Annotated in this window: 50 protein-coding genes and 3 pseudogenes (1 of these 53 cut by a window edge); 31 read left to right on the top strand and 22 right to left on the bottom strand. The window is 34.3% G+C overall.

The features are described from left to right. The first annotated feature begins 56 nt into the window (after window positions 1-56). The 12 genes and pseudogenes from lpxB to QWZ06_RS02195 all read left to right on the top strand — a co-directional run bounded on the left by lpxB (window position 57) and on the right by QWZ06_RS02195 (window position 18,155). Window positions 57-1,160: a lipid-A-disaccharide synthase gene (lpxB, locus tag QWZ06_RS02140; protein ID WP_290295498.1), complete on the top strand. Its 1,104-nt coding sequence runs from the start codon at window positions 57-59 to the stop codon at window positions 1,158-1,160. Between the two features lie 115 nt (window positions 1,161-1,275). Continuing rightward, window positions 1,276-2,289, top strand: coding sequence for a glycoside hydrolase family 99 protein (locus QWZ06_RS02145; protein ID WP_290295499.1), 1,014 nt, complete (start codon window positions 1,276-1,278; stop codon window positions 2,287-2,289). Between the two features lie 138 nt (window positions 2,290-2,427). After that, the gene (locus QWZ06_RS02150; RefSeq protein ID WP_290295500.1) at window positions 2,428-4,206 is read left to right on the top strand and encodes a ComEC/Rec2 family competence protein; all 1,779 of its coding nucleotides are present in this window, start codon (window positions 2,428-2,430) and stop codon (window positions 4,204-4,206) included. A 146-nt stretch (window positions 4,207-4,352) separates the two neighbouring features. Further along, a complete protein-coding gene (locus QWZ06_RS02155) occupies window positions 4,353-5,015 on the top strand; it encodes a succinate dehydrogenase cytochrome b subunit (protein WP_045501149.1) in 663 nt (220 codons plus the stop codon). 15 nt (window positions 5,016-5,030) lie between these two features. Continuing rightward, a pseudogene (locus QWZ06_RS02160) lies at window positions 5,031-7,042 on the top strand (fumarate reductase/succinate dehydrogenase flavoprotein subunit). Window positions 7,043-7,066: 24 nt separating this feature from the next. After that, complete coding sequence (locus QWZ06_RS02165) at window positions 7,067-7,837, top strand: succinate dehydrogenase/fumarate reductase iron-sulfur subunit (protein WP_290295502.1); 771 nt, start codon at window positions 7,067-7,069, stop codon at window positions 7,835-7,837. A gap of 312 nt (window positions 7,838-8,149) precedes the next feature. After that, a complete protein-coding gene (locus tag QWZ06_RS02170) occupies window positions 8,150-9,679 on the top strand; it encodes a TlpA family protein disulfide reductase (protein WP_290295503.1) in 1,530 nt (509 codons plus the stop codon). A gap of 108 nt (window positions 9,680-9,787) precedes the next feature. After that, window positions 9,788-11,200: a 23S rRNA (uracil(1939)-C(5))-methyltransferase RlmD gene (gene rlmD / locus QWZ06_RS02175; RefSeq protein WP_290295504.1), complete on the top strand. Its 1,413-nt coding sequence runs from the start codon at window positions 9,788-9,790 to the stop codon at window positions 11,198-11,200. A gap of 29 nt (window positions 11,201-11,229) precedes the next feature. Further along, on the top strand, window positions 11,230-11,706 hold the full coding sequence (locus QWZ06_RS02180; RefSeq protein ID WP_290295505.1) for a DUF6452 family protein: 477 nt from the start codon (window positions 11,230-11,232) through the stop codon (window positions 11,704-11,706). Further along, on the top strand, window positions 11,672-12,337 hold the full coding sequence (locus QWZ06_RS02185; protein WP_290295506.1) for a DUF6048 family protein: 666 nt from the start codon (window positions 11,672-11,674) through the stop codon (window positions 12,335-12,337). The genes QWZ06_RS02180 and QWZ06_RS02185 overlap by 35 nt, the downstream gene beginning before the upstream one ends. Before the next feature lie 635 nt (window positions 12,338-12,972). Further along, complete coding sequence (locus QWZ06_RS02190; protein ID WP_290295507.1) at window positions 12,973-17,379, top strand: fibronectin type III domain-containing protein; 4,407 nt, start codon at window positions 12,973-12,975, stop codon at window positions 17,377-17,379. Continuing rightward, window positions 17,367-18,155 carry a GEVED domain-containing protein gene (locus tag QWZ06_RS02195; protein ID WP_290295508.1) on the top strand — a complete coding sequence of 263 codons (789 nt, stop codon included), beginning with the start codon at window positions 17,367-17,369 and terminating at the stop codon, window positions 18,153-18,155. Before QWZ06_RS02190 ends, QWZ06_RS02195 begins: the two co-directional genes overlap by 13 nt. A gap of 219 nt (window positions 18,156-18,374) precedes the next feature. Here QWZ06_RS02195 and coaE read toward each other — a convergent pair whose 3' ends face one another. The 4 genes from coaE to ruvB all read right to left on the bottom strand — a co-directional run bounded on the left by coaE (window position 18,375) and on the right by ruvB (window position 21,592). Next, window positions 18,375-19,001 carry a dephospho-CoA kinase gene (gene coaE / locus QWZ06_RS02200; protein WP_290295509.1) on the bottom strand — a complete coding sequence of 209 codons (627 nt, stop codon included), beginning with the start codon at window positions 18,999-19,001 and terminating at the stop codon, window positions 18,375-18,377. A 9-nt stretch (window positions 19,002-19,010) separates the two neighbouring features. Further along, window positions 19,011-19,877 (bottom strand): MBL fold metallo-hydrolase, encoded by an 867-nt coding sequence (locus QWZ06_RS02205; RefSeq protein WP_160135945.1) that lies wholly within the window; start codon window positions 19,875-19,877, stop codon window positions 19,011-19,013. Window positions 19,878-19,889: 12 nt separating this feature from the next. Beyond that, window positions 19,890-20,501 carry an FMN-binding negative transcriptional regulator gene (locus QWZ06_RS02210; RefSeq protein WP_290295510.1) on the bottom strand — a complete coding sequence of 204 codons (612 nt, stop codon included), beginning with the start codon at window positions 20,499-20,501 and terminating at the stop codon, window positions 19,890-19,892. Window positions 20,502-20,569: 68 nt separating this feature from the next. Next, entirely contained in the window at window positions 20,570-21,592 is a 1,023-nt protein-coding gene (gene ruvB / locus QWZ06_RS02215; protein WP_290295511.1) for a Holliday junction branch migration DNA helicase RuvB, read from the bottom strand. A gap of 308 nt (window positions 21,593-21,900) precedes the next feature. Here ruvB and hutI point away from each other — a divergent pair, with 308 nt between their 5' ends. The 5 genes from hutI to QWZ06_RS02240 all read left to right on the top strand — a co-directional run bounded on the left by hutI (window position 21,901) and on the right by QWZ06_RS02240 (window position 29,064). Then, a complete protein-coding gene (hutI, locus tag QWZ06_RS02220; protein WP_290295512.1) occupies window positions 21,901-23,127 on the top strand; it encodes an imidazolonepropionase in 1,227 nt (408 codons plus the stop codon). A 21-nt stretch (window positions 23,128-23,148) separates the two neighbouring features. After that, complete coding sequence (locus QWZ06_RS02225) at window positions 23,149-24,210, top strand: DUF695 domain-containing protein (RefSeq protein ID WP_290295513.1); 1,062 nt, start codon at window positions 23,149-23,151, stop codon at window positions 24,208-24,210. Between the two features lie 360 nt (window positions 24,211-24,570). Further along, window positions 24,571-26,586 (top strand): BCCT family transporter, encoded by a 2,016-nt coding sequence (locus QWZ06_RS02230; protein WP_353959929.1) that lies wholly within the window; start codon window positions 24,571-24,573, stop codon window positions 26,584-26,586. Between the two features lie 124 nt (window positions 26,587-26,710). Further along, window positions 26,711-27,634 carry a formimidoylglutamase gene (gene hutG / locus QWZ06_RS02235; protein ID WP_290295514.1) on the top strand — a complete coding sequence of 308 codons (924 nt, stop codon included), beginning with the start codon at window positions 26,711-26,713 and terminating at the stop codon, window positions 27,632-27,634. Window positions 27,635-27,771: 137 nt separating this feature from the next. Further along, window positions 27,772-29,064, top strand: coding sequence for an aldehyde dehydrogenase family protein (locus QWZ06_RS02240; RefSeq protein ID WP_290295515.1), 1,293 nt, complete (start codon window positions 27,772-27,774; stop codon window positions 29,062-29,064). 164 nt (window positions 29,065-29,228) lie between these two features. Here QWZ06_RS02240 and pyk read toward each other — a convergent pair whose 3' ends face one another. From pyk to QWZ06_RS02265, 5 genes and pseudogenes are all read right to left on the bottom strand, one after another. Next, window positions 29,229-30,674: a pyruvate kinase gene (pyk, locus tag QWZ06_RS02245; protein ID WP_290295516.1), complete on the bottom strand. Its 1,446-nt coding sequence runs from the start codon at window positions 30,672-30,674 to the stop codon at window positions 29,229-29,231. Next, window positions 30,667-31,140 carry an IPExxxVDY family protein gene (locus QWZ06_RS02250; protein ID WP_290295517.1) on the bottom strand — a complete coding sequence of 158 codons (474 nt, stop codon included), beginning with the start codon at window positions 31,138-31,140 and terminating at the stop codon, window positions 30,667-30,669. The genes pyk and QWZ06_RS02250 overlap by 8 nt, the downstream gene beginning before the upstream one ends. Further along, window positions 31,118-31,882, bottom strand: coding sequence for a ribonuclease III (gene rnc / locus QWZ06_RS02255; protein WP_290295518.1), 765 nt, complete (start codon window positions 31,880-31,882; stop codon window positions 31,118-31,120). Before rnc ends, QWZ06_RS02250 begins: the two co-directional genes overlap by 23 nt. Window positions 31,883-31,891: 9 nt before the next feature. Then, window positions 31,892-33,135: pseudogene (gene fabF / locus QWZ06_RS02260) on the bottom strand (beta-ketoacyl-ACP synthase II). A gap of 34 nt (window positions 33,136-33,169) precedes the next feature. After that, window positions 33,170-33,409, bottom strand: a complete 240-nt coding sequence (locus QWZ06_RS02265) for an acyl carrier protein (protein WP_002976354.1) — start codon at window positions 33,407-33,409, stop codon at window positions 33,170-33,172. Between the two features lie 393 nt (window positions 33,410-33,802). On the opposite strand from QWZ06_RS02265, the gene catB reads away from it, so the two are divergent. From catB to QWZ06_RS02335, 14 genes and pseudogenes are all read left to right on the top strand, one after another. Then, a complete protein-coding gene (gene catB / locus QWZ06_RS02270; RefSeq protein ID WP_290295519.1) occupies window positions 33,803-34,432 on the top strand; it encodes a type B chloramphenicol O-acetyltransferase in 630 nt (209 codons plus the stop codon). Window positions 34,433-34,594: 162 nt separating this feature from the next. Next, on the top strand, window positions 34,595-36,205 hold the full coding sequence (locus tag QWZ06_RS02275) for a T9SS type A sorting domain-containing protein (protein ID WP_290295520.1): 1,611 nt from the start codon (window positions 34,595-34,597) through the stop codon (window positions 36,203-36,205). Further along, window positions 36,205-39,279 (top strand): hypothetical protein, encoded by a 3,075-nt coding sequence (locus QWZ06_RS02280; RefSeq protein WP_290295521.1) that lies wholly within the window; start codon window positions 36,205-36,207, stop codon window positions 39,277-39,279. The genes QWZ06_RS02275 and QWZ06_RS02280 overlap by 1 nt, the downstream gene beginning before the upstream one ends. Continuing rightward, window positions 39,237-39,986: a DUF5977 domain-containing protein gene (locus QWZ06_RS02285; protein ID WP_290295522.1), complete on the top strand. Its 750-nt coding sequence runs from the start codon at window positions 39,237-39,239 to the stop codon at window positions 39,984-39,986. The genes QWZ06_RS02280 and QWZ06_RS02285 overlap by 43 nt, the downstream gene beginning before the upstream one ends. A gap of 12 nt (window positions 39,987-39,998) precedes the next feature. Further along, window positions 39,999-42,836 (top strand): DUF6443 domain-containing protein, encoded by a 2,838-nt coding sequence (locus QWZ06_RS02290; RefSeq protein ID WP_290295523.1) that lies wholly within the window; start codon window positions 39,999-40,001, stop codon window positions 42,834-42,836. Next, window positions 42,833-43,711, top strand: a complete 879-nt coding sequence (locus QWZ06_RS02295; RefSeq protein WP_290295524.1) for a hypothetical protein — start codon at window positions 42,833-42,835, stop codon at window positions 43,709-43,711. Before QWZ06_RS02290 ends, QWZ06_RS02295 begins: the two co-directional genes overlap by 4 nt. 600 nt (window positions 43,712-44,311) lie before the next feature. Continuing rightward, window positions 44,312-44,668: pseudogene (locus tag QWZ06_RS02300) on the top strand (hypothetical protein); the annotation flags it as partial. A gap of 184 nt (window positions 44,669-44,852) precedes the next feature. Further along, the gene (locus QWZ06_RS02305) at window positions 44,853-45,101 is read left to right on the top strand and encodes a hypothetical protein (protein WP_290295525.1); all 249 of its coding nucleotides are present in this window, start codon (window positions 44,853-44,855) and stop codon (window positions 45,099-45,101) included. A 104-nt stretch (window positions 45,102-45,205) separates the two neighbouring features. Continuing rightward, window positions 45,206-45,568 carry an integrase core domain-containing protein gene (locus tag QWZ06_RS02310; protein WP_290295526.1) on the top strand — a complete coding sequence of 121 codons (363 nt, stop codon included), beginning with the start codon at window positions 45,206-45,208 and terminating at the stop codon, window positions 45,566-45,568. 354 nt (window positions 45,569-45,922) lie between these two features. Beyond that, the gene (locus QWZ06_RS02315) at window positions 45,923-47,212 is read left to right on the top strand and encodes a phage integrase SAM-like domain-containing protein (protein WP_290295527.1); all 1,290 of its coding nucleotides are present in this window, start codon (window positions 45,923-45,925) and stop codon (window positions 47,210-47,212) included. A 10-nt stretch (window positions 47,213-47,222) separates the two neighbouring features. Then, window positions 47,223-48,713 (top strand): hypothetical protein, encoded by a 1,491-nt coding sequence (locus QWZ06_RS02320; protein WP_290295528.1) that lies wholly within the window; start codon window positions 47,223-47,225, stop codon window positions 48,711-48,713. A 117-nt stretch (window positions 48,714-48,830) separates the two neighbouring features. Then, window positions 48,831-49,106, top strand: coding sequence for a helix-turn-helix domain-containing protein (locus QWZ06_RS02325; RefSeq protein ID WP_290295529.1), 276 nt, complete (start codon window positions 48,831-48,833; stop codon window positions 49,104-49,106). Between the two features lie 126 nt (window positions 49,107-49,232). After that, the gene (locus tag QWZ06_RS02330; protein ID WP_290295530.1) at window positions 49,233-50,075 is read left to right on the top strand and encodes a ParB/RepB/Spo0J family partition protein; all 843 of its coding nucleotides are present in this window, start codon (window positions 49,233-49,235) and stop codon (window positions 50,073-50,075) included. A gap of 207 nt (window positions 50,076-50,282) precedes the next feature. After that, window positions 50,283-51,773: a hypothetical protein gene (locus QWZ06_RS02335; RefSeq protein ID WP_290295531.1), complete on the top strand. Its 1,491-nt coding sequence runs from the start codon at window positions 50,283-50,285 to the stop codon at window positions 51,771-51,773. A gap of 43 nt (window positions 51,774-51,816) precedes the next feature. On the opposite strand, the gene QWZ06_RS02340 is transcribed toward QWZ06_RS02335, so the two are convergent. From QWZ06_RS02340 to QWZ06_RS02400, 13 genes are all read right to left on the bottom strand, one after another. Continuing rightward, window positions 51,817-52,557 carry a hypothetical protein gene (locus QWZ06_RS02340; RefSeq protein WP_290295532.1) on the bottom strand — a complete coding sequence of 247 codons (741 nt, stop codon included), beginning with the start codon at window positions 52,555-52,557 and terminating at the stop codon, window positions 51,817-51,819. 4 nt (window positions 52,558-52,561) lie between these two features. Further along, window positions 52,562-53,212, bottom strand: coding sequence for a hypothetical protein (locus tag QWZ06_RS02345; protein ID WP_290295533.1), 651 nt, complete (start codon window positions 53,210-53,212; stop codon window positions 52,562-52,564). 17 nt (window positions 53,213-53,229) lie between these two features. Beyond that, window positions 53,230-54,156: an MvdC/MvdD family ATP grasp protein gene (locus QWZ06_RS02350; RefSeq protein ID WP_290301283.1), complete on the bottom strand. Its 927-nt coding sequence runs from the start codon at window positions 54,154-54,156 to the stop codon at window positions 53,230-53,232. Then, window positions 54,146-54,490, bottom strand: a complete 345-nt coding sequence (locus tag QWZ06_RS02355; protein WP_290295534.1) for a hypothetical protein — start codon at window positions 54,488-54,490, stop codon at window positions 54,146-54,148. The genes QWZ06_RS02350 and QWZ06_RS02355 overlap by 11 nt, the downstream gene beginning before the upstream one ends. Window positions 54,491-54,499: 9 nt before the next feature. Continuing rightward, the gene (locus QWZ06_RS02360) at window positions 54,500-54,907 is read right to left on the bottom strand and encodes a hypothetical protein (RefSeq protein ID WP_290295535.1); all 408 of its coding nucleotides are present in this window, start codon (window positions 54,905-54,907) and stop codon (window positions 54,500-54,502) included. Between the two features lie 20 nt (window positions 54,908-54,927). Next, entirely contained in the window at window positions 54,928-55,278 is a 351-nt protein-coding gene (locus QWZ06_RS02365) for a hypothetical protein (RefSeq protein WP_290295536.1), read from the bottom strand. After that, the gene (locus tag QWZ06_RS02370) at window positions 55,278-55,973 is read right to left on the bottom strand and encodes a competence protein CoiA family protein (protein WP_290295537.1); all 696 of its coding nucleotides are present in this window, start codon (window positions 55,971-55,973) and stop codon (window positions 55,278-55,280) included. The genes QWZ06_RS02365 and QWZ06_RS02370 overlap by 1 nt, the downstream gene beginning before the upstream one ends. A 30-nt stretch (window positions 55,974-56,003) precedes the next feature. Beyond that, the gene (locus QWZ06_RS02375) at window positions 56,004-56,210 is read right to left on the bottom strand and encodes a hypothetical protein (RefSeq protein ID WP_290295538.1); all 207 of its coding nucleotides are present in this window, start codon (window positions 56,208-56,210) and stop codon (window positions 56,004-56,006) included. A gap of 2 nt (window positions 56,211-56,212) precedes the next feature. Beyond that, window positions 56,213-56,551, bottom strand: coding sequence for a hypothetical protein (locus tag QWZ06_RS02380; protein ID WP_290295539.1), 339 nt, complete (start codon window positions 56,549-56,551; stop codon window positions 56,213-56,215). 2 nt (window positions 56,552-56,553) lie between these two features. Beyond that, the gene (locus QWZ06_RS02385) at window positions 56,554-56,811 is read right to left on the bottom strand and encodes a hypothetical protein (RefSeq protein WP_290295540.1); all 258 of its coding nucleotides are present in this window, start codon (window positions 56,809-56,811) and stop codon (window positions 56,554-56,556) included. A gap of 14 nt (window positions 56,812-56,825) precedes the next feature. Continuing rightward, the gene (locus tag QWZ06_RS02390) at window positions 56,826-57,119 is read right to left on the bottom strand and encodes a hypothetical protein (protein ID WP_290295541.1); all 294 of its coding nucleotides are present in this window, start codon (window positions 57,117-57,119) and stop codon (window positions 56,826-56,828) included. A 132-nt stretch (window positions 57,120-57,251) separates the two neighbouring features. Then, complete coding sequence (locus QWZ06_RS02395; protein WP_290295542.1) at window positions 57,252-57,581, bottom strand: DUF4280 domain-containing protein; 330 nt, start codon at window positions 57,579-57,581, stop codon at window positions 57,252-57,254. Window positions 57,582-57,585: 4 nt separating this feature from the next. Further along, window positions 57,586-57,671, bottom strand: partial view of a hypothetical protein gene (locus tag QWZ06_RS02400; RefSeq protein ID WP_115973717.1) — the 3' portion only. The gene runs 334 nt beyond the window's last position; only the last 86 of its 420 coding nucleotides appear in the window; the start codon falls outside the window, past its right edge — the gene reads right to left on this strand; it ends in the stop codon at window positions 57,586-57,588.

The raw sequence follows: 57,671 nt of genomic DNA on the forward strand, positions 1-57,671 counted from the left end.
TTAAAGTAAAAGGTTGTTTTTGATGGTCATTAAAACAAATAAAGATTTCTGAGGAAATGAAATATTATATTATTGCAGGAGAAGCTTCCGGTGATCTTCATGGAAGCAATTTGATGAAAGCTCTTAAACAAAAGGATCCGAATGCGGAGTTTAGATTTTGGGGCGGTGACCTGATGAAAGCTCAGGGCGGAACATTGGTAAAACATTACCGTGATCTGGCTTTTATGGGGTTTCTGGAAGTGGTTATGAATCTGAGAACAATTTTAAATAATATTAAACTCTGTAAAGAAGATATTCTGAATAATAGACCGGATGTTTTAATTCTGGTAGATTATCCCGGTTTTAATTTGAGAATCGCTCGATTTGCCAAAGAATTGGGTATTAAAGTGATTTATTATATTTCACCACAACTTTGGGCGTGGAAAGAAGGAAGAGTAGAAATCATCAAAAAATATGTAGATGAAATGATGGTTATTCTTCCTTTTGAAGAAGATTTTTATAGGAAACATGGTGTTCATTCCCATTTTGTAGGCCATCCTTTGCTAGATGCCATTTCTGATTTAAAGGAGATCAATATGGGTGACTTTAAAAAAGAGCATGGGCTGAATGAGAAAGAGATCATTGCACTTTTACCGGGTTCCAGAAAGCAGGAAGTAGAGAAAATGCTTGAAATCATGCTTTCCGTAAGGCCACACTTTAAAGATTATCAATTTGTTATTGCCGGAGCTCCAAGTCTTCCGAAAGAATTTTATCAGAACTATGTAGATGATAATGTACACTTTGTTTCAAACAAAACATATGATCTGCTGAGATGTTCCAAAGCAGCTTTGGTAACTTCCGGAACGGCTACTTTAGAAACTGCTTTGCTGAATATTCCTGAAGTGGTATGCTACCGTGGTAGTAAGATTTCTTATGCCATTGCCAAAAGACTTGTAAAAAATATCAATTATATTTCATTAGTCAATCTTATCATGGATAGGGAAGTAGTAAAAGAACTGATCCAAAATGATTTGAATACTAAAAATCTGGTAGACGAACTCAATAAAATTTTAGAAGGAGGGAAAAGAGAACAGGTTCTGAATGACTATAGTCTTTTGAGAGAAAAGCTAGGTGGTAAAGGGGCTAGTGATCATGCAGCTGAGATAATTTTAAAAGTCTGAGGCCAATCTCCGAGATCTTAATTCCTCATATACAATGAAACAAGTAAAGAATTTTCTTTTATTCTTAGTTTGTACATTTTTCTTTTCAAAAAGTTTTGCCCAAAAAGGTGAGGCATTGAGAGATAAAGTCCAAATCTTCTATTATGGCTGGTATGGTAATCAGAAAACAGATGGCAGCCTGCAGCACTGGAATCATGAAATTATTCCGCATTGGAGCAATCCTCAATGGAATAATCTTGGGAATCATAAAGGAGGTGACGATATTGGAGCCAATTTTTATCCGGAATTAGGCAATTACAGTTCCAATGATAAAACGATCATAGAAAAACACATGAAGATGATAAAAGATTCAGGTGTAGGCGTTGTGGTCGTAAGCTGGTTGGGAAAAGACTCTTTTACCGATAAAAGTTTGATACAGTATCTGGACATCGCAGACCGTTTCCATTTAAAAATAGCATTCCACATAGAACCGTTTTATAAATCGGTGACAGAACTTAGAGATCAGCTTTCTTATCTTGTGAAAACATATTCCGATCATCCCGCTTTTTACAAAAAGGATGGGAAGCCTTTGTACTATGTCTATGACAGCTATAAAATAGCTCCTGAGGAGTGGGCGAAGCTGCTTTCTAAAAATGGAGAGAAGAGTGTACGCAATACAGAATTAGATGGACTGTATATCGGTTTATGGGTAGAAAAAAATGATTCTGTCTTTTTCGATAAAGCTGGATTTGATGGTTTTTATACCTATTTTGCCAGTGAAGGATTCGTTTTTGGCAGCACAACTGCTAATTGGGATTTCATGGCTCAATATGCCAAAGAGCATCAGCTTATTTTTATCCCGTGTGTAGGGCCTGGTTATTCCGATACCAGAATCAGACCTTGGAATGAAGCGAATTTTAAAAGCAGGGAAAACGGTAAATACTATGAAAAAATGTTTGATGCAGCCATTAAAGTTCATCCACAATTTATAGGGATTACTTCTTTTAATGAATGGCATGAAGGAACTCAGATAGAACCTGCCATTCCTAAAAAGACTGGGGATTTTACCTACGAAAATTATGGAAAAGATCCATGGATGTATATCAAAGAAACCAAGCGTTTAGCGGATAAGTTTTTAAAAGGAAAGTAAAACTTTTTATGTAAACGTGATTTCATAGCAAAAATATAAGCGCCCTGTTAATCTCTTTGAAGATGGCAGGGTGTTTTATTTAGTAATTACAGTGATAGCAAGCGAATTTTCAATTTCTTATATTGAAAATGTAATTGATTGAAATTGAATAGAGAACCTTTGCTGATCTTGGCCATATGTTTTATTCTTGGAATTTTTTTTCAGGATAAGTTTACGTTGGAGAAAGGCTGGATATATGGAATTGTTGCTATTAATCTTGGAATTGTAATTTCTATTTTCTTTACTACTTATTTTTTGCATAAATCCAGAGTAATTTTAATGGGAATGTTGTTTTTGGGAATAGGATGTATTCTTCACTTTTATAATACTCTATCTCAAAAAAATAATCTTCCGACCCATAAAAAAGAAATTGTTGTTTTTAAAATTTCCCAGAAATTAAATTCAACAGAAAAATACAAGAAATATGAAGGGGTGGGGGAATGGGGAGGAATTAGTTTTAATTCTATCTTTTATATTCCCAAAAATAATGCAGAATTAGACTTTAAGCATTATTACAAAGCTGAAACCTATATTACACAACCCCAAAAACCTCAATATGATTTTCAATTCAATTATGCGCAATATCTGAAAAGAAGAAATATTGACCATCAGGCTTATATCTCAAACGAAATTTCTTCTACAGAAAGAAATGATTTGAGTTATAGGGATCAGATTAAACAGTATAGGCTCAATGTTTTGTGGAAAATCGACAACACGAAAATGTCTGAAACTACCAGAGCATTTTTGAAAGGAATTATCCTGGCAGACAGAACTGAAATGGATGCCACTACTGTTCAGGATTTCAACAGGTCTGGACTGGTTCATTTATTGGCTATTTCAGGAACTCATATTGTAATTATTTTTGGCCTTTTTTATTTTTTGATGATTCGTTTCATTCCATTGCAGTTTAGAAAATATGCGATTATTTTAAGTCTGATTTTTATTTGGTTGTTTGCCTTGTTTATTGGATTTGGGAACTCAGTGCTGAGGGCCTGTATCATGTTGACAGTGTATTTTATTTTTGTTATTCTGCAGAGAAAACCGGATTTATTACACTCGCTAGCTTTGTCAGTATTTATTATTTTAGTGTTTGATTCTCAGCAACTTTTTGATGTAGGATTCCAGCTTAGTTTTCTGGCTGTATTAGGAATATTTTGGTTGAATCAACCTCTTTTGAAGCTTTTTCCTAGACAGGATAATTATTTTAAAAAACTAATCTTTAATACGATCACAATATCCTTATCTGCACAATTGGCAACACTTCCATTGGTATTGTATTACTTTCATCAGTTTTCGTTGATTTCGATTATTGCCAATTTTATTATTGTTCCTTTTTCTGAAGTGATTATTGTGTTTTCATTTCTGATGACACTTCTTATTGCTTTGGGTATTGATTTTAGCTTTATTAATAAACTGTATGATGTTTCTATTCAGTTCCTTTTGAAGGGGATTCATTGGTTTGCTGGAGCAGATGCTGTATTGATCAAAAATATTCCAATGAATTTGATCGAAGTATTATCAGTATCAGTAATAGTATATTTACTGAGAGCCTTAATTTTAAAATTTTATTTTAAAAATTCCATGAATTTCATCATTGCTGTTTTGGCGTTTTTAATGATAAGAACTGGATTCAATGTCTTTGAAAATCAGAAGAAAGAAGTGCTTTTTCATGTTTTTAAAAAGAAGGAAATTATTTCAATAAAGAATGGGAGTAAAGCTTGCTTTTGGATTCAGGATATGACAGACAAGGAAAAAGTTTTACAATTTGTGGTTGAACCTTATTGTTCATCCAGAAGAATAGAGCATTTTGAAATAAGGCAAATTCCTTTTTCAACTAAAAAAATAGTTTTTGAGGATCAGGTTTATGATATGAAATAAAAAATTTTGATTTTTTGGTTTTTCTTTATTTATAACGCATAAAGCTCTTATTTAGAAAGATTACAAACTGTCTAATTGTGAGATTTCTCACTTTTCGATCTTGTTAACATTTCTTAATTTTGTGGGAAATTCAAATTTAAACTTATATGGCAGGTTTAACGAGTTCTACGATAGGTAGAAAATACGCTATGGCATTATCAGCTATGTTTTTGCTGATTTTTCTTATACTGCATTTGACAACCAATTTGTTATCAGTTCTAAACAGGGATGCATTCAATACAGCATCTGAGTTTATGGGCTATAATCCTTTTGTGCAGTTCTTAATGCAGCCTATTCTTGGTTTTGCAGTAATTTTCCATTTTGCGATGGGATTTGTGCTTGAAATCAAGAATAATAAAGCGCGTCCAGTAAAGTATGCATCAAACAATGCTGCTGTAAATTCTTCATGGATGTCCAGAAATATGATTATTTCCGGGGCAGTTGTGTTGGCTTTCTTGGCGCTTCACTTATATGATTTCTGGTTACATGAAATCAACTATAAGTATGTAGAGGGAATCGCTCCCGATTCAGAACGTTTCTGGCCGGAACTTCATGAGAAGTTTGCAGATTTATGGAGAGTAGCTCTATATGTGATCTCTTTTGTACTATTGGGCTTACACTTGGCTCACGGATTCCAGTCTTCATTCCAGTCTATTGGAGCAAGACATCCAAAATATACGCCCGTGATCAAGGCTTTCGGAACATGGTATTCTATCCTTATTCCGGCAGGATTTATCATCGTGGCAGTTTTTCATTTTATAACTCAATAATATCAATATACTAGTATGAGTAAATTAGATTCAAGAATTCCAGCGGGTCCTCTTAAAGACAAGTGGAAAAATCATAAAGATCATATGAACCTTGTTGCACCAAACAACAGAGATAAGATTGATATTATTGTTGTAGGTACAGGTTTGGCAGGAGGTTCTGCTGCAGCTACTTTAGCTGAGCAAGGATATAATGTAAAAGCATTCTGCTACCAGGATTCTCCAAGAAGAGCGCACTCTATTGCAGCTCAGGGAGGGATTAACGCAGCTAAAAATTACCAAGGAGATGGTGACTCTACCTACAGATTGTTCTACGATACCATCAAAGGTGGTGACTATAGAGCAAGAGAGGCTAACGTTTACAGATTAGCTGAAGTTTCTGCAAATATTATTGACCAGTGTGTTTCCCAAGGAGTTCCTTTCGGTAGAGATTACGGCGGTCAGTTAGATAACCGTTCATTTGGTGGGGTTCAGGTAAAAAGAACATTCTACGCAAAAGGACAAACAGGACAACAGTTATTATTAGGAGCATACTCTTCAATGAGCCGTCAAATCGGTAAAGGGAGAATCAAGATGTACAACCGTCATGAAATGCTAGACCTTGTAATTGTTGACGGAAAAGCAAGAGGAATTATCGCAAGAAACCTTGTAACAGGTGAAATCGAAAGACATTCAGCACACGCAGTTGTAATCGCTTCAGGAGGATACGGAAACGTATATTTCCTTTCTACCAACGCAATGGGATCAAACGTTTCTGCTGCTTGGAAGATCCACAAAAAAGGAGCTTATTTTGCAAACCCTTGCTATGTACAGATTCACCCGACTTGTATTCCGGTTCATGGAACTCAGCAGTCTAAATTAACTTTGATGTCTGAATCATTAAGAAACTCCGGAAGAATCTGGGTTCCTAAAAAGATTGAAGATTCAGTAGCCATCAGAGAAGGTAAATTAAGACCTGAAAACATTAAAGAAGAAGATAGAGATTACTATTTAGAAAGAAGATATCCTGCATTCGGTAACCTTGTACCGAGAGACGTTGCTTCAAGAGCAGCTAAAGAAAGATGTGATGCCGGATTCGGAATCGAGAATAATGATACTCAGGAAGGGGTATACCTTGATTTCTCTACAGAGATCATGAAAAAAGGTAAAGAAGCCGCTATCGAAAAACATATTCACAATCCTACAGAGCAGCAGCTTTATGACCTTGGTAAGAGCTGGGTTGAGGAGAAATACGGTAACTTATTCGTAATGTACGAAAAAATTACAGCTGATGATCCTTACAAAACTCCAATGAAGATCTATCCTGCAGTTCACTATACAATGGGTGGTGTATGGGTTGATTATAACCTTCAGTCTACCATCCCTGGATGTTTCGTAATTGGTGAAGCTAACTTTTCAGATCACGGAGCTAACAGACTTGGTGCATCTGCATTGATGCAAGGTCTTGCAGACGGATATTTCGTATTGCCTTATACGATCGCAGATTACCTTTCTGCAGATATCAGAACAGGAGAAATTCCTACCTCTTCAGCAGCGTTTGACGAAGCCGAAAAAGGAATTAAAGATAAAGTTGATTTCTTCATTAATAATAAAGGAACTCACTCAGTAGACCACTTCCACAAGAAACTAGGACACATCATGTGGAATAAAGTAGGAATGGGAAGAACTCCTGAAGGATTGAAAGAAGCAATCAAAGAAATTGAAGAAGTAAGAAACGACTTCTGGAAGAACGTAAAAGTACCTGGAGAAGGTGATGGAATGAACACTGAGCTTGAAAAAGCATTCAGAGTAGCAGACTTCCTTGAACTAGGACAGCTAATGGCTATCGATGCGTTAAACAGAGAAGAATCTTGTGGTGGTCATTTCCGTTGGGATCACGCTACTCCGGATGGAGAAGCGGAAAGAGACGACGTAAATTTCAAATACGTCGGAGCTTGGGAATATCAGGGAGAAAATATCAATGCGGAAGTATTGCATAAAGAAGAACTGATATATGACAACATCGAGGTTAAACTAGAAGTTATAAATAATCTCCAACCTATAAATATAACATTATGAGTGCAAAAAAAGGCTTACATCTTACGCTGAAAATTTGGAGACAGAAAAATAGTAAAACTAAAGGTCAGTTTGAGACCTACAAAATATCAGATGTATCTACAGACTCTTCATTTTTGGAGATGTTGGATATTCTGAACGAAAACTTAATTAACGAAGGAAAAGAACCTATCGCTTTCGATCACGACTGTCGTGAAGGGATCTGCGGAATGTGTTCTCTTTACATCAACGGTAGAGCTCATGGTCCTGATACAGGTATTACTACTTGTCAGCTTCACATGAGAATGTTCAAAGATGGAGAGACTATCGTTATTGAACCTTGGAGAAGTGCTGCTTTCCCTGTTATCAAAGACTTGATGGTAGACAGAAGCGCATTCGACAGAGTAATGGCAGCAGGTGGTTTCATCTCTGTAAATACTTCAGGAAATACATTGGATGCTAACGCTATTCCTGTTCCTAAAGAAGATGCAGACAAGGCAATGGATGCTGCTGCTTGTATCGGATGTGGAGCTTGTGTAGCAACATGTAAAAAAAACGGATCAGCAATGCTGTTTGTAGGAGCTAAGGTTTCTCAGTATGCATTACTTCCTCAAGGTAGAGTAGAAGCTAAGAGAAGAGTTCTGAACATGGTGAAAGCTATGGACGAAGAAGGATTCGGAAACTGTTCAAACACTGGTGCTTGTGAAATTGAATGCCCTAAAGGTATTTCTCTTGAGAATATCGCAAGAATGAACAGAGAATATATGTCTGCTCTTGTAGATCAAGGATAGAATTGATTCAAAATACTTAAAAATCGCCCTCGTTTCGGGGGCGATTTTTTTTATATTAGTATTTTAGTTGTTAAAGTTTGTTAACTTATTGACAGATCTTAGGTTTACTTTGCCGAATAAGTATATATTTGGAGGGCAGTTGAATGATCTGAAAAGCTTATCATTTCAGTTGCTTTTTGCCCCTGAAAAATTGAGAGATAAAGTAATTGAAATGTCCCTTTTTATCGGTGGTAATAAAATTTTTAAAAAAAATAATCAGTGTGAATTAACATGCCCTAAAAAGCGTATTTTTGTGTAATATTAAAAATTGAAATGAAAAAATATCTTTTATTGTTTATCATCGCGATTTTCGTGATGTCTTGTTCAAAAAAAGTAGAAGTAAAAGGGAAAATTACAGGAAGCTCACCATTAGAAAGAATCGAATTTGTAGAAGCTTCTGGAGTAGGAACCTTGCCTTTAATTAATATTGGTCTGGATAAAGATGGAAACTTTTCAGGAAGCTTTGATGCTCCTAAAGACGGAATGTATGTTATCAATTATGCCAGCAAACAAAACTTAATCTATCTTGAAGGAGGACAAAAAGTAAATATCTCAGGAAATGCATTAACATTCCCTAATGAATATGTGATTACCGGAGATGCTAAAAAGAATAATGATTTCCTTACAGCAACCCAAAAATTCTTGGGAGACTATGGTAATAAAGTTAACTTAAGACAGTTAATGGCTGGCGATGAAGCTGCATTTGTTAAAGGGATGCAAAAAGTAGAATCGGATATCAATAAGAATGTTGATGATCTTGCAGCTAAAAATAACCCTAGTAAAGCCCTTTTAGACTGGAAGAAAAACGATGTTAAAGTAACGATCCTTAATCTTCTTGCTAATTATGAAATGTCACACGGAGCAATGTCTGGTAATCCTTCTTATAAGCCTTCTAAAGCTTTGACGGATTATGAAACTAAACTTGACAGTGATAAAGACGCAATGGTGAAAACTATTCCGCTTTACAGACAATATCTTCTTGTAAAAATGACTCCGGATTTCCAAAAATATGCGGAAGCGAACAGTAAAAATAAAACTGGAATCACTACTTCAGAAATGTTTGCTAAATATCTGAGCACTAAAAAAGATATCTCTCAAACAGCAAAAGACTACCTTTTAGCATTTGTAATGGCTCAGGCAGATATTCACCCAACCTCTCCAACTGCTAATATTGATAAGATCAAGAAACTTATTGATACAGATATCAAAGATGCTACGATCAAAAGTGATCTGTTAAAAATGCAGATGGCAATTACAGGTCTTAAGATTGGTGAAGTTGCTCCTGAAGCTGCTCTGATAAAACAAGACGGAAAAGCATACAAGCTTTCTGAAAACAAAGGAAAACCTTATATGGTATTCTTCTACGCTTCATGGAATCCTTATATCGGTGAAGCTACAATGCCGGTTTTAAAAGAAGTTGTAAATTTCTACAAGTCTAAAATGAACTTTGTTTTTGTAAATGTAGATGATACAAAAGATCAGTTTATTAAAACAAGCAATTCTTTATTAAAAGGAATTCCAGGAGTAAACGTTTACGGAGAAAAAGGAATGGAATCTGACATCGCTAAAAAATACGGAGTATATGGATTCAAGTTGCCTTGCTTTGTAATTGTGGATAAAGATGGAAAAATTGCCAGCAGATCATTTGTAAATCTTGGTGAGCAGGAATTAGTAACCATTTTGGATAAACTTACAGGGCTTTCAGCTCCAAGAGTAGACCCGAATGCACAAATGCAGCCTCAATTACAGGTTGATCCTACTGCACCGCAGCCTGCAAATCCTCAACCTGCACCTACAAAATAATAAACTTTAATATAGATCAGAACCTTATCTTCGGATAAGGTTTTTTTTATTGTATTTTTGCAAAGTGAAACTTTTGAAGTTTCGATTAGGAAAATAGAAAATTTTAGAATGAGTAGAAAGAATAAGAAAAATTTAGTTCTTGAAAATATAAAGCTGTTGAATGCCGGAGCAAAAGGTGTGGCAATTGGTAAAACAGAAGATGGTAAAACAGTATTAGTTTCGGGAGCAATTCCAGGTGATATTGTAAATGTTAGAGTGAAAAAAGCCAAGTCCAAATATTATGAAGGTGAAGCTGTAGAAGTACTGGAAAAGTCTCCTTTCAGAACAGAACCAAAATGTATTCACTTTGGAACTTGTGGTGGATGTAAATGGCAAAATATGAGCTACGAAAAGCAGCTTGATTTTAAACAGGAAGAAGTCTATAATAATATTAAAAGAATTGGTGGGATCGAGGATTTTGAAACCCTATCCATTCTGGGCTCTAAAGAACAGTATTTTTATAGAAATAAAATGGAGTTTTCTTTCTCCAATGCGAGATGGCTTACCCAATACGAGATCAGCTCTGAAGAAAACTTTGGAAGCAAAGATGCTCTAGGTTTCCATATTCCGGGAATGTGGAGTAAGATCTTAGATCTTAAAGAATGTTTTCTACAGGAAGACCCTTCCAATGCAATCCGATTAGCGGTGAAGAAATATGCTGTTGACAACGGATTAGACTTCTTTGATGTAAGAAATCATGAAGGATTCCTGAGAACGTTGATGATGAGACAAAACTCTAAAGGAGAGTGGATGGTATTATTCCAGCTTTTTAGAGAAGAAAAAGAAAATAGAGAAAAACTTTTTGCATTTATATTAGAGAAGTTTCCGCAAATTAAGACATTGGTGTATGCTATTAATCCAAAGGCCAATGACTCTATTTATGATCTGGATATCAACATCTATTTTGGAGAAGGATATTTAATGGAAGAAATGGATGGACTGAAATTTAAAATCGGGCCTAAATCATTCTTCCAGACCAACTATAAGCAAGCCCTGGAATTATACAGAAAAACACTTGAATTTGCAGATCTGAAAGGAGATGAAGTAGTGTACGATTTATATACAGGAACAGGAACCATTGCTCAGTATGTGGCAAGAAATGCAAAACAGGTTATCGGAATAGAATCTGTTCAGGAAGCAATTGATGCAGCCATTGAACATGCTGAATTAAATGGCCTTACCAATACAACGTTCTATTGTGGAGATATGAAAAATGTCTTTAACGACGAGTTTATGGAGAACCATCCTAAAGCAGATGTGTTGATTACAGATCCACCAAGAGATGGAATGCACCAAAAAGTAGTTGAGCAAATCTTGAAGTTGGCTCCTGAAAAAGTAGTGTATGTAAGCTGTAATTCAGCTACGCAGGCAAGAGACTTAGCATTGATGAAAGAACACTATACTGTAGTAAAAATATTACCGGTAGATATGTTCCCACAAACTCATCACGTAGAAAATATAGCATTGCTGATTAAAAAATAATTTAATTAAATTTGAGCTCAAATCTTAATATGAAGTATTTTAAATTTCTCCTAATGCTCTGCCTGGTAGGAATGTTCTTTTCATGCGGTAGTGATGATGATATCTGTGAAAGCGGTGAAGGAACTCCAAGAATGAGAGTCTCTTTCAGAGCAGCAGGATCAGATAAAGCAAAAACTCTTGATTCGCTATCTGTTGCGGTAGATTATGGCTCAGGAAAAGTGGATCTGGGATGGCAGAAGAATATCGATTTTAGACTTATTCCTTTGAGGGTGGATGATTCTCCTTATACCGATATTTATTTTAAAATATCTACCAAAGGTAAAGAATCCAAAGTAAGAATGACCTATACTACAAAATCAGTGTATGTATCTCCTGGATGCGGTGCCAAAAAAACGTATGAAAATTTAAGCTCAGAATTAATAACTCCTGATCCTGTTCAAAGCCTGGAAAACGGACAAAATCAAATATTGAATGAAGACAAGACTAATCTTTACCTTCTTTTTTAGCCTGTTCGGAATCCTAATCTGGGCACAGGAGAAAAAGAAAGAAGAAGTGAAAAAGACCCATTGGAAATATAAACCAAATTTTACAGTTGGACTTGATGTTTTGAATACCGGAGTTGGTTTTTTTTCAGACAGAAAACTATATCAGGGATTTATTTCCTCAAAAATTAATGGGAATGTTCATGCTATTGCCGAAGCAGGTTTTGAGAAAAACATCTATCAAAAAAATGGGTATGATGCTAAAGTAAATGGTCCTTTTGTTAAACTGGGAGCATTCTATATGCTGGCCAAGGATAAAGAAAATGAATTCAATGGATTCTATGCAGGAGGCAAAGTAGCGGGATCATTTTATAACCAAGAATATATGGCTATCCCTGTTCGTGGATATGGTGGAAGTAATTCTTCAGTATCCTTTCCTTCTTCATCACAATCCTCATTCTGGTTAGAAGGTACTTTGGGAGGAAGAGTACAGTTATTTGAATCCAACTTTTATATTGATGTGAATCTTCAGCCTCGTTATTTGGCATACACTTCCAAACAGGATGATATCTCTCCGATGATCATTCCGGGATTTGGAAAAAGCTCTTCAAAATTTAATATGGGATTTGCATGGAATATAGCCTATAAGTTTTAATATACTTATATAAAAAATCATTTATTATATCAATAAGCCCAGGGAAATTTCCCTGGGCTTATTGTTTTATGATATCGTCTGGTATGACTTAATAAAAGAATAGCTCATATAAAATAGATGGAGAGCAGTATTGCTTCGGAATTTACTTTTTGTTATCAACGATATCGTAAATATTGTGAAATTTTATCGTTGAAAATGTTTTGGATTGATAGTCTTACAGATTAAAATGTAAAAAAAACAGATTGATAATAATACTATAAATAAGTCTTGATCGTTAAGAGTAAATGGTAGTATTGTTGTAAAATGTAATAATGTTTTATATGGTTTTAATTTAACTAAAAACTAAGAATATCGCTAAATGTTAATGAATTTGTGTGATTTTGTTTTATTTTTTATTTTCAATCATATAGGTGATTATTATCTAATTTTTGCAAAAAAGTATTTTGATAAATGTATTATAATGAAAAAATGATTAGATTTGTGTAAATATTAAAATATTAGCTTATGGGATAAAATTACTTTTTTTACTACAGATATTCTGTAAAACAAGAGGTTTTAAAATTTCTTTTTAGCCTCTTAAAATGGGAAATACTATAATTCTTAATTATCGTTATCATTATTAAATTTTAAAAAATATGAGTGGACTTTTACTCTGTAAAATGAGCCGGCCTTTTAAGGTGCTCATTGCATTGCTCTGTATGGTCGTCGGATTGTCCATGCAAGCACAAACCATTACCATTGGTACCGGAACATTAACCCAAAAGTATCCTTTAGCGGTTGATTACGGTTTTGAACGTTCTGCTGCAATTTATACATCAGCAGAAATTGCTGCTGCAGGAGGAAATGCTGGAAGTATTCTATCTCTGGGATGGAATTCTACAGCAGCTTCGAATATTGCGAGACCAGTAAAAATTTATATAAAACCGGTAGGAACTACAACAGCCTTGACAGCACAAAACTGGGGGGCTTTAACTACCGGAGCAACTCTATTGTATAGCGGAAATACAGGTCTTATACCAGTAGGTTGGTATACTATTCCTTTACAGATTCCTTTTACTTATAATGGAGTAGACAACTTGATGATACTTGTTGAAACCAATTATGGGAAATCAGGTATTTCTAGTGGTGCAACAAAGCTTACGTATTCTACAGTTACAAATGGACATTTGTATCTTCAGACCGATACTAACCCACCTACCACTGCAAATGGTACGTTGAGTAATTTCAGACCGGATATTCAGTTAACTTTTGGTACACCACCATCATGTATACCGATGCCTCCGGGAGGAGCAATTACTACGGGAACTGTTACGGCTACTGATGCAGTTCTAAATTGGCCTGCTTATGTACCTGCTCCAGCTGCAGGATATGACGTATATTATAATACAACGAACGTACCACCGGTAGCAACAACGCCTCCGACTTTAACTGTTCCGCCAGCAGCAGGCCCTACTACGACTATCGGTCCATTGCTTCCACTAACAACCTATTATGTATGGGTTAGAGCAAGATGTAGTGCCACTGATCAAAGTGTTTGGTCTACACAATTGGTATTTGCTACACCAGCAACTTGCCCTGCAATGCCTAATGGTGGAGCTATAACAACAGGAACAATCACTCCTAATACTGCAATCATTAACTGGCCTTCATTTGGCTATACACCTGCAGAAGGATTTGAAATCTATTATAATACTACAGGTGCAGCACCTAATGGATCAACTCCACCTTCACAAACTGTTCCATCGGGAACAGCTACATCTGCAACATTGAGCCCATTAATTCCGGATACAACCTATTATGTATGGGTGAGAGCAAGATGTAGTGCAACAGATCAAAGTACCTGGAATATCATACCAAAATCTTTTGTAACACCACCTACTTGTTTGCCGGTTCCTTCAACTGCAGGATCTTTAACTGTAGGATCAATGACCCCTACAAGTGCTGTGGTAAGCTGGCCAGCTTCACCTTCCGCACCGTCAGGAGGATATGAGGTATATTATAATACTACAGGTACACCGCCATTACCGGGTACTTCAGGAACTGTTGTTCCGGGAACCTCCGCACCTTTAACACCATTAGTTGCAGGAACTACCTATTATTGGTGGGTAAGAGCAGTTTGTACTTCTTCAGATAGAAGTAGCTGGGTGGCAGGACCTCCATTCTCACCAGGTCAAATTGGAACTGGAACTGGTAACTCAGGTTATCTTCCAATATATGCTTACTATGGATATAACTATTCTCAACAGATTTATACTGCTGCGGAAGTGTTAGGAGCTGTAGGGAATGGTAAATTTATTACTGAACTCAAGTTTTATGTTGACGCAGCTGCTGCAGCCGCAGATCAAAATAAATACAATGAGTGGGTAGTTTATATGGGGAATACAACACAAAATAACTTTACCGGAAGCGCCTCTTGGGTACCCTATTCTTCTTTGAAGAAAGTTTGGGAAGGAACACTTCCTACAATGACAGACGGAACTTGGGTGACTATACCATTAACCACTCCGGTACTGTGGGATGGGACAAGTAATCTTGTTATTGCTGTAGATGAAAACTCGCCGAGTTATACATCAAATGTGACCTGGGGAAGCTTTACAGCCAGTACTGATAGAGGATTGTTATACTACAATGATAGTACTAATCCGGATCCAGCTTCGCCACCAACATCCTCACTAAACAGATACAAAGATATTCCGAAAATCAGACTTAAAGGAATAGAACTTTTACCTTGTACAGGAGCTGCACCTAGTAATATTGCTGTAAATAATGTTACCTCAAGTACAGCAGTTGTAACATGGGTGCCTGCTATAGGAGCTACTTATGTGATCCAATATAGACCAGCTTCTGGTGGGCCTTGGAAAACAATGAATATTACAACGGCTTTGGCAAGTAGTGCGCAATTAATTAATTTGTTAGATGGAACTTTATATGAAGTTCAGATTGCAACAGTTTGTAACGGTACTCAGGGAGCATTCTCTACCAGTACTCAGTTTTCAACTCCTGCACTGACTTATTGTACTAATGTTCCTCCGGTTGCTACACCACCTACCTTGCCAAGTGGATATATTAGTAAAGTAGTTGTTACGCCTACTAATGGACCGATAATGGTAAGTGATTCAAACTATGACGGATATAAAGATTATAGTACAGATCCTACCAGATTGGTGACTTTAGTGAGAGGTACAAATAATAATAAGATCAGTATTACTAAATTCTTCCCTGGCTCTTCAAGCAGTTATGGAATAGGAGTTTGGATTGACCTTAACAGAAATGGTATTTTCGAAGCATCTGAAAGATTTGTTAATGGTTCTTCTGGTACAACCACTCCTGTGAATACGGCAGGAACTGGATTCAGTATTGCTCTTCCTCCATCTGCTGCTACTTACGACGGACCTCTTTTAACTCGTATGAGAGTAATCATGAGAAATGGAGATGTTACTTCACCTTGTGGAGCATTTACAGGTAGTGGAGAAGTAGAAGATTATGCAGTAAGATTGATTGATCAACCAGTATGTACAACAGCGGCACCAACAAATATTACAGTTTCAAATATTACGGATGTAAGTGCTACATTCTCATGGTTGGCAGCTACAGGGGCTACTTATAAGCTTCAGTATAGAAAGAAAACAGCTCCTGGTAATAACTGGGTTACTGTAAACACAATACCAGCTCCAGGAAATTCTTATACAGTACCGGCATCTAGCCCATTACTGGAACAAACAGAATATGAAGTTCAGGTAGCAACTATCTGTAATGGTACATCAGGGGCATTCTCTGCATTAATACCATTTAAGACATTACCGCTACAATATTGTGTTATTTCGGGTAGTGGAGAGAATGATCACATTTCAAATGTGACAGTTACCTCTGCTAATCTAGGAACGCCTCCAATGAGTAATAATTCTACTCAGAATTATTATACGAGCTATAACACTCCTGCAACACTTATTACTTTAGACGCTGGTTCTTCAGGTAACAAAATTTCTGTTTCAAAGGCATGGTCCGGAGCAACAAGTAATGATGCAGTTGCTGTTTGGATAGACTTTAACAGAAACGGACAGTTTGAAATTGGTGAAAGAATCCTTGGTTCTGCAGGAAGTACTGTTACACCGGTTACTGATCTGTTTGTTGTACCTAATGTACCTAATGTTTATACAGATCCATATACTACTACTATGAGAGTAATATTAAAGCGTAGTAGTGCTATTCCTACAGCATGTACAAATGCTGCTGATGGTGAAGTTGAAGACTATGCGGTAAAAATCAGACCATGTAGTAGTTTAGCACCGAATGCGCCTACCTTTACCACAATAACTCATACAACAGCTGTTGTTAACTTATCCGGAGGAGCGAATACGGTAACGTATCTTGTAAGATACAGAGTAAATGGAACTTCTACGTGGACAGAAATATATGCTTCTGCAGTATTAGGAAACATCCCGCTTACGCTTATAGGATTAAGCCCTGCAACAACTTACGAAGTTGAAGTTGCCGCAGTTTGTGGAGGTACAACAAGTGCTGCTACACCAATTAAGAAATTCACAACAAGATGTGATCCTACACCTCCAACGGTAACAGTAAGTAATATCACTCCAACAAGTGCTTTGATTACCTGGAACCCGGTTGTATTAAGTGCAACATATAGAATGAGATGGAGAAAAGTAGGAGCTACAGCATGGGAGCCTGCTATCAATCTTCCTGCTGCACCTACCAATACATATGTATTAGGAAACCTGGATTCGTTTGTTACTTATGAAGTACAGGTTGCCAATAAGTGTGATGGTGAAACTAATTTTAACGATTACTCAAATTCTAAAGTATTTACAACAGAAAGAATTTGTGAAATTGCACCTCCAGGATTGACAATTACTCAATTATTGCCAACTTCTGCAGAAATTACATGGGATCCATATCCGGGAGCAACATATGTTCTTAGATATAGAAAGGTAGGTATTCCAAGCTGGACAGAAGTTACTACAGCTGTTAATACTATTATATTGAATGGTCTGGTAGAAATGACAAGTATGAAATGCAGGTTGTGAATATTTGTGGTGGTAAGCCAGGAAATTATACTCCGCCTTACTACTTTACAACACCAACTGTAATTTACTGTAAGATGAAATCAGAAAATTCAGCAGCTGAATATATTTCCAAGGTAACCGTTATTCCAAATGGAAAACCAAAAATGGAAAATGAATCAAAAGGATCAACCTATACAGATTATACAGGAGTTCCTAAGACATTTATCGAATTGATTCAAGGATCTACAGATAATGAGATCATCATTGAGAAAAAATGGTTAGGAAAAACTTATAATGAAGGAATTTCAGTTTGGATCGACTTCAACAGAAATGGAGAGTTTGATATCAGTGAGAAAATTTTCACTTCATTGCCAAACACAGATACTCCTGTATCAGGTAAATTTAATGTTCCGGCAGACGCTTTTGTAAGTACAACAGATTACAAATATGCAGTGATGAGAGTAGCAATGGAAAGAGATGGAATCCCGGTAAACTGTGTGAATGTTAAGAATGGAGAAGTTGAGGATTATACGGTAAGAATTTCTAAACAAGGAGTTCCTAACCCAATTAACCAAACAGATATCCTGATTTATCCTAATCCTGTAACTACAGTATTGTATGTGAAAAATGTTAGCAAAAGAGCTAAATATAAAATTTACAATGCTGCAGGGCAAATCATTGTAGAAAGTATTTTATTAAATAACGAAATCAACGTTAGCAAATTGATTAACGGCGTTTATGTAATAGATATCGACGATAATGGTAATACTGCTCAAAAGAAATTTATCAAAAAATAATTGAGCTAAATTTCATATAGAATAAGCCTTCAGAAATGAAGGCTTATTTTTTTGTTCAAAGGTATGCAAAGATGAATGTTATCAGTAATGATAAAAACGATAAAGAAGCTAAAATAACGATAAAATAATAGGATAAAGGATATAAGGATACCTATTAAAAAAGCCCTCAGAAATGAGGGCTTTGTGTACTTAGGAGTTAGAGAAAATCTAACGGTTTATTTATTCTATGGCAAAGATGACTTTTTCAGTCTGTTCTTTTAATTCTTCCCGATTGGAATTGTTATAAATGATACAATCCGCCATTTTGATTTTATCTTTTTCAGGCATTTGTTTTTCCATGACAGCTTCTACCTCACGATAGGTCTTGTTATCTCTGTCCATTACCCTTTTGATTCGGATATTGTCCTCTGCCGTTACTAGAAGAGACTTGTAGCATTGTCTGTTAAGTCTTAGTTCAAATAATAAAGCCGTTTCCTTAAAAACCAGATATTTGGTTTGCTGTTTTATCCATTGTTCGAAATCAATACGTACAGCAGGATGAATAATTTCATTTAATTGCTGAAGAAGGTCTTTATTATTAAAAACCTTATCCGCAACAAACTTTCTGTCATATAATCCATTTTCATCATAAGACTCTTCGCCTAGCAGTTCTTTGATTTTGATCTTCAATTCCTCATTATCATTGACAATCTCTTTTGCTCTGTCATCAGAATAGTAAACCGGGAAACCAAACTCCTCAATGAATTTTGCAACGGTAGTTTTTCCTGAGCCGATTCCTCCTGTTAAGCCTATGATCTTGGGTGCGGGCGGCTCTGCCTGTTGACCCTCTGAATGTAATTCCTCCATAATTAAAAATTAATACCCAAAAACATCATTAAAACTGAACGTTTCGTCAAGTCTTACTCCCTTTTCAGTCATTTTAAGACTCGCCAATTCATTGTGAGCATCATGCTCAAAGAATAATAAATATTCATTATCAACACATTGCTTAAGGAATTTTCCTTTTTCTTCCAATGTTAAAAGAGGTCTTGTATCGTATCCCATTACATATACTTGATTAATGTGTCCGGCAGTAGGGATAAGGTCAGCAGCAAAAACAACTGTTTTTTCCTGATATTGAATAACCGGAAGCATTTGCTTTTCCGTGTGTCCGTCTACGAAAATAACATCCATTTTAAGATCAGGAGCAAACCCATAGTTTCCGGTAGTCGGAAGAGGCAGGAAGTTTAATTGTCCACTTTCTTGTATAGGAATAATATTTTCTTTCAGGAAACTTGCTTTTTCCCTTGCATTAGGTTCTGTAGCCCATTGCCAATGGTTTTCATTAGTCCAGAAATGAGCATTTTTAAAAGCAGGTCTGTAACCTGTTTTGTCATCATTCCATTCTATGGCACCACCACAGTGATCAAAGTGAAGGTGAGTAAGGAATACATCGGTAATATCTTCCTTTACAAAGCCATATTTTTTTAAATTTTTATCCAGAGTATCATCTCCCCAAAGCGAATAATGACCAAAGAATTTATCATCCTGCTTATTTCCCAGACCGCAGTCTACAAGAATTAGCTTTTTTCCATCTTCAATAAGTAGGGAACGGGTTCCCAATTCGATTAAGTTTTTTTCGTCTGCTGGGTTTGTTTTTTCCCACAGACTCTTTGGGACGACGCCGAACATGGCTCCGCCATCCAGTTTAAATTTTCCACATTGTATTGGATATAATTTCATATATATTTTGATTTATCTTTTTAATAATTTCATTTTCTCAGCAATTTTCCGGGCATCATTATCTGATTGTTCTAGGTGTGAAATGATATTGTTAAAATCATTTTCCTTCCTGTTCTGGGATAGTTTCTGTTTGATAAAAATTTCCGTTGGAATAATCTTGATCCCAAAGGCTCCTTTCATTTCCTTCTCCACAAATTCCTTTCCCATATCTTTTACCATCATGGGACACTGTTGAAACTTTTCATATTTCGAAGTTAGTTTATCCAGATGAGTATAGAGCTCATCCTGATTCATTAGCTCAACTGTTCCATAGATCTGTACCGCTTCATAGTTCCATGTGGAAACATTGATGTGGTCATACCAGCTGCTGGAGATATAAGTATGAGCACCTAAAAAGTCACACAACACTTCATCTCCATTTTTTAGGGCTTTTGCCTGTGGATTAGCTCTGGAAATATGAGTTTCAATATAAGAATTTTCCGGATCACTTTCATTCAGCATCATCATGGAATGAGTAGCACGAATCTTATCAACGGAAGAAATGAGCAATGCAAAGGAATTTTCTTTGATAATTTCTCTCATCACATCCATATCCTCACTTTTGTACAATTTAGGAACAAACATATATTAACAACTCTTTTTTTCTTACCTTAAAACTGAAAACGTTGAACCAAAGATCTTTGGGCTTTACATTAAAAAAGCTCTCCGGGATTTCTGGGTCTTGAAATACTTAAATGCTGATAAGCTTTATCAGTAACCTCTCTTCCTCGTGGAGTTCTGATGATAAACCCCTCTTGAATCAAAAACGGCTCATACACTTCCTCCAGAGTTTCCGGGTTTTCTCCAATGGATGTTGCCAAAGCAGAAATTCCTACCGGTTTCCCCTTGAAGTTTTCAATCATGACACGCATGATCTTATTATCCATTTCATCCAATCCAAACTCATCCACGTTTAGAGAGTTCAGGGCATATTTGGTAATATTAATTTCAATTTCGCCATTTCCTTTAATTTCCGCAAAGTCACGTACTCTTCTTAGTAAGGCGTTAGCAATTCTTGGTGTACCACGGCTTCTTCTGGCAATTTCAATAGCAGCATCTTCATAAATGACTACTCCCAGAACTCTTGAACTTCTCTGAATAATCATAGATAAAAGCTCAATAGAGTAATATTCCAGTCTGCTTTGGATTCCAAATCTTGCCAGCATGGGCTTGGTAAGCATTCCGCTTCTTGTGGTTGCTCCCACAAGAGTAAAAGGATTCAATCCGATTTGTACACTTCTGGCGTTAGGACCTGTTTCCAGCATGATATCGATCTTGTAATCCTCCATTGCAGAATACAGATATTCTTCCACTACTGGAGAAAGACGATGGATTTCATCAATAAAAAGAACATCATTTTCTTCCAGATTGGTAAGCAAGCCTGCTAAACTTCCAGGTTTATCCAATACAGGTCCTGAGGTAATCTTACAGTTTACCCCAAGTTCATTGGCTATAATATTAGCTAGTGTTGTTTTTCCTAACCCTGGAGGGCCATGTAAAAGGACATGATCAAGTGCACCACCACGTCTCTTGGCAGCAGTCACAAAAACCTCAAGATTTTCCAGCGTTTTTCTTTGCCCCGCAAAATCTTTAAAGCTTTGGGGACGAATTTGTTCTTCCTGCATCAACTCCTCCCGAGAGTAGTTTTCCTTATCTGGATGTAAAAAATCTGGCATTAATTCATTTCATTTACCTCAAAGATAACAAATTTAGACCAAGATTGAAATGAAGATTAAGAAAAGGTGAAATTGAGAGGAAGATTAATATTCTCGTTGAGGTTTAGACTCGGAGGAAGAGAGAATTTGAGATATTTTAAGTATTTTTGAGAGGAAAATTAAAGGTGAATAATTTCATTTTGAACATATCATTTGGTTGATTGATATTCTTATGAAATGGTAAATGATATAATCGCTTTGCCATGCTGATATCTTAATAGTAAATTATGAATAGAAAGCATTCACCTTCTAACCTTTAACCTAAATAAATGAAATTAATAGGCCCATTTAAGCAGGTTGTTACACTTGCCAATCTTCCATTAAGAGGAAAACTTACCGATGAACAATTAGAAATTATTGTTGATGGAGGAATAATTGTAGAGAACTCTGCCATTCAGAAAATTGGAAATTTTGATGCACTTCAATCAGAAAACCCAACAATAGAAATAGAAGCTATAGAAGGAGAGCAGATAGTTCTTCCTGCATTTGTAGATTCACATACCCATATCTGTTTCGGTGGAAATCGTGCGAATGACTTTGCGATGCGTAATGCTGGAAAAACATATCTGGAAATTGCCGAAAGTGGGGGTGGAATCTGGAGCTCTGTACAACATACAAGAAATGCTTCGGAAGATGAGTTGCTAAAAACATTATTGGAAAGAATCAACTTCCTTGTAGACCTTGGTATTACCACTATTGAAGTAAAAAGTGGATATGGATTGGATGTGGAAAATGAATTGAAAATGCTTCGAATCATCAAAAAGGCTCAGGAATCAACAAAGGCCACTTTAGTTCCTACTTGTCTTTCTGCTCATTTAAAACCAAGAGACTTTGAAGGCAGCAATCCTGAGTACCTGAACTATATTCTTACCGAGATTCTCCCAAAAGTAAAAGAAGAGAATTTAGCGAAGCGTGTAGATATCTTTATAGAGAAATCGGCCTTCCAGCCTGAAGAAAGTAAAGAATTCTTGCTTAAAACTAAAGATTTAGGTTTTGAAATAACCGTTCACGCAGATCAATTTACACCGGGAAGTTCAAGAATTGCAGTAGAAGTAGGTGCTAAGTCGGCAGATCATTTAGAAGCAACAATTGATGAAGATATAGACTTCCTGGCTCAATCTGATACCGTAGCAACAGCGCTGCCGGGGGCAAGTCTTGGACTAGGTGAGAAATTTACACCGGCAAGAAAACTCTTAGATGCAGGAGCTATTGTAGCCATTGCTAGTGACTGGAACCCGGGATCTGCACCTATGGGAAATTTAATTACTCAAGCTTCCATCTTAGCTACCTTCCAGAAGTTAACTACAGCTGAGGTATTAGCAGGAATGACTTATCGCGCAGCTTATGCTCTTAATTTTGAAGACAGAGGGCAGCTTGATACAGGTAAAAAAGCAGATTTTGTGACTTTTAAGACGAATAATTTCCAAAACGTTCTTTATAATCAAGGAAGTTTAAAAGCTGAACACGTTTATATTGACGGAAAAAAGGTTAATTAAAATAGTAAGAACCTAATTAAAATGAATGAAAAGCTGGATTATAAAGGTTTTTGGGATTGGTTTTTAACAAAGGAAAAAGACTTCTATCAGATTGTGGCAAAAGGAGGTCAGGAAGCTATTGAAAAAGATTTTTTTGACAGCATGGCTCCGAAACTGAGCCAGATCAATGGAGGATATTATTTCCTGACAGGAATGAGTGATGATTCTACCGTAGAATTGATTCTTACCGCAGATGGAGAAATTCGGAATATTGTTTTTATTGAAGAACTTATTGAAGCCGCTCCTAAGCTTGACCATTGGAAGTTTACAGCCTTAAAGCCTGAAAAGAAAATAGATAATGTAGGCGTTGAAATGGGAGAGTATAATTTTTCGAAAGATAATATTTTCTTCTATTCCAAAGAACAGGAAGAATATCCTGATGAAATAGATATTGTCTTTGTTTATGATGGTAATGCCGAAAATAAAGACGCTATTACAACAGGAGTGTGCATCTTTTTAGATAGCTTTTTAGGAGAATTGAACTTTGCTACACAGATTGATACCTTTACAGTTATAGGAAGAGGCCAAGCCCAACAAGAACTTGTTCCTATTGAAAAGCTAAAAGATTTCTTACAATGGCGAGAAAGAGAATTTACGGAAAAATATAAAAGTATAAAGAGAGGAGATGTAGAAGAAGAGTTCTCTATTCTCAGGGCTACCTTGGATAATAATAGACCGCTGATTGCATGCATGAATCTTCCATTATTAGAGTATGATGCAAAAGCTTCCTATCCATGGATTTCGGTGCTCAAATTTCATTATAATGGAGAAGCAAATGACGGATTGCCAGAAAAAGAAGACTTTGAAAGATTAAGCGATATTGAAGATGAGGCTATTGAAGATTTAAAGCAAAAAGGGTACTTGTATATTGGCAGGGAAAGTGCAGATAATATCAAAGAAAGCTATTTTGCAGGGAAAGATTTCAGACAAATCTCCAAAGTTTTTAAAACTATAAAAGACAACCATCCTGAATACAAAATTTCATTCAGAATCTTTAAAGATAAATATTGGCAATATTTTAAATATTATAATAATGCTGTTTAAAGTAAAAAGTGGAAGAGTTTCTTTTCCACTTTTTTTATGGGTAATGTCCATCTGCTTAGAAAGATTTATGGGGATTGATGGGTGATTAATCTTAGGCTTTACACTAAAATACAGGTGCGAAAATGATCAGAAAAATCAAAATACTGAAATCATAAATTCTCCTATATTTTTCATATTTTCTTTAAGTTTTCTTATCTTGCACTGCAATTAGCGTTGGTTTTTAGATAAATAACGCATTTTTTCATAGTTCTTAAGTGCACTGTAGATTCCGGAATCTGGATATTTTCTTATTTCTCAGTACTTTTTTCAGCTATATCACGTACCAGGAAGACTTGTCAATACTATAAACGAAAATAAAAAATGATGAATTTTCAAAATATTAGATCTACTTTTAACAAAGGGGTCACTATTCCGAGTTTGATATTTATTATAGGTACCTGTTTTCTTTCAGCAGTTTACCCAAAGCCTACTGAAAACATCCTAAATGAGATTAAACAATTTATATTTATTAACTTGAATTGGGTATATGTATGGTCTGTGACACTATTTGTTATTTTCCTTGTATACCTGCTTTTCAGTAAATATGCCAACATTAAGCTAGGAGCTAACGACAGTAAGCCTGAATACTCTTTTTTCTCGTGGATTTCCATGCTGTTTGCTGCAGGAATGGGAATTGGGCTGATTTATTTCAGTGTGGCAGAACCTATGCAACATTATTCTTCAGAAGTTTTTGCAGATAATCATTATGTAAGTCGTGCTAAACAAGCACAGCTTTACACTTTTTTCCATTGGGGAATTCATGCGTGGGCAATTTATGGAGTAGTAGGACTTTCCTTATCTTATTTTGCGTATCGTTACAGGCTGCCATTATCATTAAGAAGCTGTTTTTATCCTTTATTAAAAAATAGAATTAACGGGAAGTGGGGAAATGCTATTGATGTTTTTGCATTATGCTGTACATTTTTCGGAATCACAACAACCTTAGGATTTGGAGTGGTACAGATCAGTTCGGGTTTGAATATTCTTCATATTACCCCTGAGAATAGTTTTAAGTATCAGATCATTATTGTAGTTACCCTTGTTTCTCTTTCCGTTATATCGGCAATTTCCGGTGTAGGAAAGGGAGTGAAAATCTTAAGTAATATCAATGTCATCAGCGTGATCGGACTCTTACTTTTTGTATTAATATTGGGACCTACAGTATATCTGATTGGAAGTTTTACAGAAGGATTGGGAAACTATATTAATAATTTTTTCAATCTTACTTTCAATACCCATGTATACGAGAAAAATGCATTGCCATGGTTTTATGATTGGACAATTTTGTATTGGGCATGGTGGATCTCATGGTCGCCTTATGTAGGATTATTTATTGCAAGAATTTCAAAAGGAAGAACCATAAAAGAATTTATTCTTGCCGTTTTAATCCTTCCTACATTATTCAACTTCATCTGGATGTCCGTATTTGGAAACAGTGCCATTTGGTTTGATCTAAACATTGCTAATGGACAATTAAGTCAGTATGCAAGTGATCCGGATGCATTAATGTTTCGTTTTCTGGATTATTTGCCTTTATCAGAATTTACAGGATTCTTTGTTATTTTGATCATTCTGATCTTTTTTGTGACATCAGCAGATTCAGGTATATTCGTAATGAATAGCATAGCCACTAAAAATGCAAGTAAGTCTCCCAAATGGCAAATTGTATTCTGGGGAGTACTCTTAGCAGTTCTTTCTCTATTATTGCTAAATGTAGGTGGTTTAAAAGCACTTCAAAGTATGACCTTAATTACAGCATTACCGTTTTCGATTGTGGTAATTTTATTTATAGTGAGTTTGATGAAAGGACTTACTATTGATCAGAAATATTATGACAGAAACTTTTCAGTATCTACAGTACCATGGTCTGGTGAATTCTGGAAAGAACGGTTAAAAAATATAGTTTCCTTTAAAGATAATGCATCCGTAGACCAATTTATTAAGGTGAAAGCAAAAGAAGCCTTTACAGATCTACAGCAGGAATTTGCATCCAATGGAATTGAAGCCAAAATAAACCATCATGATAATCCCGTCAGAATAGAAATAGAAATTCATCAGGGAGTAGTGAATAACTTTGTGTATGGAATCGAAAACCAGATAAAAACTGTTTCGGAATATATCATCAATGAAGAAAATCTTCCAGATCTGGATGATAATAAAACGCACTACCCAAAATCTTATTTTGGCGATGGAAGAGAAGGGTATGATGTACAGTATTTTACCAAAAATGAATTGATTTCCGATGTCCTGAAACATTACGAACGATTTTTAGAAATTATTTCAGAAGAACGAAATGAAATGTTTATCAGTAGCAATGCCAATCAGAATAAAGCCTAAAAAGAAAGTATTGATCTTATAATGAATTCTTTGTACAATGTGCAAATGGAGTTTTTTTATCTAAACAATATTAATTAGCTTTACTGAATAGAATGATGTGACTAAAATTGAATTTTAAAGGATTATGTTTCAAAATATTTGGCAGGGTAGATTGGACGGGGAAGAGCTTCTTTTCCATAGACTATTTCAGAGAGTAAAGGAAGAACAGAATTACGACAATATTTTAACGAATGAGTTCGTTTTACACGGTTTTGCCGTAGATGAAGGAGTCAGGAGGAATAAGGGCCGTCAGGGAGCTAAAGATGCCCCCAATGTGATCAGAAAGAATATGTCTAATTTTCCGGTGATTCTTCCCAATTTCTCTATGCTGGATTTTGGAAATGTTACCTGTGATGATGGTCATTTGGAAAACGCCCAGAATAATCTTGCCAAAAATGTCTCAAAAGTTCTTTTAAAAGGAGGAAAATCCCTTGTTTTGGGAGGTGGACATGAAGTAACCTATGCTCATTATCTAGGCATCAAAACAGCTTTTCCGGAACAAAAAATTGGAATCATCAATATAGATGCCCACTTTGATAACAGACAGCCGGAAGAAGGAGTAGGGCCAAGTTCAGGAACAGGGTTCTGGCAAATTGCTCAGGAAGCTCCTATCAATTCGCTTCACATCGGAATTCAAAGAAATTCCAATACCTTAAAATTATTTGACACTGCCCATCAATACGGAATGAAGTATATCCTTTCAGATGAACTATTTTTTGAAAACCTTGCTTCTATCTATCAACGTATTGATGACCTACTGGAGAATGTAGACTTTGCCTATCTCACTATTTGTATGGATGTTTTTAATGCATCTATTGCTCCGGGGGTTTCAGCTTCAGCATATAATGGTATCTTTGCAGATGCAACCTTTATGCATTTTTACAGGCATATCTTAAAAAACGAAAAACTGGTTGCACTGGATGTAGCAGAAGTTAATCCGTCTTTCGATATTCAGGATAGGACGGCAAGGCTTGCAGCTTGTCTGGTGAATGAATGGCTAATGATTTAAGATAAAGCTATATTCTTCCGATAGAGAAAATCATTCTTTTATTTACCCTTAAGGAATAGAATTTGCTGACTTTATCGTGCTTTTAAAATAAAAGCACTCATAAATTCATTAGCTGAATTTAAAACAGAAATTATATTATGGAACAATTAATTGAAAACAAGCTTATTAAAGCAAATGACGTGTTTTCAGTGTGGCGAAAAGTGCCGTTTGAAGAAAAGCAGAAGTTAATCGCAAAAGCCGCAGAAATATTAAAAAATAATTCAGAGAAATTTGGAAGGATCATTACTACGGAAATGAATAAGCCTATTTCGGAATCCATTGCTGAGGTGGAGAAATGTGCTTTAATGATGAATTATTATGCTGATGCTGAAAATATTTTAAAACCCGAAAAAATAGCATCCGAATTTGCTTATTCTGAAGTTCATTACGCTCCGAAAGGAGTAATTCTTGGGGTAATGCCCTGGAATTTTCCTTTTTGGCAGGTATTGAGATTTGCAGTTCCTGCCATCTTAGCAGGAAATACAGTAGTTTTAAAACATGCTTCAATTTGTTTCGGAAGTGGAAATGCCATTGAAGAAGTTTTGTTGGAAGCAGGTTTTCCGGAAGGTATTTTCCAGAACCTTGAAGTAGGACACAAAGCTGTAAAAGAAATTCTTGAACATGACGCTGTAAAAGGGGTAAGTCTTACAGGAAGTGGAAAAGCAGGAGGAGAAGTAGCATCTATCGCCGGACTCAATATCAAAAAATCTTTATTGGAATTAGGAGGAAGTGATGCATTTATCATTTTTGAAGACGGAGATCTTGAAGCAGCGGCAAAAGCAGGCGCAAAATCTAGACTTCAAAACTGTGGACAAACTTGTACAGCAGCCAAAAGATTTATTATTGACGAAAAGATCGAAGAACAATTTTTACCCATCTTCATTGAAGAATACAAAAAATATGAAATCGGAGATCCTTTAAATAAAGAAACTAAATTAGCAGGAATGGCAAGACCAGACCTAGCCGATGAATTAGAAGCTCAATTCAATAGAGCGTTGGAAAATGGAGCTGAAATCATTCTTCCATTAGAAAGAATTTCAGAAAACGAATTTAAACCAGGTTTAATTAGAGTACAGGAAGGAAATCCAATTCTAAAAGAAGAACTTTTTGGCCCTCTTGGAATGGTAATGATTGCAAAAAATGCTGAAGAAGCTTTACAGATTGCTAATGATATTCCTTTCGGACTTTCAAACTCAGTTTGGACAAAAGACAAAGATCGTCAGTTATTCTTTATTGAAAACCTTGAATCAGGAACCGTGAATATCAACAGAATGACCAGTTCAGACCCGCGTTTCCCATTTGGTGGATCAAAGGCCTCCGGATATGGAACAGAGCTTTCTTTACTAGCTTTAAAAGAGTTTGTGACAGCAAAGACGATTGTAGGTAATTAAAAATTAATGTCATTCCGAGGAATCTCAAAGATTCTTCGTACACTTTATTTCGTTCAGAAATAAAATATTTGACGAAGTCAATGACAAACGGAACTATAAAAAACAAAAACTCCCGGAAATTAATTTTCCGGGAGTTTTTTATATTTTAACAAAAGTAACTTTGCTTACACCGTTGTTAATCTAAGTGTATTCGTCTTACCTCCTTCATATGATGGAGTAGCATTGATGTTGATTACAAAGTCACCAGTTTCGATATAACCGTAGTTATGCGTTAACATATTTACCTGGATGATCGTTTCATCAGTAGACTTTTTCATATCATAATAATACGCGTGAACACCCCAAAGAAGGTTCAGCATAGTAATGACTCTTTTGTTTCCACTGTAAACAATGATCTGAGAATTGGGTCTGTGAGCGGCTAACTGAAAAGCTGTATATCCAGAATGAGTTAACGTAACAATGGCAGAAACATTTGTAGTTTTTGCAATTCTTACAGCTGCAAGACATACCCTGTTCGTAATGAATCTCTCATCGATGCAGTTATAGTCCTTTTCAATAGGCTCATTCTTGTGTTGGTAGAAGTGAGTGGTTTCAATGTTTTTCACAATCTTAGCCATGTTTTCTACCACTTGTACCGGATATCTACCTACAGAAGTTTCTCCTGAAAGCATTACCGCATCAGCACCATCCAATACAGAGTTAGCAACATCATTTACTTCCGCTCTGGTTGGCGTTAAGCTATTGATCATTGTTTCCATCATCTGAGTAGCAATGATTACCGGCTTAGAGTAGAATCTCGCTTTTTCTACAAGGTTTTTCTGGATAGCAGGAACCTCTTCCATTGGAACCTCCACACCAAGGTCACCACGAGCAACCATTAGTCCATCACATTCCAATAAGATTTCTTCAATATTTTTTACCCCTTCTGGTTTTTCAATCTTCGCGATGATCGGTGTTTTGAATTTACCATTTGGATGTTTTGAAATTAATTCTTTCAAATCAATAATATCCTGAGCATGACGTACGAAAGAAAGAGCAATCCAGTCTACTTCCATATCAAGCATGAAATTAGCATCCTGAATATCCTTTTCTGTCAATGCAGGAAGAGATACAACCGTATTAGGAAGGTTAACTCCTTTCTTAGAGCTTAGTGGCCCCCCTTGAATCGTTTTAGCTTTTACAGTATCGATTTCGTTGGTTTCAATAACCTCCAATACCAGCTTACCATCATCGATAAGGATTCTTTCCCCTGCTTTTACGTCTTGTGGGAATTGTTGGTAGGTCATGTATACCTTGGTGGAATCTCCCTCCATCTTTTCATTCGTAAAGGTAAGGATGTCCCCTGGATTCAGGTAAGATCCTTCTTTTACAACACCTACTCTTAACTTAGGGCCTTGAAGGTCACCTAGAATACCCACTGAATACCCGTACTCATTGTTTAGTTCTCTAATTATTTCAATATTTTTTCGAACTAAGTCGTAATCTGCATGGGAAAAATTTATTCTGAAAATATCAACACCCGCCTTCATTAGATCTAACATTACCTCCTTCGATGATGAAGCAGGCCCTAGTGTTGCGATAATTTTTGTCTTCTTTAAATACTTATTCATAATACTGGATAATTTGATAAAGTTCCTCTTCAGAACTCAGTGTATAATCTTGAATTGGAAAAACAAGATTTTCAGGGAGCAAAATTACGGAAAAATCAGGAAACTGTTCCGAACTATGCAGAATATATTCTACATCTACCTGATTATTTAATAAAAATTTAATGTTTTCTTCTTCTGTAAAGAGCTCGGTTTGAACTTTTTTTTGTTTACTTTCAGAAGATTTATTTGAAATAAAGGTGAAACAAGTCTTAGAAAACTTGTGATAGGCTTCAAACCTTGGAAATAAATAGTCATAATAATCCCCATGTAAGACCATGTCTTTTTTTCTTGAAAAACTGAGATTGTTAAGTTGATTTATTTTGTAGAAAAACTCATGAGCGGGTATATCTTTTGCTAATCTTACCAATCCTATGGCAATATCTTCAAATTCTATATCATCCAGATCATAAAGTTTTTGAATTTCCAAGTATATTTTCTTTTTTATTTAAAATATAAAAAGCCCTTTGTGCTGCCTTTTCTTCAGCCTTTTTCTTGGAGGTTTCTGTAGCGTTGGCAATCTTTTCATCCCCAAGCCATACATGACAACGGAACATAATTGCTTTATTGGCCTGTATTTCCTCGCAGGTTTCGTACTTTATATTTACCTTCTTCTTCTGACTCCATTCAAGTAGCAGCCCTTTATAGCTGACAATTTTGTTCTCAAGTTTGTTAATTTCAGAAGGCGTCAGTAGTTTTTCCAAAATGATTCTTCTACAAGCATCATAATGGAAATCCAGATAAATAGCACCGATTAAAGCCTCAAATAAATTGCCGGAAATATTCTCCCCTAGAGCTGAAGAATTATTCTGCTTTTGCAGAAGATCGGTAAGCTTAAGGTCTTCCCCTAATTTATTAAGATTTTTCCTATTAACAATCTTAGATTTCATTTGAGTCAGATATCCTTCATTAGCCTGAGGATAGGTCTGGAACAAATGACAAGAAATAATTGTACCCAAAACAGAATCTCCCAAAAATTCAAGCCTTTCGTAATTAATGTCTTGATTTTTAGAAGAATTTTTTAAAGAAAAAGCCTCGCGGTAAAGAGCCATATTTTGTACCTCTGCACCTAAAACTTTTCTAAGCTCGGTACTGAGAAAATAATCTCTTTCCGTTAGTTGTCTTTTTCTTTTTTTGAGAAGGAATTTAGAAAAGTATTTCTGTAACTCCATTCATTGAATTTAGATTTTCTTAAATAGAACGCAAGCATTATGCCCGCCAAATCCAAAAGTATTGCTCATGGCTACTTTTACATCTTTCTTCACAGCAGAATTAAACGTAAAGTTTAGTCTGCTATCGATCTTTTCATCATCAGTAAAATGGTTAATGGTAGGAGGAACAACACCATGAATAATAGTTCCTAACGCAGCAATAGCTTCAATAACTCCGGCAGCTCCTAAAGGTGACCTGTCATTGATTTTGTAGAATTAATCTGAATATCATAAGCGTGCTCGCCTAATAATTTCGAAATTGCATTGGATTCTGCGATGTCTCCTAATGGAGTAGAAGTACCATGCATGTTGATATGATCTACTTCATCAGCAGTTAAGCCTGCATCGTCCAAACAGTTTTTCATTACCAGATAAGCGCCAAGACCTTCAGGATGTGGAGCCGTCATATGATATGCATCTGCACTCATACCACCTCCTAATAATTCTGCATAAATTGTAGCACCACGTTTTACCGCATGCTCATATTCTTCAAGAATAATACTTCCCGCACCTTCACCTAATACAAATCCATCTCTGTCTTTGTCAAAAGGTCTTGAAGCTGTTGTAGGATCATCATTTCTTGTAGAAAGTGCCATCATTGCATTAAATCCACCGACACCACTTGCTGTAACGGCAGCTTCAGAGCCTCCGCACACAATCACGTCTGCTTTTCCTAATTGGATAAGCATCTTGGAATCAATTATAGCATTAGCTGAAGATGCACATGCAGATACTGTTGTATAATTAGGGCCGTGGAAACCATATTCAATTGAGATCTGACCAGGGGTCATATCTGCAATCATTTTAGGAATGAAAAACGGATTAAATCTTGGAATTTCCGTATTAGCCCATCCTAAAACTTCTGTTTCAAATGTTTCCAAACCTCCGATTCCGGAGCCCCAAATTACACCAACTCTGTTTTTATCTACATTATCTTCAATAATACCAGAATGTTCTACTGCTTCTCTAGCAGCAACAAGTCCCAGCTGAGTATTTCTATCCATTTTTTTAGACTCTTTCTTATCGAAATGCTGTAATGGATCGAAATTTTTCACTTCACAAGCGAACTTGGTTTTAAAGTTTGTGGCATCAAAAAGAGTAATCGGAGCGGCTCCGCTCTCACCTTTCACAAGATTTTCCCAGTATTCTTTTGCATTATTTCCGATTGGTGTTATTGCTCCAAAACCTGTTACAACTACTCTTTTTAATTCCATAAACTTTGTTTAATTTCTTTTTTGTTGAAGAATATTATTTATTTACTACTTCTTCGATGTAAGCGATAGCGTGCCCTACAGTAGTAATTTTTTCAGCTTGGTCATCAGGGATCTGAATGTTAAATTCTTTTTCAAATTCCATGATTAACTCAACTGTATCTAGTGAATCTGCTCCTAAATCGTTAGTGAAGCTAGCTTCAGGAGTTACTTCTGTTTCTTCAACGTCAAGCTTATCAGCGATGATAGCTTTTACTCTTGATGCAATGTCTGACATAGTAAATTATTTTTTTAATTGTTAGATGCTGCAAATATATAAAATTCTTTACGATAAAACATTTTTTTAGTCTTTTTTGTGGACTGAGACTTCTCATTTTAGATGAGCTATGTTTAGTGTTTTAGTTTTCAGCTATTTATATTTGATTGTATTATAGGACTTTAATTTTTATTTTGTGATGAACTGAATTATTTTCCTGTCAAAATGTATAAAAACGTCTAAGTTTTGTCTCTTCCGGAACAAAAATGAATGAAAAAGATATCCTTTTTTTATCTATATTTGTGTGTTATGCAATTAACACGTTAGCTTTTTTAATTAAACAAATCATATTTCTATTAAAGAATAGCTCATAGTTGTTCTCTTATTTCTATTGTTTTATTTAAAAGCTAAAAAATGAAAAATTTCTTTGAAAGTCCTTTTAAAGGCAAAATCATACAAGACCATATTCAAAACCCTAATATTATCGCTGGTAAATATTCCTATTACTCCGGATATTACCATGGTCATTCCTTTGATGACTGTGCCCGATATCTGCCTCCTGACAGAAATGATGTAGATAAACTGATTATTGGTTCCTATTGTTCTATTGGAAGTGGTGCCAGCTTTATCATGTGTGGAAATCAGGGACATCGATATGATTGGATATCAAGCTTTCCCTTCTTTTATATGTCTGAAGTAGAATGTTTCCAAGAGAGTAAAGATGCTTTCAAAGCGGCAGGAGACACTATTGTTGGAAATGATGTTTGGATTGGAACGGAAGCTATGATCATGGCAGGTGTTAAAATCGGAGATGGAGCCGTCATTGGAAGCCGGGCATTGGTGACAAAAGATGTTGAGCCTTATACTATTGTAGGGGGTAATCCTGCAAGACCAATCAGAAAAAGGTTTAGTGAGCATCATATAGCATTGCTACTTGAAATGAGATGGTGGGAGTGGGATGAAAGTATTTTGAGGAAAGCAATTTCAATAATTTGCTCTGAGAATATTGATGAGCTGTATGAATTTTTTAAACGACTTGAATAAATTATGAAAAGATCCTCTCAAGGGATCTTTTTGTAATTTATTGACAAACAGATTTCTGCTGGAATAGATTGTTTTTAGTGATAAATATCTATCATATTTCTTTTCATGATAGGGTGAAAAGTGTACTTTTACTGCCTATTTTAATAAAACTAATAACGAGACATGAAAAAAAATTATGTCATCGCACTTTTACTTGGTGCGGTATGTGGTGTTTCTGCTCAGAAAGTCATGTGGCAAAAAGACATTAAGTCTTCTACACAGGATTTTTTAAGCCAGGTTATAACAACCATTGATCAACAGTATCTTATCACAGGAAGCTCTATTCAGAGTGACAAACAACAAACTTCAGGCAATAAGCAGAACAACGGTTACGATTTCCATTTAGTGAAATTAAATCAACAAGGAGAAGAGGATTGGGAGAAGTTTTTCTCAGGAAATAATCACGATTATTTATCAGCTACAGTAAACACTCAGGATGGAGGATTTCTTCTTGCAGGGACTTCGTATTCTGGGAAGGCTTTGGATAAAAAAGAGGGATCTAAAGGCGGATCAGATATCTGGCTGATCCGGATCAATGAATTTGGCGATGAAATCTGGCAGAAAACTTTGGGAACTTCTTCCGATGAAGAAGCTAAAGCAGTGATTCAAAGTACCGATTTAGGTTTTTTTATTGCCGGAAATATGCAAAATTCGCCCAAGGGCTATGGTTCTAAAGATGTCTGGATCATCAGGCTGGACAAAGATGGAAAAGAATTGTCTCAACTCGTATTAGGCGGCAGAGGTTTAGATGAAGTAGAGAAAATGATTCCGACGAAAGATGGTGGAGCTTTATTGGGAATTTATTCCAGAAGTCCAGAGGTAACTGGAGATACGCCTCGCGAAACAAACTCAGCTTCCGAACCTCGTATCACGAATCCCATATCTCGCATTGCAAAGTCCACAGAAAACTTTGGTGAAGGCGACTATTGGATCGTTAAACTGGATAAAAATGGAAAAGTAGAATGGGAAAAGAACTTTGGGGGTAAAGCAGACGATCATATCAGAACCCTGGCTTTAACTTCAAATGGCTACATCATTGGTGGTGAATCCCGTTCCGAAAGATCAGGCAACAAAACCGTAGGCATTGAAGAAGGCACAGACCTATGGGTGATCGCTCTTAATGAAAGAGGGGATGAACAATGGCAAAAGTCCTACAACTTTAAAAATCGTGATATCCTGATGGGAATGAGCGTGATTCACTCATCGGATGACAAATCTTCAAAAGGAATTTTGTTAGGCGGTTATACCCAGGCAGAAGGAAGAGTAGAAAAGGATGATGAGACCTTCTGGATGCTGTATCTGGATGGAAACGGAAACGAGCAATGGCGAAAACATGTGAGTGGAGAATCCAGACAGAAAGAAGAAAGGCTTTCAGATCTGAAACTCAACAGAGATGGTTCTATTGTTCTTGCCGGAACCAGTGGGAAAGAATTGGGTAAAGAAAACTGGAAAGTTGTAAAACTGGGGGATAAGCAGGTCAATGATCTGATCGAAAAATATGATATCAAGATCTATCCGAATCCTGTATCCGATTATGCCTATGTAGAAATCGGCTTTGACTTTAAGGACGCTGATATTCTTGTGTATGATATGAGCGGAAGGCAAATTCAAAATTTAAAAACTAAAAATAAAGTAACCAAAATCAATACTCAACCCCTGGTGCAGGGAGCTTATCTGGTAACAATAAAAACAGATACAGACAAAGCAGCCAGTGCAAAACTGATTAAGAAATAATGAAGAAAACTGTGGTAAAATTAGGTGCATTGTTCTTTTTGCTTACTGTGGGCAATATCGATGCACAAACAAGTACATTAACCAATAATATTGTAGACTTTTCAAGTATAAAAGAATCTGAAGGAACGGCTAATGTTGATATTCCTTTACATCAGATGTCAATAAAAGGGTATACGCTTCCCGTTAGTATATATTACAATGGAGGAGGAGTTAAGGTAGATAATGAAAGTAGTAATATTGGGCAGAATTGGGAATTGTCTTCCCAAGGAGTAATATCTCGTTCTGCTCATTCCAATTTTGATGAAAGTACCGAGCGTGTAGTAGCCAGTGGTAAAATAAAATGGTATCCTGTGGGTGATAATCCATATGGAGGAAATTATGTTGAGTGTATAGGAATAGATGTGATACCTTCAAAGGGGTACTTGAATAATTTAAACTTAGCAAAACAAATTTATAACGCATTCAAAAACTATGTACCCCCTATTGGTATTCAGCCTAATACGAATAATATGCATAGAATTGATGATAGGCCTACCAGATCGGATTGGCAGTCATATTCTTTGAGTCAGGATGTTCATCCCGATGTCTTTACAGTAGTAATTCCTAATAAGTCATCATTTAAATTCTTATTTGACCCTGATGGAAATATTGCGACGGACACTCCGGAAAATTATAAAATCACTTATGATAAAAAGGGAACAGATCTTATACAGGAGTTTACATTAATTGATGAAGATGGGATAACCTATACTTTTTCGAATATAGAAATATTTAATTCCGAAATTTACGATAATCAAATTTCCCTTACTACTAGTGGGGAGACAAGAAAAACTCCCTATACCTCTGTTAATACATTGCCAGGATTGGATCAAAATAGCATCAATAGTACAACTCCGTTTTGCCAAAATGATAGCAATTATCCTTCTAGCCCTGATCTGATTGCAAAATACAGGGCTCCAAAACCAATTTCCTGGTATTTGTCGAAGATTTCAAATATTTATGGAGAGGCGATCAGCTTCGGATATGAAAGGGTAAGAACAGTAAGCGTACCTAGAGCAAGCTATAAGAATCTTATTCAATTAAATAATAATTATCCTTATCCTTCCTATCCTGCATGGCCAAAAGGAGGAACCAATGTTTTATTGTCTGAAGTGCCAGTTATAAAGGCTATTACATCCAATTATGAAAGTTTAGAGTTTGATTACAGAAAATACCGTCAGGATTTAATTAGCAGCGGAGACAAAAACCTTCTTAAGGAGCTTAATACAATAAGTCTGTACCAGAAATTTATTTTTTTTAAAAAACCGACGGCTCCTGTAAAGACCATTAGGTTTAATCATCAGTATGTTGTATCGCAAGATACTTATCTTGAGTCTGTTTCAGATGTCGGAGCCTATACCAGATTATTTCTGGAAGGAGTAGATATTTTGGGCAAAGGAAATGAGATGATTTCCTATTATAAATTTAAATATAAAACTCCGGAAAAACTCCCCCATAAACAATCTTTTAATATTGACTTCTGGGGATATTTTAAAAATGGAGATGCAAAGGGTGTTTTCCCTGAATTATATAGATACAATAATAACAGTGTCAATAATTTTGAGAGAAATATTTTTTCGATTTATCCGAGGGCTGCATCCGGCGATGTGGGAGTAAAGCTAAGTGATAATACTTATTTGGAAAAAAAATATTTTAGAGACAGTACTCCTTCTTTTGAAGATGCATCTAATGGAATTCTATCGGAAATAGAAAGCTTTGGCGGAAAAACGACCTATGAATATGAACCTAATTATTTTGACTATTACGGAGTAAAAAGAGAAGGTCCCGGGATAAGGGTAAAGAAAATCATTAAGAATGATAATATCAATACCTATACAAAAGAATTTATTTATGGTAAAAATTCGGATGGAAAAGGGTATATCTCCAAGCCTGCCAGATATGCTTACAGAAGATCTCCAGGTAGTACTGGTGGTAATTGGTGGCCTTTACTGGATCATTATATTACTTCAGTAAATAGCTCGAACGAAAAGGTGAACTATGATGAAATTAAAATACAGGATGTATACAACCAGGAGAATAAAGGCTATGTTATCAATAGATATAGTTTTTTCAATGCTTACTATACTCCCAATCTTAGTATAGGTAACTTTCAGTATGTTTCTCCCACTTTAAACTCTTCTTATCTTATCAGAAGCCAGACATTTAATGGAGGGTATTATTTTGATACTGAAGAATATTATAGTGATTATGAAGAAAACCTAGGGAAATTGAATGGGCATCTTGTCAATCAAAGAATTTTTGATAAAGGAAATAACTTATTAAAAGAAACAAAGAATGAGTATTCCATCAAATTTAATTCTATTCCTGATTTTGAAACATCTATTACGGGCGGATATTATTTCAATAATTATCTTTTCAGGTATTTGCTTACCAAGCAGACGGTAGAGGAAAAATTTGGAAATAAAATGATTTCAAATCAAACCGTGTATTCCAGAAATGATAAAGATAAAGTTACGGAAATCACCAGGTCGGGGCCTTCTACAACAAATAAAACAGTTATTAAGTATTTGTATGAAAACAGTGACAACATTGGGAGCAGTATAAGGTTTGGGAATAGGCTTAATGAACCTTCGTTGATAAAAAAGTATGTAGATAACAAACTTGTTGAAACAACGAATAGAAAATTTAAGGAATTTGTAATACCATTTATTACAAGACCTATATTGAGTGGCCCGGGAAGTCCTATTTCTTATTATGTGATAACTGACCTTCAGTATGAAGAAAAAAGTATTGATGGAACTACTTTCTTGCACGACTCAGAAAATCTGAAATATGATCTATATGGAAATATCGTGTCAAGAAAGATAAAAGATGTATATGAATCTACAGTGTATGGTTATCAAAATACCCTGCCTATTGCTGTTGTAGCAGGTACTGCTAATTATTCTCAAGTAGAAGGACTTCTTGGTGATATTGTGGGTGCATCCAATGATGGTGTTACAAGCTATAATGAAAGTGACCTTCAGGTAAATTGGATGATTTCAGAAAAAATCCAGCTTTCTCACAAAGCTTAGTCTCAACATCTGTACATGAGCCGCTTGTTGGATTGAAAATTTCTACAACACCCAACGGGATGAAGGATTATTATGAATATGATGGAGCCAACCGTTTAAAAAAGATGCTTGATATTAATTCCAATATTGTAAAAGAACATACCTATAATTACGTGGGAAGTACAAGGTTTTATAATTCTGATCAAGAACAAACTTTCACCAGAACAAATTGCAGAAGACTTGAAAATCCGGGGACTTATACCTATAAAGTTCCTGCCAATACATACGCTTCCGAAATAAACGTAGGGGATGCTAATCAGAAAGCATTACAAGAAATTGCAAGTATGGGACAAAATACCACAAATACTTTAGGACTATGTAATCCTAAACCTTTTGACTGTACAATACAAGTGAATATGTCTGTATATGATAATAGCTCAGGTTTTTTTAGTAAAATTTATAGTGCTACAGGAGAAAAGTTTAGAGGAACAATCGCTTTTAATACGGGGACAATCAATTGGTCTAACATAGGAACATATGTTACTGTAGGAAAAATCACAGGTATCTGCCTGCCTAAAATATTTAAGTCATATAGTTCTGGTATAGACTGGTCTTTAACATTACAATCTAATGGAGATCTTGTCGCGAGATGGAGTAACCCATTTGGGAATGTAACGCCTAAAAAATTAGAGATTGTGAACTTTGAATTTACGTATGACCTTGATTAACAGAAGAAAACCATGAAAAAACTAATTATCCCTATAGGAGTACTTTTGGTGTCAATACATGCAAAAGCTCAATTTACCAATACTCAAAATTATATACAAACGCGAGTATACCTTGAGCCGGTAACCCAAACCACCGGAAATGCAAAACAGAATAATTCTGTTCAATATTTTGACGGATTAGGAAGATTAAAACAGCTGATAAGTATAAAGTCGTCTCCAAAAGGAAACGATGTTGTACTTCCTGTTACTTATGATGGCTTTGGAAACCAGACCAGAGAATATCTTCCTGTTCCACAATCAGGAACACAGAATGGAACAATATATGCTCAGAGTGCGGGGCAGGTTAATTTCCCCGTAGGTGATCCACAAAATCTTTATGCTAATGAAAAAGCATTTTCCGAAAAGATACCTGAGCCTTCTCCGTTAGGAAGAATTAAGGATCAGATCCAGGTGGGAAATGATTGGCAAAATAAACCCGTAAAATTTGAATACGGGAGTAATAGTACGCCGGATCAGGTGAAGAAATTTACGGTAACAACCAATTGGGACAATGAGGCCACGAAAAGTGACCCTCCTACTTCCGGATTTTACCTCGAAGCTCAGCTTTATAAGAATACAATAACTGATGAAGATGGGAACAAAACCATAGAATTTACAAACGATCGTGGGCAGATTATATTGGTTCGAAAAGTTATCAGCGATTCAGAAAATGCCGATACATATTATGTTTATAATGAATTTGATCAGCTCGTATTTGTAGTACCACCATTATTATCTAAAATCCAGAACTGGACTCCGGAGGATCGAAATAATTTTGCCTTCGAATACAGTTATGACAGAAAAGGAAGACTTGTTGAGAAAAAATTACCTGGTAAAGGAAAAGAATGTATGGTCTATGATAACAATGATAGACTGGTTTTGTATCAGGATGCTAATCTAAAAGGCCTTAATAAATGGTTAATCACAAAGTATGATTATCAAGGAAGAACTGTGTATACAGGCTTTTTGACAGGTGGAGAAAGAGCAGGAAGGCAAAATGAAATTAAAGATCTTGTTATTACGGAGAGCAGAAGCACAACAGGGTTCAATAGAAATGGAATGACTGTATATTATACTGATAATTATTTCGTTGGGGAAATTCCAACAATTTTAACAGTAAATTACTATGATTCTTATCCTCAGTATGGTTTTAATCCAGCATTCCCCACTAATATTTTGGGAGAATCTGTACTCACAGAGACACCTAATGCAAAAGGAGTATCAATCAAGGGGTTGTCTGTAATGAGTTTAGTGAAAAACGTTGAAGATGATAACTGGACAAAGAGCTATCTGTACTATGATTCTAAAGGAAGGGCTATTGGAACTCATTCCATTAATTATTTAGGAGGATATACCCACACTGAATCTAAATTAGATTTTGCAGGAGTAGTTCAAAATACAGTAACCACTCATGTAAGGACACCTAATGAAGCGGGAGTGAATATCAAAGAACGTTTTGTATATGATAGCCAAAATCGCTTGAAAGAGCGTTGGCATAAGATAGAGGGTAGAAAGGAAGAGCTTATTGCAGCCAATACCTATAATGAGCTATCTCAGTTGGAATCCAAAAAAGTGGGTGGAGTTTCTGTCAGTTATCCACTTCAGCAAATTGACTATAAGTATAATATCAGAGGTTGGATGACCCATATTAATGATCCTGCAAACTTAGGAAGCGATTTGTTTGGTTATAAAATCAATTATAATAAAGTAGAAGGGAAGGAAGTTCCCAACAATGATTATTTAGATTTAAAAGTAAAGCCTAAGTACAATGGAAATATTGCTGAGGTATCCTGGAAGACTCTTACAGAAGTTAATGAACCTCTTAAAACCTATGGCTATGTATATGATCCGCTCAATAGACTTTCTGCAGGTTTCTACCAAAAAGCAGGAAATGAGTTAGCTAAAGAATATTTTGAAAGACTGGAATATGATCTGAATGGAAATGTTACAAGGCTTAAAAGGTCTGCAGGTATGTTGATAGGAAGCAATACAGCGCTGGCTATTGATGATCTTAAATATGATTATATTGGAAACAAATTGATTCGTATTACCGATCAGCAAATGAATTTTTCAGGGTATCCTTACACTGCAAATCCAGGTACCATAGTCTATGATAACGGAAATGTATCAGGAAATGGGAATATGACCAGCCATCCTGATAAAGGTATTTCATCCATTCAATATAATTATTTAAATTTGCCAAAGCAGATTATCCAGAGTTCTAAGGTGACAGATTATACCTACAGGGCGGATGGAACAAAAGTAAAGAAGCTTTTTGGAGATATTGAAACAGATTATTTAGATGGGTTTCAGTATAAATCTACGAGACCTTCGGAAGAGAATTCTTCAGGGGGAGGAGGGATTATTCTTGAACCTGATCCCTCTGAAGTGGCTACAATCAAGTTAAGAATTATACCGACATCTGAGGGGTATTATGACGTACTTAATAAGTTGTATGTTTATAATTACACAGATCATTTGGGAAATGTACGATTAAGTTATGCAGATACTAATCAAGATGGACTTATCCAGCCAAGACAGTATTTTCAGAGCCAATGTGAGGATATTCCATGGGATCCCTGGAACCCACCTAATTGTATAGACACTTGGAAACCTGGAGAAATTGTGGAAAACAATAACTATTATCCTTTTGGATTGCTGCATGATTATACTGCTACAGCTCAAAATGCTTATCAGTATAAGTATAACGGGAAGGAATTGCAGGAAACAGGAATGTATGACTATGGAGCTAGAATGTATATGAGTGATATCGCAAGATGGGGAGTTACAGATCCATTAGCAGACAAATGAGAAGATACTCTCCTTATAACTATGCATTTAACAATCCTATCAGATTTATTGATCCTGACGGAAGAGCTCCTGATGGTTGGGGGTTAAAAGGAACTCAATGGGAATGGGATGACAACGTAACAAAAGATAATTATAGATCAAGAGGCTATAGTGATTTTTCTGACGGATTTACAAATAATGAATATAAAAGTTCTCGTGGTTCAAATGTTACCCTAGGGCCAGGAGGAGCAGGAGATTGGTCTGAAACCATGATTTATAATGAAGGTAAAGAACATACATCTGGTATGTATTATGGTAAATGGTTCTCTAAACTGAATGGAAATGTTTCATCATTTACAGCTTCATCATTTGATTTCACAGCAGTTGACTATAACGCTGGCTTGAGAAATTTTAATTTTGAAGGTTTAGATACCAATCTTAATCTAAAGCTAATGAATGTAAAAGGTGGGCTTTCTGCGCCAAACTTAATCGGTAGTAACTCAAATATTCAAGGATATTTGGAAGGAACTGTTGGGGAGGCAAAATTAAGTTTCACAACAAGTACTTTAGCTTTTTCTTTGGGCGCAAAGGGGCTGACAGGTTTTGTAGGAGCTAATTTACAGACTAATAAATATGGATGGTCAGCTGATGTGGGTGCAATTGCTGCATTCGCTGAAATTGAAGGGAATTGGAGTGCTACTTCACCGAATGGTCAATGGGGAATTAACCTAACAGGTTCTGTTCCTGTTGGAGCAGTAGGGGCAAAAGGTGGAGCATCTTATCTTTACAACCCTAAAAATAATAGTTTTTCTGTAGGCGTTTCAGGAAAGGTAGCAGATGGCCTAGGGTTGGGTGGAGATCTAAAGCTTACTTTCCCTAATCCTTTCTCTCATTAATTTTTTAATATCTAATCTTATAAATGAATACAATCTTACAAATAATCCTTCTTATCATAATATTTTCAAATTCAATATTTTTATTGTTGGGAAAAGATATAAAGTCCTTTACAATATTTAAATTAAGCTGGATTATTGGATTAATAGATGTTTTAGTCATCTTATTCTTTTTTGAACTAAAGCAACCTCTCATCCTTTATATCACATTTACATCAATGATTGTTGCATTTATTTTAGGAATGAGGAGTTTTATAAATAATTATAATACCAATTCGTTGGAAAGTCATAATAATAAAAAGCGATTTGTGAATTTCTTCGCCTATTTTTTACTCTTCTTTTTAGTGATACTTACCATGGGTGTGATGAAAGGTCTTTTATTTGATACCCCTTTAGGGTAAATGATTTAAAATTAAAAAATAAGAATGCTTATTATTAATAGGTAAAATCAACAAAAAGCCACTGCAGTCTAATTGCGGTGGCTTTTATTTATAATCATATGTCTAGTCCTGAAATAGCGATACACAAAAAAAACAAATCGTTATGGAAGAACAATTAAAATCACAGTACATCAAACGTACGTAGAAAGATTACAGTTTAAGTTTAAAACTTCAAATAGTAAAAGAAGTTGAATCCGGCGAGTCAACTATTACCAGTTGTCGCAAAAAATATGGCATACAATCCCATGCTACAGTTTTGAATTGGCTCAGAAAATATGGTAACTTTGATTGGGAAAACCAAAGACCTTATGCCATGGAAAAAACACCTGAACAACGAATTATGGAACTAGAAGCCGAAGTAAGACTTCTTGAAAAAGCAAAAAAAAGCTTTCTTGGAAAAAGCAGGCTTATATTGCTGATAAAAAAAAAGCTATATTTTTTTGATATGATGATTGATCTTGCAGAGAAAGAATATCACATTGATATTCGAAAAAAAACTCACCACCCGAACAATCGATGACTTCCGCAGTAAAGAAAAAGAAACTTTGATTTTTACTTGTGGATTGTTAGGGTTAAATAGACAAATCTATTATAGAAGTATCAAGCGTACAAAAGTTTGTAAGAATAGGGCTTCAGAGGTTGTAAAGCTGGTAGAGAGTATTCGTGTTAAAATGCCCAGATTAGGAGGCAGGAAACTATATTTTATGTTACAAAAATCACTAAGTTCTATCAAAGTGGGAAGAGATAAATTTTTTGATATCCTAAGAGCCAATCACTTATTGATTGCTCCCAGGAAAAATTATCATGTTACTACCAACTCCCATCATCGCTTCAGAAAGCACAAAAATTTGATTCTGGACTATCAGATAACAAAACCCAACCAGGTTTGGGTTGCCGATATTACTTATATAGGAGACAGAAGAAAATCCAAGCTATTTAAGCTTAATAACTGACGCTTATTCTAAGAAAAATAGTGGGACATTTTTGTAGCAGATAATTTAAATACAGAGAGTAGTCTTATGGCATTGAAAAAGAGCTTTTAAAGAAACATAAAGGTATGGCGGGATCCTTAATCCATCATTCTGATCGTGGCTTACAATACTGCTCGAATGAATACCAGAACGTTTTGCAAAAGCATCAATTAAAATGTAGTATGACACAAAATTCCGATCCTTATGAAAATGCAGTAGCGGAGAGAGTGAATGGCATTTTAAAGCACGAATTTAATATTGACAGGCATCATATAAACCATGCTTTAAGAAGAAAGTTAGTAGAGGAATCCATCGAAATTTACAATGAGCTGCGTCCTCATTTTTCAAATTACTATCTAACCCCAAACCAGATGCATAAGCAGTCAGAAATTAAAATGAGAACTTATAAAAATAAAAACCAAAGCAAAAAAAACTTTGCTCTGGTTTAATTATTTATTTTTGTCCTATAATCTGTATCAGATTTTCAGGACTAGTCAATATTTTATAAAGGGAGTTGTCATATTATACATGTACCTTGAAATAAAGCTGTAGGAAATTTATGTCAGCTTCAGCCTTGTGAAAAGTTTAAAAAATAAAAAAGAGAATCTAAAGAATAGATTCTCTTTTTGTGGAGTTGGAGGGACTACCTTTTTAAATCTGGTAAAATCTTGATTAATTTGTAAATGCTTTATGTAAATGCTTTTTTAGATGATTTAATTAAGTTGAATTTATTGCAATTAAACTATATTTGAATTTTTTGGGTACAACTTTGGGTACAACTTTAAAATTAGATCATTATAATTATGGCATCAGTAAGTTTTTTTATTAGGGGAAAGATAGCAGATAAAGAAAGTACAATTTGGGCAAAGTTCAGAGATCGAGATATTGATATTCGTGTACCTGTTCCGTATTTGAGTTGCAAACCGAAAGATTGGAAGGATGGTAAATGTAGAATACCGTCTAAAAAGATGCACAAAGACGATGTAGAAACTATTAACACTCGGTTATCACAGCTAGAAGCTAGCATTATTTCCAGCTATGTGGAGGATAAGCCTGAACTAGATTTGAAAGAATGGTTAAAATCAATCATTGAGCCTAAAAGCTCGGAAGATGAAAAAGTAAGTTATTCGGATGATGTAGTTTCTTTCATAGATATTTATATTTCCCTTAAAAAAGATAGTATTACAGAATCTACTGTAAAAAAAGCTAATGTAGTAAAACAGTTATTACAAAGATATACAGATAGCAAAAGTAATAAGACTTTCAGGAATTTGAAATTTAAAGATTTGGATAATAATTTCAGAATTGATTTTGAAAAGTACTGCCAAAACGAGATGTATAAAATTTCAAATACGTATAAAAATTTAAAGTTCTTAAAAATGGTTTGCAATGTAGCAGTATCTTTTGATATTGAAGTGCATAAACATGTGAAGAATTGGAAATTTGAAGTTGAAAAAGTAACAAAGAATGATCCAAAGTCGATATACTTAACGTTTGGGGAGCTTGATAAGATTGAACAAACCGAAATGCCCAACGATCATTTGGATAATGCAAGAGACTGGTTATTAATCGCATGTTATACTGGACAAAGGGTGAGTGATTATCTGAAATTCACATCTTCTATGATTGTGGAAGACACTGAAGGTCAAAAGTATCTAGAGTTTATACAGCAAAAAACAAATGCTAAAATGAAAATTCCTCTTTTAAAGAAAGTCCAAGAAATTTTAGACAAAAGAGCGGGGGAATTTCCGAGGAGAATATCAGATGTAAAATTTAATCTTTATATCAAAGATGTATGCAAAACTGCTGGCATTGATGATGTGATTTATAACGGAAAAGTCCTAACGATAGAGCGGGAAGGAAAACCTAAAATTACAAGGAAAGTATTTGCTGAATTCCCTAAACATGAATTAGTTACATCTCATATAGGTCGTAAAAGTTTTGCTTCAAATTTTTATGGAATAATAGCTACAACTTATTTGCTTAATTTTACGGGACACGCCACAGAAAGGCAACTACTAGCCTATATTAACAAAACAGAAACAGAGAAAGCTAAAGCCACAGCAAACGTTTTTAAAAGTTTAGGGTATTAATAATTATTATATGATTAACATAGAATCCAAAAGAGGAATAGCATTAGATTTCATTGTTTATGTAATAGCTGTTGAAGATCCTGTTTCAAGTCATGGGATACACGAGTTCTTTTTACAGAAATTTGAAGTACAAAAATCTGAAAATGTTAATATTGAAAATATAAAAGCAAAAATAGATTCTTTATCACCTTTTTTCCAGTTAGGCATTGAAAAGATAATGTTTTCAGAAACAATCAATGATTTGTTATCATATTACCCAAGAGAATTATCTCCTCAAAAGATTGAAAACTCAATAAATTTTACAGCAGATTATTTTGAGTACATCAACGGTTTTTTGGATATAAATGCAGTAATAGGCAATGATGAATCTATTGATTTTTTTGATATGGGATCATCTATTGAAGAAAATTATAATGAGGAAGAAATCAACAATATTTTAACCACGATTAATTCTCTCGTTACATCTAATGAATTATATCAACAGAAAAAACATCAATTTGAAAGTTTATCAATTAATCAATCCGAAGTTAATTTAGCTTCAATTACAGAGCATTTTGAGAATTATTTTATGTTGAGGATTATATCTCCAGATATTTACATAAGTTATTATGCGTCGCTCATATTTTCTTTGAACAAAAGAGCCTCAAATTTTCTTAATCGTTTTATCAGAGAAACAAATGGTTTATCAGAATCAATTGTTATTAATAAGTATTTTAATAGCAAACATTTTAAAAGCAAAGAATATTTAGATCATCAAATTAATGAAAATGAAAAACTACTTTTTCAACATTCATTTGAAGTTCCACAGCTTGATGGTTTTTTAACTAAGAATAGTAAATCTTCCGTTATTTCCTTACAAATGTCCCTTAAAAATTACTTTAGTATATTAAGCGCATCTGAATTATTACGAAACCTAGACATTACAGGGATAGACCCTTATCAGTACTTAGAATTAAATGCTGAACATTCTCTTTATGGCATGAAATTAAAATACCTGAGCTTTCTGAGATATGAAGACAAAATACATTCACATGAAGATAAATACCTTGAGAATAGTTTAGATGAATTAATGATTGAAAAATCAAATTTTATCGAATATCTGAAATCTAAAAACTTTGATATTGGCGATATTAAAATTATTTTAAATACATTGTCTGAAAATAAGTATAGTAGCACTGGCATTAAAGAAATAGAATTTAAGAATGATATTTATTTCTTTAGGTTCTGCTATTTCTTTTACATCTTTGATTACTTCCAGGAGATTGAAAGAAAGAAATTTGATACAATTGCTTCTTTTGAACGAATTACTAAATTCAACAGGGGTAATGAGAGAGAAGCTAAACAACAATATCATAAAAATTTCATCGACATTGATAATCCGCACGGTAAACACTTTCCTTTTACGGCTAAATCTACAGATACTTTTCTTTCAGAGATTGAATATTCATTAGGAATTGAAAGGGAAAAATTAAAACCAATTCCAAAATTAAAATACTATTGAAATTTTTATTACTGATAATCACTCAGTTATATTAAATCAAATAAAAAATATTTTCCCTAATTTTTCCCTATTTCCCCTATTTGAAACTTTGCATCATAATAATAAAACAAAAATATTATGACAAATTCAGCAATCCAATTGATGCAAATAGATTTAGATTCTTTTGGTCAATTTATTCAAAAATTAGTTAGGGAAGAATTAGAAAAAATTATTCCTACATATTCAGAGGAAAAAGAGTTTTATACTCGTGAAGAAACTGCTAAACTTTTAAATGTAAGTTTGACAACATTATTTCACTGGAATAATGATAGTACTTTAAAAAATACCAAAATCGGCAAAAGAGTATATTACTCAAAAAATGAAGTTTTTTCAAAACTAAAACAAGTTTCTTAAAAACTACGGGAAATTCTTACTATTCCTATTATTTCTTAATCATTTACCACACTTTTAATGTTTCATCAAAGCACAATCGAGTATTGTGTGGGTATCTCTTGTGCCAAATTTAAAATAAAAATTATCATGTCAAATACAATTCAATTATTAGGTCAAAGCTATAATGTAAGCTATCATTATGAAGATTTAACGACAATTTCAGAGTTACAATCCTATCTTACCATTGCAGATATAAATAGATATAGCCAGTTAAAAGCAGATATTGAAAAAAATGGAATTAACGACCCAATTCTATATTATACAACTGCAAACGGAATCAAACTCGTTATTGACGGTCATGTACGCTTAAAAGCCTGTATAGATTTAAAAATATCAGATATTCCAAAAAAAGCAATCAAAGTAGACTTTGAAACTCTTTCTGATATTCAGTTTTGGATGGTTAAAAATCAATGTCAAAGAAGAAATCTTACACAAATCCAGAAAATACAACTTGCCTGTTTGCATGAAGAAAAAATACAACTAGCTGCAAAAGATAATCTTATTAATGCAGGTAAAGGTAATAGCGTTGAAAAAGCAGTTGATACACTTTTAGAAATAGCAAAAATCGCCAATGTTGGCAGAACAACTGTTGCCAGATATAAGAAAGTTGTAAGCAGTGGTTTGGAAGATATTATACAAAAAATGATTACAAAAGATTTAAGTATCTCTTCTGCATATAAAGAAGTTCAAAAATCAAAAAAAAATGAGTTACTAAAAACTATTGAAAACCCTGTTCAAGAGGAGGCTACCGTTGAACAAGAAACTAAAGAGGAACACGAACCTCAATATGTGAACGATATTAATGCTGGTATGTATCTTTTAAGGGGCAATGAAGTTGAATGCTTTATAATGACTAAAGATCAAAATAAAGTAAAAGAAATTACTCAACAACCAAATGTAAAATACGCTGTATTTATCATTGAGGACTAACCTTGTACACACGGGGCTAAGGCTATAAAAAAATAAGTTTTTCTATACCGCACAACTCTCCATTCACATACTATAAAGCCTCATAAACTCCTTAGAAATCAATTAAGATTTTTCTTACAACAAAAACCCTAAAGACATTGTGGAAAAGCGATGTACAGCCATTTCCATGTCTTTTTCATACAATCAATAATATAAAAACAGATAAAAATGAAACAATACAAAAGCAAAAAATCAAATCATAGTATGAATGTATCAGCCTTTTACCATGAAGGTTACCAATGGAAGGTGGTACTTCCTACAATCATAGTTAATTATCTTCAGGAAAAAGTGCAGGAGCGACCACCGTTCAAAGAGTTTAAAATAAATAATGCTTTGTACTTTCTGAGCTTAGTTATAAGTATACCTGCCTACAAGAAAGATAAAACGTATCTCTGGGGATACATACCTATGGATTCCAGACGTTTAAGAAAGAAAGATTCCAACTATAATAAGTATTTTGAGTATTTTTTAGAGATTGGTCTTTTGCAGGGTAAAGGTCATTCAAAAGGTCATACCTGTAAACGCTATCGATACAACTATGAAAATATTAATCTTGAAGGTATAGAATGTCTGGATTTTTCAATCTTTGAAATGACGGATAAATTTTTGACTAAAAATCTGCTGAAAGAAGATATCAGCAATGACTGTCCGCATCTTTCAAAATGGTTTGATGATGGGTTGTTCCTTGATGTTGACCGCTTGAATTATGATTTGTCGTCTGAGTTCTGTTACAATAAGTACAGTTTGAGTTATACCAGATTGAATCCAATAATGGCAAAAGCGTACAGCTATTGGTACACTGCATTAATGCTAAGAGAGCAATGTTACCGTATATCCCGCCAGCCAGATTCTGATAATAGACTACACACAAACTTAACCAATATGCCCTCTAAATTCCGCCCGTACCTGACTTATCACGGTGAAAACATCCAAAGTCTGGATATCAAGAACTCACAACCTTATTTTATGGTTTTAGTATTGGAAAGTTTGAGTAATAGAAAGATTATTGAGATTATGAATAGAGTGTTTGGAAATGATAATATAGGTACTATGTTGCAGAAATTACAACAAATCACGTCTAGTAAAGCATTTCAAGAGGAATTTGCTCCGCTCAAAAAAGCAGTATTGACAGGGCAATTTTATGAATTTTTGATCCCTCTTTTTACAGATATTCAACCTGATTCTGATGGTTTATTTAGAAAGAAATTTTATGATTCTGACATTGGTAAAGCAAAAGTTGTAGAATTTCCTACTAAACGAGAATTAATGAAAAAACTCACGTTACAGATTTTATATACTCCGCTCAAACGACCATCAAAAGAATATCTTATATTTAAACTACATTTTCCTTTACTGTGTGAGTGTATCGAAGTTTTTAAAACCACTTCTGATGAAAAAGATTCGTTCAAACTGTTTCCCAGACTTTTGCAACAGGTTGAATCTGATTGTGTGATTGATACCATTACAAAGCAGATTGCAGAAACAAATCCTGACATGCCACTTTGGACGATACATGATTCTTTCTGTACAACACAAAGTTGGTTTCCAGTTCTGGAATGTATGGTACAGGAGCTATTTTCAAGCTGTTCTGACGGTGTTTTACCGAGTTTTAAACCTGAGTTATGGTGTAATACTGGTGAGTGCCTGAAAGTGGCTTAAAATTGAAGATAATTGGTTTACCATAACTATAGTTGTAAACCAATTATTTAACCTCACTTAGTAATTTAATAAGTTCTTCAATTTTTTCTACAGCATTATTTTCAAGTTCTTTTGAACTGCTATCTATTTTGTCTAAGAATTTAGAAACGATTACTTCAGTAAAAGTGAACATCTCATTTATAATATCCATAAATTTTAAAATCAAATCAATCTCTTTTTCTAAGTCTAATTTTATCATCATGTCGTAAACTAACAAGGGATTATCGTCATAATGAACGGCAAGGTCTCTATTGATTTTGATTACTTGAAAATCGAATTGCAAAAAGGAATCTAATTTTTTAGTTATCTGATTATAGTTATCTTTTAGATATGGCAAATCATTATAAATTAGAGGTTTTATTTCTTTAATCCAAAATGATTTATTTCTATATTTTGATATAACATCTCCCTTTTCGTTAATTTTAATAAAATTATAGATTTTCTTAAATCCTTCACTTATAATTATAAAAAAGGTTCTAACTGCAAATTTTTCTTCATATAAAGTCTTTGCATTGTTGTAAATATTGAGAGTGCTACAAATATCACCAAATAAGAACCCGATAAATAGTCTATATCTGAGAACATTTACTAATGTAGACAAATAATTTAATGATATGCCATCCTCTTTTAATTTAATATCAATTGCTTCGTATTTACGAATTAATCCATTTATCAGTTCAATATCATCAATAGTAGATTGTAATTTTTCGTGTGTTCTCTGTTTAAGTGAGTCAGTTTTGTTCATGCTATTATTTTATCAATTTTACTGGTGTTTCAATTTTAACTCGACTGATTTTTTCTTTTTGAGTTGTAAACAAAACTAAAGAACAGATAACAATAATTATAATTCCTGTAAAATAATTTGCAATCTTAAAAGACTTGTATGCATGTAATAAATTTGTGCCTTTAATATTGTTTATTAAAACGGTCTTTTTGATACAATACAGATAATCTCTTATGAGTTCAGAATTAAATTCTTCAACAGTCTTATCCTTTAATGTAATAACATTTTCAGGATTTGCATAAGGATATTTGAATTTTTTAATATTCAGATTTTTCAGAGCGTTTCTTATTGATATTAAATACATAAAAAAACTTATCATTAATAATAAGATTAAAGTAAGTTTAATGAAGAAAGAAACATCATCAAATTTGTCAATTACAATAGGAATTATAAGTCCTACTAAAGAAAATATTATACTTGTTTGAGAAATGATTTGTGTAGTTTTATTTTCAACAAAACTTAACCTATTATTTTCTTCTTGTAATACCGATAGCAAAAAATCTTTATGAAGCTGTATTTTATCTTTTTCTTCTTCTCCAGATAAATCATAATCATTGATATTGTAATCAAATGGTTCTTGGTATTCCCTGATAGGAATCAATCCAATACTTTTCAAAAATTCTTGTAGTGTTTTTAGCATAGTAATTCATCAATTAAGGCATTTGATATATCTAATCCTGTTTCATTTTCTATCCAAACCCACTGACCATTTGGATTTATTTCTATAAAAATATAGTTTCCATTTTTATCTTTTATCATGTCGATAGCGCCAAATTTTATATTGAGTTCCTTAACTAATTCTAAACACATCTTCTCAACGTTTTTAGGAATAGTAGTTGTATGAAATTTTAAGTGACCTTTTCTCCAATCAACTTTACTCATTTCGTCTGTTTGCGAATAAACGCCAGCGATAAAAATATTTTCTCCAATTACGGTGATTCTTAATTCAACTTCTTTTTCAATGTATTGTTGAAAAATACAAGGTGTTAAATCGAAATTATTAAGATTTTCTATGTGTTCTTCATTGACCAAATTGGTAAAAATATGCTCTAAAGAATTATTTTCATTATTAATTATAGATTGTGATAAAGGTTTTACTATCAGCTTGTTTGAATTTTGATAAAAAAAATTAACAATATCCAATTTAGAATTAGTAACCAAAGTGTTAGGTGTCTGGAACCCAATTTTTTTAGCTAACTTCAGTTGATATAATTTGTTTTCAGCTTTATAAATATTATACGGTTCACTAATCCATTTTGCATCAATTAAAACAAATAAATTTTTTAAAAGAGTATCAAACTCATTATATAAATAATTTTTTTCATAAAGAGAAGTATTAGGGAGTTCAGGAAGTTTGGTTCTTCTAAACCATACAGATTTAAATTTTTCCTTACCATCTACTTTAGGAAATAAGTCGCTTTCAATAGTAAAATCTTTTTTAAAAATATCTTCACAATTCAATCTATAATAACCTATTCCTCTTTGATTCAGTTTATTAATAACGTAATCAGCAGTATAATCCTCTTTATGTGTTATAATTAAAATAGTTTCATCTGTCATCACTGTCTGAAGCTTCTTGAGATACTAGAGTTAAGGTAGAAGTAGCCATCATTGATTTTACAGAATTGTACTGGCTGTCGTCATCTGTTCCTTCAACCTGATACGATGTTTTAGTTAGAGTACCCATCATTATATTACTAAAATTATCATCTGAATCAGAAGTTTCATTATATACCTTTGTAAAAGTACTTGTAGATAAATTCAAAAATGATATTGCAGGAAGACCTGTTTGAGTATCGATAGATAGATTTAATTTGTCACAATATTTTATTTTAGAAAAGTCAAATGCTTTTTCCAAAGAGCTTTCTTTAAAAGCCAATATAAATGGTTTCATAATATTTATTTATTGATTAAATTGAAATTTTTCATCTCCTAATGTCATTGTTGTTTTACTACCATCATTAATAAGCGCCATTGCTAAATTAAATGGTATTTGTATTTCTTCTGGTTTAAAGCCAACATATACCTCTGCTGTTCCATAGAATACCATTTTCAGAGAAATTAGCCCATATTCATCAGGTTCATTAAATTGATAATAAAAAACGGCTGGATTTTCACCTTTAAATTCTCCATTGAGTACAGTTTCTAATTCAAATCTACGTTTCAAAAATTTTTTTAACGTTTGCCGATTTGAATCATTATAGTCAATGAATCCATTTATCATACCTATATCTCCAACAAATCTTTTTCCGAATTTGTGATAATATAAACCATAAGCAATATGCTCGAAACATTTAGTTAGTCTTTCCACATCGGGATAACCAACTGAAATTAACTTTTCTTCATCATTGATTTAACAATTCCATATTTATGGTTTCTTAAAACCTGTTTATTGATAAAATCTTTATTTTTTCTTCTTATTGCTCTGTTGACCTTTGTGTGAAAATGAAATTGTCCCACATTATTATTATTGATTAATCCTGTTAATGAAAACAATAAAAATTCATCATCATCAGATTTTTTTGAATTATGGATATCACAGGAAGGTACTTTGATTAGGTTTTTTCTAAAATTAATTCCTTTTGTGTCCTTAATTTCAGGGAATAAACAAGCAGGCGGAACATGTTCCATTGAAACAACTTCACCGTCACACATATAGCATGTTTTCTTTTCTTCTGTCATTATGCTTTGTAGTTTTTCCAGATTTCTAAAATTTTCGCAGGATTTTCTCTAAACTCATCTTTTGAATTTTCATGCAGATACCTTTTGAAAAAATCTTCTTTGGTTATAAACGAACCTTTCAAAGTTTTATCGTGTATCCACATCTGTAATAGTTTATCCGATTTTGTATTGAAGTCTAAAAATAAATTAGAAATTGTCAGACCTGCTAATTCTACTACCCAACGTCGGGGGTTCGTCCATGTAATGGGATAGTTTCTTCCATCTCTTCTGTCAAAATCAACTTTTAACCTGCTGTTCCAGAAATCATGGGCATCAACTAACCATATTACTCGCTTATTTGAAAATTTTCGATAGAAAAATGTACGGTCTCTTGCAATCCTAATATCAATTGGGCTTTTCTGAATTTCAATTACGGTATCTTTATTTCCGATTAAATCTGCTCGGTGTTCGTTATTTTCGCCACAAATTACCTCACAATAATTATCTAAAACAGGAAATTTCCAATTGTAGTGCCATTCAGATTCGTTCTCATATCCTTCTGGTAGTTGTGGGGCACCACCAATATATGCCCAGTACTGCCTTATTTCACCTACTTTGGCTTTAACTTCTCTACCTGTCCACGGACATAATCCGATAGTTCCTGAACCAGCTTCTTCTGCTCGTAATCTTTTTCCATTTACATTTGCTATTACCATAATTGTGTTCTTGATGTTTGAAATGATAAATTACCGTAAGGTTTCCTGTATTTTATCTAAGAGTTGTTTTAGGTCTTCTTTGTTTAGTTCAATAGTTACTAAGCCATTGTCTGTATCGGTAAAGATTTGAAATTTATCCAATCCTGCTTTGATAACCGAAAAATCGGCACTACAATTCAAAACTTGATATGGTTCAAATTCAGTTTTTTGGATATTTGTAATAATAATTTTGCTCATATTTAAAGATTTTCAAAAATAGTTATGATATTCTGGTATGACGAAGAATTGTCAAAAGACGCTAAGATGTTCCCTTTATGTGTTTTTTCTTTCAGTTCAATTTTCTGTGTAGTATGATTGTAGGTTAGGACATATTTTTTAGTACCAATAAAAAACCAAATTATATTTGCAGGCTGTCCTGCATATTGTTTCACAAGTATTTGACCGTCTGCTCTCCACATAATTGCTCCTAATAATGCAAGTGAAACACCTTCAACATTTCCTGCATGGTGATTGGCTCTACCAAGTACTCCTCTTAGGTATGTTTGTAAAATGTTTATTGAGTTTATAGTTATAGCCATAATTAATTTTCTAAGTAAATAATGTTGGATTCATCTTGGATGTTGAATACATTCACAAACTTATTGTTTTCGTCTCTTTTCATAATTAATATTTGATTTGCAGAAGCATTAATACCTGCTTCATCTATCATTCTCACAATTTCTCCTTCATCAAGAAATTTCTTTAATGGGTTACCAATTTCATGGTCTTGAAGTTCTCTACTTTCTAATAAATAGTAGTGGTTGTTATCTTCAATTCCTTTAAGTTTAATTTTTTTCATAGTATCTGTTATTTTTATATCATTTCTGCTTGTTGCTCTTTTAGAGTTTCAATAAATGAATTGGTATTGAAGTCATAACCATAAAGCTCCATAGCATAGAAAAATGCCGTATTTAATGTATAAACATCCTCTTTATTAATCCAACTCTTTCTAGGTAAATGGACTAACCAATCATACATGTTATTTCTGTCTTGAGGTCCAGATTGTACTAGGGTCTCTTTTGCAATGAAGTATTCTGGGTCATTTTCCTTATTCCACATAATCCCTTTATCTGTGATTAACCAATTACCAATTTTGAAATTTCCCATAATTGTATTTATTTTTAATGTTTCAGTATAAAAAACTTAATCTAGTCGAGTATTTCCAATCTGAATTGAAAAAATCAATATCAAAATCACTTTTTTATAATTTAGGGTTTATGGAGTGTAATTTATAGTATTTTATTCTTTCACAAAATTTTGAGCAGATTGTACAATGGATATTTTCCCGCCAACAGAACACTGGCAAGTAGAGGTATCTAACAGCTCTTTTTTACCCTCAATTTCAAAATCAGAGGTATTATCCCATTTAACAGGAGAAGGTGTACAAGAAGATCTTAAAACACTACATACACCAAAAGGTTTAATATTGGTATTAGGCTGTTTGTCCTCTTCCGTAGCCTGTAACTTTCCATCAATGCTTATAAAAGATTGACTTGTTACTGTGAGTGGAGTTGGTGAAGCTCCTTTATCACATTTTAATTGAGTTGTATCTGTGATATGCTGGGGCATATTATCATTTTTTTGAGGTTTTCTTTTTTGGTGTCAGTCCAATAAGCTTTCTTATATAACTATCTAATTTCTTAGATTCATAGAAGTCAA

It is taken from the genome of Chryseobacterium tructae (assembly GCF_030409875.1).
In the GTDB taxonomy this organism is placed as follows: Bacteria; Bacteroidota; Bacteroidia; order Flavobacteriales; family Weeksellaceae; genus Chryseobacterium; species Chryseobacterium tructae.

What these genes read in the sequence shown, in the direction of transcription:
- QWZ06_RS02290 (WP_290295523.1), top strand. Translation starts at nt 39,999, where the DNA reads ATGAAAAAACTAATTATCCCTATAGGAGTACTTTTGGTGTCAATACAT.
- QWZ06_RS02295 (WP_290295524.1), top strand. Translation starts at nt 42,833, where the DNA reads ATGAGAAGATACTCTCCTTATAACTATGCATTTAACAATCCTATCAGA.
- QWZ06_RS02185 (WP_290295506.1), top strand. Translation starts at nt 11,672, where the DNA reads ATGAAGACAAGACTAATCTTTACCTTCTTTTTTAGCCTGTTCGGAATC.
- QWZ06_RS02370 (WP_290295537.1), bottom strand. Translation starts at nt 55,973, where the DNA reads ATGGTAATAGCAAATGTAAATGGAAAAAGATTACGAGCAGAAGAAGCT.
- QWZ06_RS02165 (WP_290295502.1), top strand. Translation starts at nt 7,067, where the DNA reads ATGAGTGCAAAAAAAGGCTTACATCTTACGCTGAAAATTTGGAGACAG.
- QWZ06_RS02195 (WP_290295508.1), top strand. Translation starts at nt 17,367, where the DNA reads ATGCAGGTTGTGAATATTTGTGGTGGTAAGCCAGGAAATTATACTCCG.
- QWZ06_RS02325 (WP_290295529.1), top strand. Translation starts at nt 48,831, where the DNA reads ATGACAAATTCAGCAATCCAATTGATGCAAATAGATTTAGATTCTTTT.
- QWZ06_RS02305 (WP_290295525.1), top strand. Translation starts at nt 44,853, where the DNA reads ATGTTACAAAAATCACTAAGTTCTATCAAAGTGGGAAGAGATAAATTT.
- lpxB (WP_290295498.1), top strand. Translation starts at nt 57, where the DNA reads ATGAAATATTATATTATTGCAGGAGAAGCTTCCGGTGATCTTCATGGA.
- QWZ06_RS02365 (WP_290295536.1), bottom strand. Translation starts at nt 55,278, where the DNA reads ATGACAGAAGAAAAGAAAACATGCTATATGTGTGACGGTGAAGTTGTT.
- rlmD (WP_290295504.1), top strand. Translation starts at nt 9,788, where the DNA reads ATGAGTAGAAAGAATAAGAAAAATTTAGTTCTTGAAAATATAAAGCTG.
- QWZ06_RS02335 (WP_290295531.1), top strand. Translation starts at nt 50,283, where the DNA reads ATGAAACAATACAAAAGCAAAAAATCAAATCATAGTATGAATGTATCA.
- QWZ06_RS02155 (WP_045501149.1), top strand. Translation starts at nt 4,353, where the DNA reads ATGGCAGGTTTAACGAGTTCTACGATAGGTAGAAAATACGCTATGGCA.
- QWZ06_RS02350 (WP_290301283.1), bottom strand. Translation starts at nt 54,156, where the DNA reads ATGACAGATGAAACTATTTTAATTATAACACATAAAGAGGATTATACT.
- QWZ06_RS02395 (WP_290295542.1), bottom strand. Translation starts at nt 57,581, where the DNA reads ATGCCCCAGCATATCACAGATACAACTCAATTAAAATGTGATAAAGGA.
- QWZ06_RS02240 (WP_290295515.1), top strand. Translation starts at nt 27,772, where the DNA reads ATGGAACAATTAATTGAAAACAAGCTTATTAAAGCAAATGACGTGTTT.
- QWZ06_RS02390 (WP_290295541.1), bottom strand. Translation starts at nt 57,119, where the DNA reads ATGGGAAATTTCAAAATTGGTAATTGGTTAATCACAGATAAAGGGATT.
- QWZ06_RS02380 (WP_290295539.1), bottom strand. Translation starts at nt 56,551, where the DNA reads ATGGCTATAACTATAAACTCAATAAACATTTTACAAACATACCTAAGA.
- QWZ06_RS02355 (WP_290295534.1), bottom strand. Translation starts at nt 54,490, where the DNA reads ATGAAACCATTTATATTGGCTTTTAAAGAAAGCTCTTTGGAAAAAGCA.
- QWZ06_RS02340 (WP_290295532.1), bottom strand. Translation starts at nt 52,557, where the DNA reads ATGAACAAAACTGACTCACTTAAACAGAGAACACACGAAAAATTACAA.
- QWZ06_RS02320 (WP_290295528.1), top strand. Translation starts at nt 47,223, where the DNA reads ATGATTAACATAGAATCCAAAAGAGGAATAGCATTAGATTTCATTGTT.
- hutG (WP_290295514.1), top strand. Translation starts at nt 26,711, where the DNA reads ATGTTTCAAAATATTTGGCAGGGTAGATTGGACGGGGAAGAGCTTCTT.
- QWZ06_RS02205 (WP_160135945.1), bottom strand. Translation starts at nt 19,877, where the DNA reads ATGAAATTATATCCAATACAATGTGGAAAATTTAAACTGGATGGCGGA.
- QWZ06_RS02210 (WP_290295510.1), bottom strand. Translation starts at nt 20,501, where the DNA reads ATGTTTGTTCCTAAATTGTACAAAAGTGAGGATATGGATGTGATGAGA.
- pyk (WP_290295516.1), bottom strand. Translation starts at nt 30,674, where the DNA reads ATGAATAAGTATTTAAAGAAGACAAAAATTATCGCAACACTAGGGCCT.
- QWZ06_RS02225 (WP_290295513.1), top strand. Translation starts at nt 23,149, where the DNA reads ATGAATGAAAAGCTGGATTATAAAGGTTTTTGGGATTGGTTTTTAACA.
- QWZ06_RS02280 (WP_290295521.1), top strand. Translation starts at nt 36,205, where the DNA reads ATGAAGAAAACTGTGGTAAAATTAGGTGCATTGTTCTTTTTGCTTACT.
- QWZ06_RS02310 (WP_290295526.1), top strand. Translation starts at nt 45,206, where the DNA reads ATGGCGGGATCCTTAATCCATCATTCTGATCGTGGCTTACAATACTGC.
- QWZ06_RS02315 (WP_290295527.1), top strand. Translation starts at nt 45,923, where the DNA reads ATGGCATCAGTAAGTTTTTTTATTAGGGGAAAGATAGCAGATAAAGAA.
- hutI (WP_290295512.1), top strand. Translation starts at nt 21,901, where the DNA reads ATGAAATTAATAGGCCCATTTAAGCAGGTTGTTACACTTGCCAATCTT.
- QWZ06_RS02275 (WP_290295520.1), top strand. Translation starts at nt 34,595, where the DNA reads ATGAAAAAAAATTATGTCATCGCACTTTTACTTGGTGCGGTATGTGGT.
- QWZ06_RS02385 (WP_290295540.1), bottom strand. Translation starts at nt 56,811, where the DNA reads ATGAAAAAAATTAAACTTAAAGGAATTGAAGATAACAACCACTACTAT.
- rnc (WP_290295518.1), bottom strand. Translation starts at nt 31,882, where the DNA reads ATGGAGTTACAGAAATACTTTTCTAAATTCCTTCTCAAAAAAAGAAAA.
- QWZ06_RS02230 (WP_353959929.1), top strand. Translation starts at nt 24,571, where the DNA reads ATGATGAATTTTCAAAATATTAGATCTACTTTTAACAAAGGGGTCACT.
- QWZ06_RS02180 (WP_290295505.1), top strand. Translation starts at nt 11,230, where the DNA reads ATGAAGTATTTTAAATTTCTCCTAATGCTCTGCCTGGTAGGAATGTTC.
- QWZ06_RS02190 (WP_290295507.1), top strand. Translation starts at nt 12,973, where the DNA reads ATGAGTGGACTTTTACTCTGTAAAATGAGCCGGCCTTTTAAGGTGCTC.
- ruvB (WP_290295511.1), bottom strand. Translation starts at nt 21,592, where the DNA reads ATGCCAGATTTTTTACATCCAGATAAGGAAAACTACTCTCGGGAGGAG.
- QWZ06_RS02330 (WP_290295530.1), top strand. Translation starts at nt 49,233, where the DNA reads ATGTCAAATACAATTCAATTATTAGGTCAAAGCTATAATGTAAGCTAT.
- QWZ06_RS02170 (WP_290295503.1), top strand. Translation starts at nt 8,150, where the DNA reads ATGAAAAAATATCTTTTATTGTTTATCATCGCGATTTTCGTGATGTCT.
- QWZ06_RS02375 (WP_290295538.1), bottom strand. Translation starts at nt 56,210, where the DNA reads ATGAGCAAAATTATTATTACAAATATCCAAAAAACTGAATTTGAACCA.
- catB (WP_290295519.1), top strand. Translation starts at nt 33,803, where the DNA reads ATGAAAAATTTCTTTGAAAGTCCTTTTAAAGGCAAAATCATACAAGAC.
- QWZ06_RS02265 (WP_002976354.1), bottom strand. Translation starts at nt 33,409, where the DNA reads ATGTCAGACATTGCATCAAGAGTAAAAGCTATCATCGCTGATAAGCTT.
- coaE (WP_290295509.1), bottom strand. Translation starts at nt 19,001, where the DNA reads ATGGAGGAATTACATTCAGAGGGTCAACAGGCAGAGCCGCCCGCACCC.